Annotated in this window: 39 protein-coding genes, 3 tRNA genes and 14 pseudogenes; 41 read left to right on the top strand and 15 right to left on the bottom strand. The window is 73.3% G+C overall.

What is annotated here, in order from left to right:
- Positions 1-230, bottom strand: a pseudogene (locus tag ACZ411_RS02765) (glycosyltransferase family 2 protein); the annotation flags it as partial.
- Positions 227-1,000, bottom strand: a complete 774-nt coding sequence (locus ACZ411_RS02770) for a glycosyltransferase (RefSeq protein WP_464168368.1) — start codon at positions 998-1,000, stop codon at positions 227-229. The pseudogene ACZ411_RS02765 and the gene ACZ411_RS02770, both read right to left, overlap by 4 nt.
- A 178-nt stretch (positions 1,001-1,178) precedes the next feature.
- On the opposite strand from ACZ411_RS02770, the gene ACZ411_RS02775 reads away from it, so the two are divergent.
- The 5 genes and pseudogenes from ACZ411_RS02775 to ACZ411_RS02795 all read left to right on the top strand — a co-directional run bounded on the left by ACZ411_RS02775 (position 1,179) and on the right by ACZ411_RS02795 (position 6,282).
- Positions 1,179-2,228, top strand: a complete 1,050-nt coding sequence (locus tag ACZ411_RS02775; RefSeq protein WP_464168370.1) for a glycosyltransferase family protein — start codon at positions 1,179-1,181, stop codon at positions 2,226-2,228.
- Positions 2,229-2,398: 170 nt separating this feature from the next.
- Complete coding sequence (locus ACZ411_RS02780) at positions 2,399-3,472, top strand: polysaccharide pyruvyl transferase family protein (RefSeq protein ID WP_464168372.1); 1,074 nt, start codon at positions 2,399-2,401, stop codon at positions 3,470-3,472.
- A complete protein-coding gene (locus ACZ411_RS02785; protein WP_094115236.1) occupies positions 3,469-4,680 on the top strand; it encodes a Coenzyme F420 hydrogenase/dehydrogenase, beta subunit C-terminal domain in 1,212 nt (403 codons plus the stop codon). The genes ACZ411_RS02780 and ACZ411_RS02785 overlap by 4 nt, the downstream gene beginning before the upstream one ends.
- 83 nt (positions 4,681-4,763) lie before the next feature.
- Positions 4,764-5,150 (top strand): annotated as a pseudogene (locus ACZ411_RS02790) (oligosaccharide flippase family protein); the annotation flags it as partial.
- Between the two features lie 73 nt (positions 5,151-5,223).
- Entirely contained in the window at positions 5,224-6,282 is a 1,059-nt protein-coding gene (locus tag ACZ411_RS02795; protein WP_464168375.1) for an oligosaccharide flippase family protein, read from the top strand.
- Positions 6,283-6,317: 35 nt separating this feature from the next.
- Here ACZ411_RS02795 and ACZ411_RS02800 read toward each other — a convergent pair whose 3' ends face one another.
- Positions 6,318-7,628 carry an endo-1,4-beta-xylanase gene (locus ACZ411_RS02800; RefSeq protein ID WP_464168377.1) on the bottom strand — a complete coding sequence of 437 codons (1,311 nt, stop codon included), beginning with the start codon at positions 7,626-7,628 and terminating at the stop codon, positions 6,318-6,320.
- Between the two features lie 224 nt (positions 7,629-7,852).
- Here ACZ411_RS02800 and ACZ411_RS02805 point away from each other — a divergent pair, with 224 nt between their 5' ends.
- Positions 7,853-8,896, top strand: a complete 1,044-nt coding sequence (locus ACZ411_RS02805) for an NAD-dependent epimerase/dehydratase family protein (RefSeq protein WP_464168379.1) — start codon at positions 7,853-7,855, stop codon at positions 8,894-8,896.
- Here the strand turns inward: ACZ411_RS02805 and ACZ411_RS02810 are convergent.
- A complete protein-coding gene (locus ACZ411_RS02810; protein WP_464168381.1) occupies positions 8,893-9,708 on the bottom strand; it encodes a TspO/MBR family protein in 816 nt (271 codons plus the stop codon). The genes ACZ411_RS02805 and ACZ411_RS02810 overlap by 4 nt on opposite strands.
- An 81-nt stretch (positions 9,709-9,789) precedes the next feature.
- Here ACZ411_RS02810 and ACZ411_RS02815 point away from each other — a divergent pair, with 81 nt between their 5' ends.
- Positions 9,790-10,278 (top strand): MarR family winged helix-turn-helix transcriptional regulator, encoded by a 489-nt coding sequence (locus ACZ411_RS02815; protein ID WP_464168383.1) that lies wholly within the window; start codon positions 9,790-9,792, stop codon positions 10,276-10,278.
- Positions 10,275-11,021 carry a YqjF family protein gene (locus tag ACZ411_RS02820; RefSeq protein WP_464168385.1) on the top strand — a complete coding sequence of 249 codons (747 nt, stop codon included), beginning with the start codon at positions 10,275-10,277 and terminating at the stop codon, positions 11,019-11,021. The genes ACZ411_RS02815 and ACZ411_RS02820 overlap by 4 nt, the downstream gene beginning before the upstream one ends.
- A gap of 89 nt (positions 11,022-11,110) precedes the next feature.
- Here ACZ411_RS02820 and ACZ411_RS02825 read toward each other — a convergent pair whose 3' ends face one another.
- The gene (locus ACZ411_RS02825) at positions 11,111-12,946 is read right to left on the bottom strand and encodes a glycoside hydrolase family 15 protein (RefSeq protein ID WP_464168387.1); all 1,836 of its coding nucleotides are present in this window, start codon (positions 12,944-12,946) and stop codon (positions 11,111-11,113) included.
- Positions 12,947-13,231: 285 nt separating this feature from the next.
- Between ACZ411_RS02825 and ACZ411_RS02830 the strand changes: the two are divergent.
- Positions 13,232-13,763: pseudogene (locus ACZ411_RS02830) on the top strand (O-acetyl-ADP-ribose deacetylase).
- Between the two features lie 105 nt (positions 13,764-13,868).
- Here the strand turns inward: ACZ411_RS02830 and ACZ411_RS02835 are convergent.
- The 3 genes from ACZ411_RS02835 to ACZ411_RS02845 form a co-directional block, all read right to left on the bottom strand.
- Positions 13,869-13,941: transfer RNA gene (locus tag ACZ411_RS02835), tRNA-Phe, on the bottom strand.
- Positions 13,942-14,010: 69 nt separating this feature from the next.
- Positions 14,011-14,087: transfer RNA gene (locus ACZ411_RS02840), tRNA-Asp, on the bottom strand.
- A gap of 20 nt (positions 14,088-14,107) precedes the next feature.
- A tRNA-Glu gene (locus tag ACZ411_RS02845) sits at positions 14,108-14,183 on the bottom strand.
- Between the two features lie 385 nt (positions 14,184-14,568).
- Between ACZ411_RS02845 and ACZ411_RS02850 the strand changes: the two genes are divergently transcribed.
- Positions 14,569-15,870 carry a peptidoglycan DD-metalloendopeptidase family protein gene (locus tag ACZ411_RS02850; RefSeq protein WP_104290907.1) on the top strand — a complete coding sequence of 434 codons (1,302 nt, stop codon included), beginning with the start codon at positions 14,569-14,571 and terminating at the stop codon, positions 15,868-15,870.
- 117 nt (positions 15,871-15,987) lie between these two features.
- Here ACZ411_RS02850 and ACZ411_RS02855 read toward each other — a convergent pair whose 3' ends face one another.
- Positions 15,988-16,629, bottom strand: a complete 642-nt coding sequence (locus tag ACZ411_RS02855) for a hypothetical protein (protein WP_464168391.1) — start codon at positions 16,627-16,629, stop codon at positions 15,988-15,990.
- Between the two features lie 92 nt (positions 16,630-16,721).
- Here ACZ411_RS02855 and ACZ411_RS02860 point away from each other — a divergent pair, with 92 nt between their 5' ends.
- Positions 16,722-17,279, top strand: coding sequence for a C40 family peptidase (locus tag ACZ411_RS02860; RefSeq protein WP_464168446.1), 558 nt, complete (start codon positions 16,722-16,724; stop codon positions 17,277-17,279).
- 99 nt (positions 17,280-17,378) lie between these two features.
- Here the strand turns inward: ACZ411_RS02860 and ACZ411_RS02865 are convergent, their stop codons facing one another.
- Complete coding sequence (locus tag ACZ411_RS02865; RefSeq protein ID WP_094115242.1) at positions 17,379-17,906, bottom strand: inorganic diphosphatase; 528 nt, start codon at positions 17,904-17,906, stop codon at positions 17,379-17,381.
- 54 nt (positions 17,907-17,960) lie between these two features.
- On the opposite strand from ACZ411_RS02865, the pseudogene tilS reads away from it, so the two are divergent.
- From tilS to rplL, 27 genes and pseudogenes are all read left to right on the top strand, one after another.
- Positions 17,961-18,987 (top strand): annotated as a pseudogene (gene tilS / locus ACZ411_RS02870) (tRNA lysidine(34) synthetase TilS).
- A 1-nt stretch (position 18,988) separates the two neighbouring features.
- Complete coding sequence (gene hpt, locus ACZ411_RS02875; protein ID WP_104290879.1) at positions 18,989-19,540, top strand: hypoxanthine phosphoribosyltransferase; 552 nt, start codon at positions 18,989-18,991, stop codon at positions 19,538-19,540.
- A 157-nt stretch (positions 19,541-19,697) separates the two neighbouring features.
- Complete coding sequence (ftsH, locus tag ACZ411_RS02880) at positions 19,698-21,698, top strand: ATP-dependent zinc metalloprotease FtsH (RefSeq protein WP_464168394.1); 2,001 nt, start codon at positions 19,698-19,700, stop codon at positions 21,696-21,698.
- A 4-nt stretch (positions 21,699-21,702) separates the two neighbouring features.
- Positions 21,703-22,293, top strand: coding sequence for a GTP cyclohydrolase I (folE, locus tag ACZ411_RS02885; RefSeq protein WP_464168396.1), 591 nt, complete (start codon positions 21,703-21,705; stop codon positions 22,291-22,293).
- Between the two features lie 29 nt (positions 22,294-22,322).
- Positions 22,323-23,168, top strand: a complete 846-nt coding sequence (gene folP / locus ACZ411_RS02890) for a dihydropteroate synthase (RefSeq protein ID WP_464168448.1) — start codon at positions 22,323-22,325, stop codon at positions 23,166-23,168.
- A 13-nt stretch (positions 23,169-23,181) separates the two neighbouring features.
- A complete protein-coding gene (locus tag ACZ411_RS02895; RefSeq protein WP_464168398.1) occupies positions 23,182-23,763 on the top strand; it encodes a hypothetical protein in 582 nt (193 codons plus the stop codon).
- On the top strand, positions 23,724-23,882 hold the full coding sequence (locus tag ACZ411_RS02900; protein WP_464168400.1) for a hypothetical protein: 159 nt from the start codon (positions 23,724-23,726) through the stop codon (positions 23,880-23,882). The genes ACZ411_RS02895 and ACZ411_RS02900 overlap by 40 nt, the downstream gene beginning before the upstream one ends.
- Positions 23,879-24,187: pseudogene (folB, locus tag ACZ411_RS02905) on the top strand (dihydroneopterin aldolase); the annotation flags it as partial. The gene ACZ411_RS02900 and the pseudogene folB, both read left to right, overlap by 4 nt.
- A gap of 217 nt (positions 24,188-24,404) precedes the next feature.
- Complete coding sequence (folK, locus tag ACZ411_RS02910) at positions 24,405-24,773, top strand: 2-amino-4-hydroxy-6-hydroxymethyldihydropteridine diphosphokinase (protein ID WP_464168450.1); 369 nt, start codon at positions 24,405-24,407, stop codon at positions 24,771-24,773.
- An 80-nt stretch (positions 24,774-24,853) separates the two neighbouring features.
- Positions 24,854-24,988 (top strand): annotated as a pseudogene (locus ACZ411_RS02915) (DUF3180 domain-containing protein); the annotation flags it as partial.
- Positions 24,989-25,282: 294 nt separating this feature from the next.
- A pseudogene (locus ACZ411_RS02920) lies at positions 25,283-25,772 on the top strand (PH domain-containing protein).
- A gap of 461 nt (positions 25,773-26,233) precedes the next feature.
- The gene (locus ACZ411_RS02925) at positions 26,234-27,115 is read left to right on the top strand and encodes a PH domain-containing protein (RefSeq protein ID WP_464168452.1); all 882 of its coding nucleotides are present in this window, start codon (positions 26,234-26,236) and stop codon (positions 27,113-27,115) included.
- Positions 27,112-27,351: pseudogene (locus ACZ411_RS02930) on the top strand (PH domain-containing protein); the annotation flags it as partial. The gene ACZ411_RS02925 and the pseudogene ACZ411_RS02930, both read left to right, overlap by 4 nt.
- A gap of 384 nt (positions 27,352-27,735) precedes the next feature.
- Positions 27,736-28,496, top strand: a pseudogene (locus tag ACZ411_RS02935) (Rossmann-like and DUF2520 domain-containing protein).
- 42 nt (positions 28,497-28,538) lie between these two features.
- The gene (gene panC / locus ACZ411_RS02940; RefSeq protein ID WP_464168402.1) at positions 28,539-29,417 is read left to right on the top strand and encodes a pantoate--beta-alanine ligase; all 879 of its coding nucleotides are present in this window, start codon (positions 28,539-28,541) and stop codon (positions 29,415-29,417) included.
- Between the two features lie 109 nt (positions 29,418-29,526).
- Positions 29,527-31,072, top strand: a pseudogene (gene lysS, locus ACZ411_RS02945) (lysine--tRNA ligase).
- Positions 31,073-31,078: 6 nt separating this feature from the next.
- On the top strand, positions 31,079-31,204 hold the full coding sequence (locus tag ACZ411_RS02950) for a hypothetical protein (RefSeq protein WP_258070436.1): 126 nt from the start codon (positions 31,079-31,081) through the stop codon (positions 31,202-31,204).
- Positions 31,205-31,225: 21 nt separating this feature from the next.
- Positions 31,226-31,408: a hypothetical protein gene (locus ACZ411_RS02955; RefSeq protein ID WP_464168405.1), complete on the top strand. Its 183-nt coding sequence runs from the start codon at positions 31,226-31,228 to the stop codon at positions 31,406-31,408.
- Between the two features lie 231 nt (positions 31,409-31,639).
- Positions 31,640-34,154: pseudogene (locus ACZ411_RS02960) on the top strand (ATP-dependent Clp protease ATP-binding subunit).
- A 164-nt stretch (positions 34,155-34,318) separates the two neighbouring features.
- Positions 34,319-35,205: pseudogene (locus tag ACZ411_RS02965) on the top strand (NAD-dependent epimerase/dehydratase family protein).
- A gap of 10 nt (positions 35,206-35,215) precedes the next feature.
- Positions 35,216-35,920 (top strand): annotated as a pseudogene (locus ACZ411_RS02970) (aldo/keto reductase); the annotation flags it as partial.
- Positions 35,898-36,362 carry an aldo/keto reductase gene (locus ACZ411_RS02975; protein WP_464168454.1) on the top strand — a complete coding sequence of 155 codons (465 nt, stop codon included), beginning with the start codon at positions 35,898-35,900 and terminating at the stop codon, positions 36,360-36,362. The pseudogene ACZ411_RS02970 and the gene ACZ411_RS02975, both read left to right, overlap by 23 nt.
- Before the next feature lie 16 nt (positions 36,363-36,378).
- Positions 36,379-37,314 (top strand): MFS transporter, encoded by a 936-nt coding sequence (locus ACZ411_RS02980; protein WP_464168408.1) that lies wholly within the window; start codon positions 36,379-36,381, stop codon positions 37,312-37,314.
- A 106-nt stretch (positions 37,315-37,420) separates the two neighbouring features.
- On the top strand, positions 37,421-37,558 hold the full coding sequence (locus ACZ411_RS02985; RefSeq protein ID WP_464168410.1) for a hypothetical protein: 138 nt from the start codon (positions 37,421-37,423) through the stop codon (positions 37,556-37,558).
- A gap of 53 nt (positions 37,559-37,611) precedes the next feature.
- On the top strand, positions 37,612-37,926 hold the full coding sequence (locus ACZ411_RS02990; RefSeq protein WP_464168412.1) for a hypothetical protein: 315 nt from the start codon (positions 37,612-37,614) through the stop codon (positions 37,924-37,926).
- A gap of 237 nt (positions 37,927-38,163) precedes the next feature.
- Complete coding sequence (rplJ, locus tag ACZ411_RS02995; RefSeq protein ID WP_012037545.1) at positions 38,164-38,679, top strand: 50S ribosomal protein L10; 516 nt, start codon at positions 38,164-38,166, stop codon at positions 38,677-38,679.
- 33 nt (positions 38,680-38,712) lie between these two features.
- Entirely contained in the window at positions 38,713-39,135 is a 423-nt protein-coding gene (rplL, locus tag ACZ411_RS03000) for a 50S ribosomal protein L7/L12 (RefSeq protein ID WP_464168456.1), read from the top strand.
- A 143-nt stretch (positions 39,136-39,278) separates the two neighbouring features.
- On the opposite strand, the gene ACZ411_RS03005 is transcribed toward rplL, so the two are convergent.
- Positions 39,279-40,256, bottom strand: a complete 978-nt coding sequence (locus tag ACZ411_RS03005) for a helix-turn-helix transcriptional regulator (protein ID WP_464168435.1) — start codon at positions 40,254-40,256, stop codon at positions 39,279-39,281.
- A gap of 944 nt (positions 40,257-41,200) precedes the next feature.
- Between ACZ411_RS03005 and ACZ411_RS03010 the strand changes: the two genes are divergently transcribed.
- Positions 41,201-41,545 (top strand): MarR family winged helix-turn-helix transcriptional regulator, encoded by a 345-nt coding sequence (locus ACZ411_RS03010; protein WP_464168436.1) that lies wholly within the window; start codon positions 41,201-41,203, stop codon positions 41,543-41,545.
- Positions 41,546-41,610: 65 nt separating this feature from the next.
- Positions 41,611-42,849: an MFS transporter gene (locus tag ACZ411_RS03015; RefSeq protein WP_464168438.1), complete on the top strand. Its 1,239-nt coding sequence runs from the start codon at positions 41,611-41,613 to the stop codon at positions 42,847-42,849.
- Here ACZ411_RS03015 and ACZ411_RS03020 read toward each other — a convergent pair.
- The 3 genes and pseudogenes from ACZ411_RS03020 to ACZ411_RS03030 all read right to left on the bottom strand — a co-directional run.
- On the bottom strand, positions 42,830-43,162 hold the full coding sequence (locus ACZ411_RS03020; protein ID WP_464168458.1) for a substrate-binding domain-containing protein: 333 nt from the start codon (positions 43,160-43,162) through the stop codon (positions 42,830-42,832). The two genes, ACZ411_RS03015 and ACZ411_RS03020, sit on opposite strands and share 20 nt — an antisense overlap.
- On the bottom strand, positions 43,120-43,812 hold the full coding sequence (locus ACZ411_RS03025; protein WP_464168440.1) for a LacI family DNA-binding transcriptional regulator: 693 nt from the start codon (positions 43,810-43,812) through the stop codon (positions 43,120-43,122). Before ACZ411_RS03025 ends, ACZ411_RS03020 begins: the two co-directional genes overlap by 43 nt.
- Before the next feature lie 61 nt (positions 43,813-43,873).
- Positions 43,874-44,209 (bottom strand): annotated as a pseudogene (locus ACZ411_RS03030) (hypothetical protein); the annotation flags it as partial.
- 54 nt (positions 44,210-44,263) lie between these two features.
- Between ACZ411_RS03030 and ACZ411_RS03035 the strand changes: the two are divergent.
- Positions 44,264-45,598: an ABC transporter substrate-binding protein gene (locus ACZ411_RS03035; protein WP_464168442.1), complete on the top strand. Its 1,335-nt coding sequence runs from the start codon at positions 44,264-44,266 to the stop codon at positions 45,596-45,598.
- 224 nt (positions 45,599-45,822) lie between these two features.
- On the opposite strand, the gene ACZ411_RS03040 is transcribed toward ACZ411_RS03035, so the two are convergent.
- Complete coding sequence (locus ACZ411_RS03040) at positions 45,823-46,143, bottom strand: hypothetical protein (RefSeq protein WP_464168444.1); 321 nt, start codon at positions 46,141-46,143, stop codon at positions 45,823-45,825.
- Positions 46,144-46,207 lie beyond the last annotated feature (64 nt).

Genomic DNA, 46,207 nt, shown 5'->3' on the forward strand with positions numbered 1-46,207 from the left:
ATGTCCTCCGGTCGCCGGTAGGTGAGGATCGCGATGACGAGGGACGCGGCGGGAGCGGCCTGCCGGTCGGCTGCGGGTGACGTGGCGGTCGGCGCGGAGTCGGGGACGGCGCGCCAGCCTCCGGACAGGCGCAGCCCGTCGCGGATCCCGCGCACGGCTGCGCACACGGGTGCGATGGGATGGGCGAACTGCCGTCGACCGCCCTGCAGCAGCACCTCGTACGCGATCACGGGTGAGGAGCCGCCACCGACGCAGGTCCCGGGCGTCGAGGTGACGGGCCCCGTAGAGGAGCCGGTTGCGGATGTTGTGGTAGTAGTACGTCCCGGACTTCGCCTGCCCGGCGCTCTCGTGGCCGATGCTCTGCGTCCCGCCCTCCGCGTGCACGGCCACGGCCTCCTCCACCACCCGCAGCCGGCCACCGGCCTCGACGACCCTGCGGGAGAGGTCCACGTCCTCCCCAGTAGAGGAAGTAGTCGTCGGAGAACCCGCCGACCCGCGTCCACAGCTCGTCGGTCACGAGGAGGCACGCGCCCGTGAGCCACGGCTCCACGGGCTGGCCGGGGTGCTGCGTGCGCCGCGCGGCCGACCTGATGCGGCCGTCGGCGAGGTAGAGGTCCGACCCCCGGAACCAGGTGCTGCCGTCGGGCCGGAGGATCAGCGGGGCCGCGAGCGTGAGCGGCTCGTCGGCCACGACGTCGCGCAGCACAGCCAACTGGTCGGGCTCGATGGTGGCGTCGGGGTTCAGCAGGAGGAACTCCCGTGCGCCGTGCCCGCGCGCCGCCGCCACCCCGATGTTCATGCCCGTGCCGAAGCCCGTGTTCCCGTCCGGGTAGATGCCGTGCACGCGCGTCGACGGGTTCGCGGCGAGATCGCGCACGCGCTCCCGTTCCGCGTCGTCGGTGCGGTTGTCGACGATCACGAGGATCGCGTCCTCGAGGCGCTCCACGAGCGGCAGGACGTTCTCCCGGATGAGGTCGGCGGAACCGTAGTTGACGACCACGACGGCGAGGAGGGCGGGGCGGGCATGGGGTCCCAATCGGTCGGGCGCGTGCGGCGGGATCGCGTGCGGCGGGGTCGCCTGCGGGCAGGGGCGAGTGGTGGCATAGTCTATTTCCTCGACCGCTGACCCCGGGGTCGTGCCCGACGACCCGCCGCCGGTCGTCCCGCCCAGGAGCGCCATGACCGTCCCCTCCCGCCCGCCCGGCCGCGACCTCGTCGTGCTCCAGTCCTCGCAGGCGCCGCGACCGACGACGAATCCCTACATCGTGATGCTCGGACGCTCCCTCGCCGCGACCCCCGGGGTCCGCCCGCTGCACTTCAGCTGGCGCACGGCGCTCCTCGGCCGCTACGACGTGTTCCACGTGCACTGGCCCGAGATCCTCGTCGACGGTCGGAGCCCGCTGAAGAAGGCGGTGCGCCAGGTCCTCACGGTCGCGTTCCTCGCCAAGCTCGCGATCCGCCGCATCCCGATCGTCCGCACGGTGCACAACCTCGAGCGGCCGCAGGGGATCAGCCGCCGCGAGTCGGTCCTGCTGGCGCTCATGGAGCGGATGACGACGCTGCGCGTGCGCGTGAACCCGGTCACGGACATCCCCGCCGACCAGCCGCACGCGACGGTCCTGCACGGGCACTACCGCGACTGGTTCCGCGACGAGGCGCGCGCGGACCAGGTGCCGGGACGGCTCGGCTACGTGGGCCTCGTCCGCCGCTACAAGGGCGTCGAGCAGCTGGTCGCGTCCTTCCGCGGCGCGGGCGACGCGGGGGCCGACCTGTCGCTGCGCATCGGCGGCAAGCCCTCCACGGAGGAGCTGGCGGACACGGTCCGGGCGCTCGCCGCCGGCGACGACCGGATCCGCCTCGACCTCCACTTCCTGAGCGATGCCGAGCTGGTGGAGATCGTCACCTCGTCCGAGCTCGTCGTCCTGCCGTACCGCTTCATGCACAACTCCGGCGGCGCGCTCGCGGCCCTCTCGCTCGACCGGCCGGTGCTCGTGCCCGACAACGCGGTCAACCGGGCGCTCGCGCAGGAGGCCGGCCCGGGCTGGATCCACCTGTTCGACGGCGACCTGACCCCGGAGGAGCTGCTGCGGGCGACCGAGGCCGTCCGCACGGGCGCGCGCGCATCATCGCCCGAGCTCTCGGGCCGCGACTGGGACCGCGCAGGCACCGCGCACGTCTCCGCGTACCGCCGGGCGCTCCGAATCCGGCGCGGCCTCGAGCGGGGCTGAGCGGTCCGCGCCACCCGTTCTGGGGATTGCCGGCCGCACGCCGCTGGATAGGCTCGTGACCGGCTCCTGTCCTCCGGACCACCCACCCGAACAACGGGGCTCGGTCGTCACCCGCGTCCGCACCCACTCCCCGTTCTTCTCCGCGACCCGACGACGGAGCTCTCATTTCCATGCATGCACTCGTGCTGTGGGCGGACGACGCCTCACCCAACCTGGGCGTCCGCGCCCTCGGCCACGGAACCGCGGCGATCATCCGCCGGATCGACCCCGATGCCGACATCACCTTCCAGAACTACGGCTTCCGCGACCCACGGCTGCCGTTCGGCCGCGTCCGGTCGCTCGTCAAGGAGCGCCTCACGGGCAAGCGCGGCATGCAGGAGTGGCTCGGGTCGTTCGACCTCGTCGTCGACACCCGCTCCGGTGACAGCTTCACGGACATCTACGGGATGCACCGCCTCGCGGTCATGTCCACCGTGTCCGAGTTCGCGACGCAGGCCGGTGTGCCCGTCGTGCTGGGCCCGCAGACCATCGGCCCGTTCGACACGCGCCGGGGACGAGCGATCGCGAAGCACTCGCTGCGCCGGTCGCGCCTCATCATGGCGCGGGACACGGTCAGCGCCCATCACGCGACCGAGCTCGGGCACGCGCCCGACGTCGTCACGACCGACGTCGTGTTCGCACTCCCGGTCCCCGAGGTCGTGCGGACGCGCGATGTCGTGCTGAACGTCTCGGGCCTCCTCTGGAACGAGAACCCGCACGTCGACCACCGCGCGTACCGCCGGACGCTGGCCGACCTGCATGCGCGGCTCGTGGCCGAAGGCCGCGCCGTGACGCTGCTCGCGCACGTGCTCGAGTCCTCGAACCCCGACAACGACGTGCCCGCGATGCGCGAGTTCGCCCGCACGGTGGCGCCCGACGCCGAGATCGTGATCCCCGTCCAGCTCGAGGACGTGCGCCGCACGGTCGCCTCGGCGAACGTGGTCATCGGGTCCCGCATGCACGCATGCCTCAACGCGCTCTCGGTCGGCACACCGGCCGTGCCGCTCGCCTACAGCCGCAAGTTCGAGCCGCTCCTCGCGGACCTCGGCTGGGCCCACACGGTGGACCTGCGGACGGCGACCGACCCGGCGGCGGACGTCGCCCGCGAGCTCGCGGTCCCGGGACTCGCCGAAGAGGTGCGCGCCGTCGTCGAGCGCGCCCACGGCGGCTTGCGGGTCACCGAGGATGCACTGAGGGCGCTGTGAGCACCACGCTGGACCGCCGGATCGCGGCCGTCGTGGACGGCGGCAACTGCTCCGGATGCGGCATGTGCGCGCTCCTCGACACGGGCATGCGAATGGAGACGGCTGAGGGCTTCTCCCGACCCGTGCGCCGCGGGCCCGCAGACGCCGTTCCGGATGCCGTGCGCCACTTCGACCAGGCCTGCCCGGGACGACGCGTCGCGGCCCAGGAGCCCCAGGGCGCCACGCGGCATCCGCTGATGGGCCCCGTCGTGCAGGCCTTCGAGGCCTGGGCGGTCGATCCGGCGATCCGCGAGCGCGGTTCCAGCGGCGGGACCCTGACGGCGCTGTCCGCATGGCTCGCCGAGACCGGCGAGGCCTCGGCGGTCGTCGGCGCGTCCGCCGACCCCGTCTCCCCGCGCCGCACGGTGAGCGTCCGCATCACCACCCGGGAGGAGGCGCTCGCGTCCGCCGGCTCCCGGTACGCGCCCGTCTCGGCGGCCGCCGACGCCTCTGCCCGTGATGCGTCCGCCGCGATCGTGGGCAAGCCCTGCGAGGTCAGCGCCCTCCGCGCGCTGCAGGCCTCCGAAGGCCGCGCGGATGGTCCGCTCCTCCTCTCCTTCTTCTGCGCCGGGACCCCCAGCCAGCAGGCGACCGACGATCTCGTCGCCGAGCTGGGGATCGCGCACGACGAGCCCGTCGCCGACCTCTGGTACCGCGGTCGCGGGTGGCCCGGCCGCTTCACGGCGGTCCGCCCGGACGGATCCTCCGTGAGCGCCAGCTACGACGACTCCTGGGGCGCGAACCTGGGCCCGTCCGTGCAGTGGCGCTGCAAGATCTGCCCGGACGGCATCGGCGAGAGCTCGGACGTGACGGCGGGCGACTTCTGGCGGACCGACGCCCGCGGCTATCCGGACTTCACGGAGGGCGCCGGCGTCAGCGCGCTCATCGCCCGTACCCGTCGCGGCCAGGACCTCATCGTGCGCGCCGTCGCCGCCGGTGTCATCGAGGCGGTCCCGATCGACATCGACGACGTCTCCGCGATCCAGCCGCTCCAGCGCCAGCGCCGCCAGACCCTCCTCGGCCGTCTGGTGGGCGCCCGAGCCGCGGGAGCTCCGGTACCGCGGTACACGGGCTTCGGGCTGCTGGCCCTCGCCGCAGGTCGTGCGCGCGACACGTACCGCACCGCCAAGGGCACGTACCGGCGCGTCCGGGCTCGGCGGGCCTCGTGACCCGGACGGCGGCGGCGTCGCCGACCGGGGGGCTCGGTGCGCGCGCAGCCCGAGGTGCCGTGATCACCATCGGGGCGCAGCTCGTGCGCATCCTCATCCAGGTCGTCTCGGTGGTGGTGCTCGCGCGCCTGCTGACGCCGACCGACTACGGCCTGCTCGCGATGGTCCTCGCGATCATCGGGGTCGGCGAGATCTTCCGCGACTTCGGTCTCAGCTCGGCCGCCATCCAGGCCCGTGAGCTCAGCCGCGGTCAGCGCGACAACCTGTGGTGGATCAACAGCGGCATCGGTGTCGTGCTCGCCGTGCTCGTCTTCGGCGCCGCCTGGCCGCTCGCGGCGGTCTTCGGCCATGACGAGCTCATCCCGATCGCCCACGCCCTGAGCATCACCTTCGTCATCAACGGCCTCGCCACGCAGTACCGGGCCGACCTCACCCGCAACCTCCGCTTCGTGGCGCTCGCCGCCGCCGACGTCGCCGCGCCCGCGATCGCCCTCGTCGTCGCCGTCGTGGGCGCGCTCCTCGGGCGGGCTGCACTGGGCGCTGGTGGCCCAGCAGATCCTGCAGACGCTCGTCCTGCTCGTCCTCGCCGCGGTCCTCGCCGGCTGGATCCCCCGACTTCCCCGGCGCGACGTGCCCATGCGCGACCTCCTCCGCTTCGGGTGGAACATGGTCGCGAGTCAGATGGTCGGCTACGTCAGCAACAACGTCGACACCTTCCTGGTGGGGGTCCGATTCGGCGCGGGATCCCTCGGCATCTACAACCGCGCGTTCCAGCTCCTGATGACCCCGCTCAATCAGATCAGGAGCCCGCTCACCACCGTCGCGCTCCCCGTCCTGTCACGTCTGGCCACCGACGAACGGCGCTTCGCCGACTTCGTGGCGCGCGGGCAGCTCGCCCTCGGCTACACGCTGGTAGCTGGCCTCGGCCTCGTCGCCAGCGCCGCCGTGCCCCTCACCGACGTCTTCCTCGGCGAGCGGTGGGAGAGCGTCGCCCCCATCCTGCGGCTGCTCGCCGTCGCCGGCATGTTCCAGACCCTCGCCTTCGTCGGCTACTGGGTCTACGTGTCCCGGGGCCTCACCGGAGACCTGTTCCGCTACTCGCTGGTCAGCGCGACCATCAAGATCGCCTGCATCCTCGTGGGCTCCACCGGCGGGGTGCTCGGCATCGCCATCGGCTACGCCGTGGCCCCGGCTCTGTCCTGGCCGATCTCCATCTGGTGGCTGTCGCGCCGTGCGCCGATCCCCACTCGTCGCCTCTACGCCGGAGCCGGTCGGATCCTCGGGGTCGTCGGCATCTCCGGAGTGGCGACGGGCGCGGTCCTGCAACTCGCGCCCACCGGCTCCTCCGTGCTGGATCTCCTCGTCGCGGTCGGCGCGACCGTGGCGCTGGACCTCCTGGCGGTAGCCCTGGTGCCCGCGGTCCGTCGGGACGTGCAGGGCATCATCGGCCTCATCCGGATGATCCCGCAGGCACGCGCAACCCGCACGCCTCGCTCGGACGGCAAGACCGAGCGGGCGAGCGACGTCGGGCTGCCTCCGGCCGTGGACGTGGATTCGGCGTCCCCCTCCGCGGCCCCCGCGGAGTCCCCGCGGTCCCTCTAGCGACGAGGGTCCACCGGACCGACCCGCACCCCCTCCTAACCCACCACCGCCCCCACCGCCGACGCCCCCGCGGCGACCGGCACGACTGCCTCGCGCCCCGCGTGCGTCACCTGCACGTCGCCCGCGAAGGCCGTGACGGAGATGCGCCCGGCGGCGTCCGTGCGGAGGGTCGTCGGCGCGAGGCGCCACTCCTCGCGGATCAGCCGGCGCAGCGCCTCGTAGGACGGCTTCGGCGTGCCATCGGCCCGGACGAGACCGCCGGGGGCGTTCAGCCACATGCCGTCGTCGGTGAGCCCCCAGTAGGTGATGGCCGCCACGGCCGGGTGCCCGACGAGCGAGCGGTAGTGCCGCTCGATCTCGTCCGCCTGGCGCTCCTCGCCCGCCGGGGTCGACGGCCAGCTGCGCACCCGGAAGTCGTTGAGGTCGGTGATCTCGGGGGCATCGGGTCGCCGGAGAGCAGCGTGGTCTCGGTCATGTGGATGGGCAGCCCGAACCGCGCGAACCGGTCGACGATGCCCAGCACCTGCTCCTCGCCGCGGTAGCCCTGGTGGCATGTGGGTCTGCAGCCCGATGGCATCGACGGGGATGCCGGCGCCGAGGACCTCCTCGATGAGCTCCTCGTAGGCGGGGGAGAGGTCGAAGTCGTTGAGGACCAGGGTCGCCGCCGGGTCCGCCGCCCGGGCCTCCTCGAACGCGAGCCGCACCATGGCGAGGCGCCCGCGGGCCGCCGCGAGCCGGGTGATCCCGTTGTCCTCGCGGTCGAACACGGGCATGATGACGGCCTCGTTGATGGCGTCCCACGTGCCGACGAGGCCGGCGAAGTCGCGGACGTCGCGCCGGATCCGCTCCCGCTGCACCTGCTCGACCTCCTCGAGCGGCAGGTCGAGCAGCCACGGCGCGGTCACCGTGTGCCACACCAGCGGGTGCCCCTTCACGTCCACGCCGCGCTCGCGGAGCCAGCGGGCCGTGGCGCGGAGCCGCTCGGTGTCGGGGCGTCCGCGGACCGGCTCGAAGCGGCGCCAGTAGAAGGGGAGCGTGGCCGTGTCGAAGACCGCCAGCCACTGCTCGGCGAGGCGCTCCAGGCCCTCGAGCCGGGCGCCGCCGAAGGTCTCGACGCCGGCCCGCTCCGCGTCCGTCTCGCCGTTCGCGAGCGGGATGAGGTCGAAGCCGATGTTCCCGAACGCGAAGTCCTGCCGTGCCTGCTCCACCTGCACGTCCACGTGGGCGAGCGGCTGCCCGGAGGCGTCGCGGAGGGTGATGACGGCGTCGGCGCGGCGGGCATCGGGGATGGCGGCGGCTCGGCGGCCGGAAGGCGCGGACGCGGATGCGGCGGGCGTGGCGGTCATGGGTCCCCTCGAGTTGCGGGCGCCACGGCCGCCCGTCGCCTGTCCTGCTCGTCCGGTCAGGCGGACGGGCGGGCGGACGACGCGGGCGACGGACGGGCGCGTCGGTGCGGTCGTCCGGAACCTACGCGGGGGCCGCTCGGGGCGTCCACCGCGCCGCGGATACCCGAAAGCTTTCCCCTCGCGCCGGCCGGGGGAGGGGGCTCCCGCGGCGTAGCGTGCACGACATGATCCCCGGCGCCGCGTCCCTGTCCGTCCTCTACCTCGGCGGCACCGGCACCATCAGCGCCGCCTGCGTCCGCGCCTCGGTCGCCGCCGGCATGGACGTCACCGTCGTCAACCGCGGCGCCGACGCGAAGGGTCGCGGCGTCCCGGCGGGCGTGACGACCCTCGTCGCCGACGTCCAGGATCCCGCCGCGCTCGCCGCCGCCCTCGGCGACCGCACGTTCGACGCCGTCGTCGACTTCCTCTCCTTCGACGCCGCCGGCGCCGACCGCCGGGTGGCGTCGTTCGCCGGTCGCACGCGTCAGTTCGTCGCCATCAGCTCCGCGTCGATCTACCGGAAGCCCGCTCTCCAGACCCCCATCACCGAGTCGACGCTCCGGGAGAACCCGTTCCTCGCCTACGCCCGCGACAAGATCGCCATGGAGGACGCCTTCCTCCGCCATCACGCCGACAGCGGCTTCCCCGTCGTGATCGTGCGCCCGTCGCACACGTACGACGAGGCGAGCCCGCCGCTCGCCGGCGACTGGACGGTCGTGGACCGCATCGCGCGCGGCGAGGAGGTCGTGGTGCCGGGCGACGGCACCTCGCTCTGGACCCTGACGCACGCCGACGACTTCGCGGTCGGCCTCGTCGGCATCCTCGGCGACGAGCGGGCCGTGGGCGAGGCGCTGCACATCACGAGTGACGACGTCCTCACGTGGGACCGGATCCACCGCCTCGTCGCCGACGCCCTCGGCGTGGAGGCGCGCCTCGTGCACGTGCCCGCCGAGCAGTTCCCCGTCGTGGAGCCCGACTGGGGCTGGTCGGAGCTGGTGCTCGGCGACCTCTCCCACAGCGCGGTGTTCGACACGACCAGGATCCGGCGGCTCGTCCCGGCCTTCCAGCCGCGGATCCCGTTCCACCTGGCCGTCCGCGGCATCGTCGCGTGGCGCGCCGCCCATCCGGAGCTCACCCGCCCGGACGCCGACACGGACCGCCGCATCTCCCGGCTCGTGGCCGCGAAGCACGCGGCCGACGCGGCCTACCGGGAGGCGGCGGAGCGCTAGCGGCCGGCGACCGCAGGCCGAGCGGTGCGCCCCGCCCATCCGGCGCGCGTCCGGGCGATCAGCGTCACGACCACGACGGCGGCGGCCGCGACCAGCGCGGCGATGGCCGCGGGCGTCGAGAGCAGCTCGCCGCTGAGCCGCCCGACGGCGACCCAGGAGAGCCCCCAGGCGATCGCCGCGGTCGGCGCGAGGCGTCCGCCGTCGCGGAGCGCGAGCAGCACGCCCACCGCCCCGGCGACGAGGAGGAGCACGACGGCCCACGCGTCGCGGCCGGTCGTCCCCGGCTGGAAGCCGGAGGCGGTGAGGATCGAGGTGATGTTCGCGATGGTCGCGACGCTCACCCAGCCGAGGTAGAGGCCCATGGTGCCGTCGAGCACGATGCCCTCGACGAGGGTCCGCGGCCGCGAGGCGAGGAGGGCGCGGAAGGTCCAGATCAGCGTCACGAGCAGCGCCACGATGACGACGCCGCTCAGCACGAGGAGGCCGGCCTGGGCGCTGAGGATCCACGCGGCGTTGAGCACGAGGGTGACGGCGACCGGGTAGCCGACTCGGCGCTGGCGCTCGTCGGCGCGCTGGGCGGGGAGCGCCTGCCAGACCGTGTACGCGACGAGGCCGAGGTAGATGACGCTCCAGATGGAGAAGGCCGGCCCGGCCGGCGCGACGGGCGTGTAGCTCGCGCTGAGCGCACCGCTCGAGGCGTTCTGGATGCTCTCGTCGCTGAACGCGCCGGAGCCGAACGCGGAGCCGACGACGGCGAACACCATGCTCGAGATGACGACGATCTGGCGGACGATGTCCTTCACGGTGCCCATGCGGCCTGCTCCTCTACGATGGGAATGTCAGCAGGCGGATAGTAAGCCTGCTGATGATCACAGTAGCAGGGAGATGAGCTGATGGCAGGAGAGGTGTCCGCGGAGGACCAGCTCGCCAGCTGGCCCACGGGGCGACTGCTGTCCACGGCCGCGCGGGCCGTCGAGCACGCGTGGGCCGAGGCGCTCGCGACCCTGGGGGTCACGCACGCGGGGCTCATCGCGCTCCACCTCCTCCGCGACGGGCCGCTCAGCCAGATCCAGCTCGCCCGCTCCGCCCACGTCGAGACGCAGACCATGTCCCGCACGCTCGAGCGCCTGGAGCGCGAGGGCCTGGTGTCCCGCGCGCCGGATCCCGACGACCGCCGCCGGCACGTCGTCGCCCGCACGGAGGCCGGCGCGGAGGCCTGGTCGCGCGCGCAGGACCTCGAGCGCGACGTGCTCCCCGAGCTCACCCGCTCCGAGGAGATGCGTCGCGGCCTCATCGAAGTGATCCGCGCGGCCGGCCGGCCCGCGCCCGCCGCCCCGGGAGCGGTCCCGCCCGCGCCCGCCGCCGCCCGGCCCGGACGATGACCCGCCCCACGGACCCGGTCTCCGCCGCCGCCCCGGACCTGCCCGGACGCGCGGTCATCCGCCAGCGGTGGAGCGACCTGGCCTTCGTGCACTGGCGCGTGGATCCCGCGCTCGTCGCCCCGCTCCTCCCGCCCGGCACGCGCCCCGACGTGCACGACGGCTCCAGCTGGGTCGGCCTCATCCCGTTCGTGCTGTCCCGCAGCGCCTTCCCGCCGCTGCCGGCCGTGCCGTGGGCCGGCACCTTCGCCGAGCTCAACGTCCGCCTCTACAGCGTCGGCGACGACGGCCGTCGGGGGGTCGTGTTCCGGTCCCTCGAGGCGGCGAAGCTCCTCCCGGTCATCGGCGCCCGCGTGGGCCTCGGCCTGCCCTACATGTGGGCGTCGATGACGCACGAGGAGCACGACGGCGTCGTCACCTACACGTCGCGTCGGCGCACGGGCTCGCGCCCGTCGTCCCGCATCTCGGTGCGTCCCCTCGGCGAGGAGGTGGAGGGCGATCCGCTCGCCGACTTCCTCACGGCGCGGTGGGGCATGCACGTGGCCCGCGGCGGCGTCACGCGCTACTGGCCGAACACGCACGACGCGTGGACCCTGGAGCGCGCGGAGCTCGTCGACCTCGACGACGAGCTGGTGGCGTCCGCCGGACTCCCCGGGATCGTCGACCGCGCCCCGGACTCGGTGCTGTTCTCCCGCGGCGTGCGCACGGAGTTCGCCGGGCCGATGCGTCCCCGCGCCGACGCCTGACCCCCGGCACCGCACGGACGCCTGACGTCTCGCACGGTCCGACGCGCCGCGACGCGCCGCGACACGCCGGGCAGCGGCCGCCGTCCGCCTCAGCGGTCCTCGCGCGGCGTGCGCGTCGACCGGGCCTTCCCGCCCGCGAGCTCGTCGATGGTGATCGCCGCGCTGACGAGCGCGAGGTGGCTGAGGCCCTGCGGCAGGTTGCCGAGGAAGGAGTCGTCCGCGGCGTCGATCATCTCGGAGTAGAGCCCCACGTCGTTGCCGAGGGCGACGAGCTCGTCCATCAGCTCGTGCGCCTCGTCCATCCGGCCGACGCAGGCGAGCGCCCCCGCCATCCAGAAGCCGCAGGCCGTGAAGGTGCCCTCCTCCTCGGGCATGCCGGAGTAGCGGTACAGCAGCGGTCCGCGGCCGAGCTCCGACCGCAGCGCGTCGAGCGTCCGCGACATGCGCTCGCCGCGGTCGAAGCCGGAGATGGAGTGCAGGAGGATGCTCGCGTCGAGCCGCTGGCTGCCCGGGTGCATGACGTAGGCGCCGCGGCCCTCGTCCCAGCACTCCTCCTCGACCCAGGTGCGGATGCGCTCGCGCTCGGCCCGCCACCGGTCGGGCACGCCGGGGATCTGGCCGACCTCCGCGAGCTCGACCGCGCAGTCGAGCGCCTGCCAGCAGCCGAGCTTGGAGGTGGTGTAGTGCTGCTCGTCCTCGAGCTCCCACATGCCGGCGTCGCGACGCTGCCACATGTCGCAGGCGCGGTCGGCGAAGGTGGCGAGGAGCCGGCCCGTGTCCGCGTCGAGCACGTTGCCGTCGCGGACGTAGGTGCGCACCACGTCGAAGAGGTCGCCGTACACGCCGAGCTGCAGCTGGGCCTGCGCGTCGTTCCCGTCGACCACGGGGCCGACGCCCCGCCAGCCCGGCACCTCCGGCTCGGTGCTGCCCTCGGGCACGCCGCCCTGCAGGGAGTAGAAGACGTGCAGGTCCGGTCCGTTGTCGCGGATCGTGCGGAGCATCCACGACACGGCGGCGTGGGTCTCCTCGCGGAGGCCGAACTTGACGAGCGCGTTCACGGTGTACGCGAGGTCCCGCACCCAGGCGAAGCGGTAGTCCCAGTTCTTGCCGCCGCCCATGCGCTCGGGGAGCGAGGTCGTCGCGGCCGCGGCGATGGATCCGGTGGGCGCGTGCACGAGCAGCTTGAGCGCGAGGGCGCTGCGCTGCACGGCGTCGGCCCACTCGCCGTCGTACCGGAACTCGGCGCTCCAGTTCTCCCAGTTGCGGATGGTGCGGTCGATGCCCTGGTCGACGATCTCGGGGTTCGGGATCCGCACGGGCTCGCGCTCGGTCCCCACCATCGTGATCATGTGGCGCGACCCCTTGCCCGTGGTGAAGGCCCCGGACAGGGACTGCGTGCCCGGCTCCGCGGGCCCGTGCTCGAAGCCGACGATCGCCAGCGTGACGCCGTCCACGCGGATCACGGGCCCGTTGTGGGTCGACTGCACCCACGGCGACGACGTGCCGAGCGCGGTGCCGGGCGCGACCAGCCAGCTCATCGCGACCGAGCCGCTCAGCCCCTCCACGCGTCGGCCCAGCTCGGACCACGGCAGGCGCCCGGCGACGCCGGTGATGAGCGCGTCCGTGATCCGCACGCTCCCGGACGCCGTGGTGAAGGTGGTCGTGAGCACGTTGGTCCCGGGGACGTAGGCCCGGGCGACCTCGAAGTCCTCGTCGGGACGCAGCGTGAAGCGCCCGCCGTGCGGCGCGTCGATGATCGCGGCGAACGCGGGCGGCGTGTGCAGGTCGGGCAGCGGGAGCCAGTCGATGTCGCCGTCCTCGGCGATGAGCGCGACCGTGCGCCCGTCCCCGATGGCGGCGTAGCTGCGGAGCGCGATGTAGCCGTCGATCCGCTCGGGGACGGGGCGGGATGCGGGCGTGGCCATGGGACTCCTGTCGACGCCGGCAGGCGGGGCGCCGACCCCTCCAGTATCCCCGGACCCCCTGCGCCCGGCCTGCTCAGGGGAGCCCCTAGGACATGACGGCTCGCCGTGCTCCCGGGCCGGCCGCGGCGGATCGGACCCCGCGCAAACCGTTTTCCATCACGTTCCGAATACGGCTGATGGGCCCGGAGCCAACCCGAACGGTTCCGGTCACCGCCCGTGGGACAGCGCCGTCCGCACGGGCCACCTCCTCTCTCCCCGTCCTCGCCACGGGTGCAGGCTGGGCGCATGACCCGACTCGAGGCCGTCCGCGGCGACATCACCCGGCAGGACGTGGACGCGATCGTCGACGCGGCCAACTCGTCTCCTCGGCGGCGGGGGAGTGGACGGCGCGATCCACCGGGCGGCCGGCCCGGAGCTGTTGGCGGCGTGCCGCCGCATCCGCGCCGACGACCTCCCCGACGGGCTGCCCGCGGGCGACGCCGTCGCGACCCCGGGCTTCCGGCTGCCCGCCCGGCACGTGATCCACACGGTCGGCCCGGTGTGGTCCGCGACCGACGACCGCACCGCCGTGCTCGCGAGCGCGTACGGCCGCTCCATCGAGGTGGCGGCCGGCCTCGGGATCCGGAGCGTCGCCTTCCCCGCGGTCTCGGCCGGCGTCTACGGCTGGCCGGTGGACGACGCCGCGCGCGTGGCGGTCGCCGCGGTGCGCGGGGCGCTCGCCGAGGGGCGGGGCCGCGGCCTCGAGCTCGTGCGCTTCGTGCTCTTCTCGGGCGAGGTGCTGGCCGCCTTCGAGGCGGCGCTCGCGGCGGACGACTGATCCACCGGGTCTGCCGATGACGGGAGGATGCCCGGCCCAGGGCACGCGTCGGTGGCGGGAAGCAGGACGCCGGCCCTGCCGTCGAGGACGGGGACCGGCGTGATGTGCCTGGACGCGGCGTCGATCCGCGGACCTTTCGATTTTCAGTCGAACGCTCTACCAACTGAGCTACCCAGGCGAGCGGGCGACTCCGAGAAGACGCCCACATCGGACAGAAGCCCTCTCGTGTGAGAGGGCTTCACATCCGTGGCGACCCTGACGGGACTTGAACCCGCGACCTCCGCCGTGACAGGGCGGCACGCTAACCAGCTGCGCTACAGGGCCTTGCATGTCGATCTCTGCTGTGGTGACCCCAACGGGATTCGAACCCGTGTTAGCGCCGTGAAAGGGCGCCGTCCTAGGCCGCTAAACGATGGGGCCGCTCGCCCTGGTCTCCCAGGTCTGCAGCAACCGACACGTCAGCATAACCGCACTCCGGGCGAGGACTCAAATCGGCGGGTCGGGCGACGGGGCGGTCCCCGCGGGCATGCGGATCGGACGGCGTGTCGCGCTCTCGACGGCCGCGGGATCGCCGACACGTCCCGCGCGGTGCCCGGGCGTCCCCGGCCCCCGGGGTTAGCCTTCGCTCGACCCTCCCGGGAGGGGATCCCCGCGCGGATCCCCGCATCGTGCGCGCTGTGCGCCGAGGATCCCCGTTGCTACTGTGAGAGCCGGTGATGGTGTGGCGGATGAGATCCGAGGCACCCCGCCGGCCCCGCGGGGAGGCGCAGCCGGCCAGCCGGGCGACACGATGATCGGGATCACCATGCAGACGGAACTCCATCGGAGCGAGCGCATCGCACGCGCGCCACGCACGCGCACGCGCCTGGGCCGGCGCCGCGGCCTGCAGGCCGTCGTCGCGGTGCTCGCCGTCCTCCTCACCGGGTCGATCGCCGCCCCCGCCCACGCCGAGACGTTCGCCTCCTGGGACGACGTCCAGAAGGCGCGCGGGGACGAGCAGGCGCAGAAGGACCTGGTCCAGCGCATCACGGACGAGATCGCCGCCCTCGAGCAGCAGGTCACCGACGCGCAGGCGCTCGTCACGAAGCGCGGCGAGGAGCACGACGCCGCGCAGCAGGCCGCCGACGACAAGTACGAGGACACCGTCCAGCTGCAGCGGAAGGTCGACGCGGCGGACGAGAAGGCCACGCGCTCGCAGGAGCAGGCGGCGGGGCTCGCGAAGCAGCTCATGCGCTCCGGCGGGCAGAACCTGTCCGGCACCCTCCTGCTCACCGAGGGCGACGGCACCGACGACCTCCTCGACAAGCTCGGCACGATGAGCAAGGTCGCCGCGAAGTCCGACCGGATCTACGTCATCGCCCTGCAGGACCGCAACGCCGCGAAGTCCCTCAGCGACCAGGCTCAGGTCGCGCTCACCGAGCTCGACGCCCTCAAGGCGGAGGCCGAGCGGCTCCTGGCGGAGGCCGCCGACGCGCAGGCGGCCCTCGAGACGGCGCTCGAGGAGCAGACCGTGCAGAAGGCCGACGCCGACGCGAAGCTCGCGGTGATGGCGGAGGACCGCGAGGCCACCGAGGACGACTACCAGGCGGGCGTCCGCAAGCGCCAGGCCGAGGCCGACGCGCTCGCCGCCAGCCAGGGCCGCGCGGGCGGCGACGTCTCGCCCGGCCAGATCAGCGCGTCCGGCTGGACCGCCCCGCTCCCCGGCGCCTACACGAGCGGCTACTACGGCCCGCGCTTCCACCCCATCCAGCACCGCATGATCTTCCACGCCGGCGAGGACCTCGTCCGCGGCGCCACGTGCGGCACCACCCAGTACGCGGTGCACTCCGGCACGGTCGTCTTCGCGGGATGGAACGGCGGCTACGGCAACTACATCCGCATCGACCACGGCGGCGGCGTCTCCTCCGCCTACGGGCACATCGCCAACGGCGGCACGCTGGTGCGGAACGGGCAGCAGGTCGTCGCGGGCCAGCCCATCGCGATCACCGGCACCACCGGCGGCTCGACCGGCTGCCACTCCCACTTCGAGATCCGCCTGAACGGGAACCCCACCGACCCGGTGGCGTTCATGCACGGCCAGGGCGTCTCCATCACCAGCACGCACTGACATGAGGAACGACATGACCCACCTCCGCCCGACCACGGTCGTCATCGCCACGCTCGCCGTGGGCGCGATCGCGGTCTCCAGCGGCGTCGCCGCCCAGACCGCGTTCGCCGCCACCGACTACCCCTCGTGGGCCGACGTGCAGGCGGCGAAGGCGGACGAGGCGCAGACGCAGACCGCCATCGAGCGCGTCACCGAGCTCGCGACGGGCCTCCAGGTGTCGGCCGACGAGGCGAACAAGGAGGCGATGATCGCGGGGGAGGCGTACGCGCAGGCCCAGGCGGCGCGCGACGCGCAGGCCGAGAAGCTCGAGCGCCTGCAGAAGAAGGCCGACGAGGCCCAGGCCGCGGCGCTCACCAGCCGGATGCGCGCCGGCCTCCTCGCCAGCCACCTCGCGCGCGCGGGCGGCCAGGACATCACCGCGAGCCTCCTCGCCTCCGACGGCGACGACGCCGAGGAGCTGCTGCGCTCGCTCGGCACCATGTCGAAGCTCTCCGAGAGCACGCAGACCGTGTACGCGCAGGCCCTCTCGGACCGCAACAGCGCGGCGTCGCTCAGCGACCAGGCGCAGATCGCGAAGGACGAGCTCGCCCGTCTCGCCGACGAGGCGGAGGAGTCGCTGGCGGCGGCGAACGGCGCGGCCGCGACGGCCGCGGCCGCGGTGGCGGAGCAGACGCGCAACAGCGACCAGCTCATCGCGCAGCTCGCGCTCCTCAAGGACTCCACGTCGGAGATCGAGGCCCAGTACGTCCAGAGCCTCACGCAGCCCGCCATCCCGGCAGCGGCGGCCCCGTCCCCGGGATCCGGCTCCACGGGGGGCGGTGCGTCGACCGGCGGCGGAGCCGCGTCGGGTGATGGATCCTCGTCGGGCGGCGGCGCCTCCGGCGGCGGCTCGAGCGCTCCCGCGCCGGCCCAGCCCGCGCCGCAGCAGCCGGCACCCCAGCCCGCACCCCAGCCCGCGCCGCCGCAGCCGTCGCGTCCGGCGCCTGCTCCCGCTCCGGCTCCTGCACCCGCCCCTGCTCCCGCTCCGTCCCGGCAACGCCGCGCAGGTCGCCATCGCGTTCGCGAAGGCCCAGCTCGGCGAGCCGTACGTGCTCGGCGGCGCCGGCCCGAACCAGTGGGACTGCTCGGGCCTCGTGATGATGGCGTACCGGGCGGCCGGCATCGACGTCGGCAGCCACTCGGTGAGCTCGCAGTACAACCGGATGCAGGCGCAGGGCCGCCTCGTGCCGTTCTCGCAGCGCCAGGCCGGCGACATCGTCTTCTGGAACAGCGGCGGCGGGTTCTACCACGACGCCATCTCGCTCGGCGGGGACACCATCATCGCGGCGCCGAAGCCCGGCGACGTGGTCAAGATCCAGGGGCTCTGGGGCGGTCGCGACCTCATGCCCTACGTGGGCCGCCCGGGCTGATCCCCGCCCGCGCCGCGTCCCCGGGCACGACGACGACGCCCGCCGCACCCGCATCTGCTGCGGGTGGGCGGGCGTCGTCGTGCGGGGTGCGGACGCGGGTCAGGCGTCCTCCTCCGGCTCGCCGGCGTGGCCGTCGTGGCCGCCCTCGGCCTGCAGCTTCTCGAAGCCGGCCTGCACGATGCGCTCGGCCTCGGCCGCGTCGCCCCAGCCCTCCGTCTTGACCCACTTGCCGGGCTCGAGGTCCTTGTAGCGCTCGAAGAAGTGCTCGATCTCGTTGCGGACCTGCTGCGGCACGTCCTCGATGTCCTGGATGTGGGCCCAGCGCGGGTCCTTCGCGGGCACGGTGATGACCTTCGAGTCGATGCCGGCCTCGTCGCTCATGTTGAACACGCCCACGGGGCGGACGGCGACGCCGACGCCGGGGAAGACCGGGTACTCGAGCAGCACGAGCGCGTCGACGGGGTCCCCGTCGAGGCCGAGGGTGTTCTCGAAGTAGCCGTAGTCGGTGGGGTAGACGAACGACGTGAAGAGCACGCGGTCGAGGTACACGCGGCCCGTCTCGTGGTCGACCTCGTACTTGTTGCGGGACCCCTTGGGGATTTCGACGACGACGTCGTAGCTGGCCATGCGTGTGCTCCTCGTGGTTCTGCCGTGGGCGGGATGCTGCCATAACGTTAGTGGATGCCCTCCGAGCGCCCCCGTCTCACGCCCGCCGTCGCGGACCTCCGGCGGGCGGTCCGGGAGGCCCTCGCCGAGCTGCCCGCGGCACCCGCCGGCCCCGTGCTCGTCGCGCTCTCGGGCGGCGCGGACTCCCTCGCCCTCGCGGCCGCGGCGGCCTTCGAGGGGCCGCGGGCGGGGGTCGCGGTCGGCGCCGTCGTGGTCGACCACGGGCTGCAGGAGGCCTCCGCGGCGGTGGCCGCGGACGCGGCCGAGGCGGCGCGCGCCCTGGGACTCGACCCCGTCGTCGTGACGCGCGTCCGCGTCGACCCGCGCGGCGCCGGCCCCGAGGCCTCCGCGCGCGCCGCCCGCTACGCGGCCTTCGACGACGGCGCTCCGCGGGACGGGATCCCGCGCCCTCCTCCTCGCGCACACGCTCGACGACCAGGCCGAGACCGTCCTGCTGGGGCTCGCCCGCGGATCCGGCGCCACGAGCCTGCACGGCATGCCCCGGTCGGCCCCCGCCCGCGAGGTCGACGCCCTCTACCTGCGGCCGCTGCTCGGGATCCGCGCGGCCACCACGCGCGCCGCCTGCGCCGACCAGGGCCTCGACCCGTGGCAGGACCCGCACAACGCCGACCCCGCGTACCGCCGCGTCCGCGTGCGCCACGACGTCCTGCCGGTCCTCGAGCGCGAGCTCGGCCCGGGCATCGCCGAGGCCCTCGCGCGCACGGCCGACCAGCTGCGCGAGGACGACGACGCGCTCGAGCTCTTCGCGGCCGAGATGGTCGAGGAGATCGCCGACCACGCCGAGGCCGGCATCTCGCTCGAGGTCGCCGCGCTCCGGGCCGCCCCGCCTGCGCTCCGGCACCGGCTGATCCGCCTCGCCGCCCGCGAGGAGTTCGCCGCGCACCTCTCCCGGACGCACGTGCTCGAGGTCGCGAGGCTCGTGACCGACTGGCACGGGCAGGGGCCGGTGGACCTGCCGGGCGTTAGGGTCGTACGCAAGGACGAGCTCATCGTCCTCAGCGCCAGGACGACGGAAGAGTGACATGAGATCCACCGACATCGCCGACGACCTGACCGAGGTCCTGCACACCGAGGAGCAGATCCACGGACGGATCGCCGAGATGTGCCGCGAGATCGAGCGCGACTACGCGGGGGAGGAGCTCCTCCTCGTCGGCGTGCTGAAGGGCGCGGTCATGGTCATGGCCGACCTCGCCCGCGAGCTCGCCCTGCCGGTGCACATGGACTGGATGGCCGTCAGCTCGTACGGGTCGGGCACGAAGTCGAGCGGCGTCGTCCGCATCCTCAAGGACCTCGACGCCGACCTCACGGGCCGCCGCGTGCTCATCGTCGAGGACATCATCGACTCCGGCCTCACGCTCTCCTGGCTCCTCGCGAACCTCCGCTCCCGCGGCGCCGCGAGCGTCGAGGTCTGCGCCCTCCTCCGCAAGCCCGAGGCCGTGAAGATCGCGGTCGACGTGCGCTACGTGGGCTTCGAGATCCCGAACGACTTCGTCATCGGCTACGGCCTCGACTTCGCCGAGCGGTACCGGAACCTGCGCGACGTGGCGATCCTCGCGCCGCACGTCTACAGCTGACGCGCCCCTCTCCTCTTATCCGGCTCCAGGGCGGCGCACGTTCGGCTGGCGGCGAACACCGCGGCCACGCCCAGACAGCCGCTTGTATCCTCGAGACATCTCGTCGCCGTACGGCGCGGCACGGGCAGAAAGGTGTCGGGCCCGCGCCCCTACGCTCATGAACTTCAAGAAACTCCTCCGCAGCCCGATCCTCATCGTCGTCCTCGCCATCGTCGTGGTGTCGGTGGGCTTCAGCCTCATCACCGGGTCCGGCTACAAGACCATCACCACGCAGCACGGCCTCGAGCTGATCCAGGACGGCAAGGTCGCCTCCGCCAAGATCATCGACGGCGAGCAGCGCGTGGACCTCACCCTCGCGAGCGCCGACGGCGACAACGGCACCATGGTGCAGTTCAACTACGTCGCGCAGCGCGGAACCGAGATCGTCGCCGCCATCACGGAGGCGAACCCCGCCGAGGGCTTCGACGACCAGGTGCCGCAGCCGAGCTGGCTGCTGTCGGCCTTCAGCATCCTGCTGCCGCTGCTGCTCATCGGCTTCTTCATCTGGATCATGTTCTCCGGCATGCAGGGCGGCGGGAACCGCGTCATGCAGTTCGGCAAGTCGAAGGCGAAGCTCGCCTCGAAGGACTCCCCGAAGGTCACGTTCGCGGACGTCGCCGGGTCGGACGAGGCCATCGAGGAGCTCGAGGAGATCAAGGACTTCCTCAAGGAGCCCGCCAAGTTCCAGGCCGTCGGCGCCCGCATCCCTAAGGGCGTGCTGCTCTACGGCCCTCCCGGCACCGGCAAGACCCTGCTCGCGCGCGCCGTCGCGGGCGAGGCCGGCGTTCCCTTCTACTCCATCTCCGGATCCGACTTCGTCGAGATGTTCGTGGGCGTGGGCGCGAGCCGCGTGCGCGACCTCTTCGAGCAGGCCAAGCAGAACGCGCCGGCCATCATCTTCGTCGACGAGATCGACGCGGTCGGCCGTCACCGCGGCGCCGGTGTCGGCGGCGGCAACGACGAGCGCGAGCAGACCCTCAACCAGCTGCTGGTGGAGATGGACGGCTTCGACGTCAAGACGAACGTCATCCTCATCGCGGCCACCAACCGGCCCGACGTGCTCGACCCGGCGCTGCTGCGCCCGGGCCGCTTCGACCGCCAGATCGGCGTCGACGCCCCCGACCTCCAGGGCCGCAAGCAGATCCTGGAGGTGCACGGGCGCGGCAAGCCGCTCGCCGCGGGCGTCGACCTCGAGGTCCTCGCGCGGAAGACCCCGGGCTTCACCGGCGCCGATCTCGCCAACGTCCTCAACGAGGCGGCGCTCCTCACGGCGCGCTCCGACGCGCAGCTCATCGACGACCGCGCCCTCGACGAGGCCGTCGACCGCGTCATGGCCGGCCCCCAGCGCCGCAGCCGCATCATGCGCGACCACGAGAAGCTCATCACCGCGTACCACGAGGGCGGTCACGCGCTCGCGGCGGCGGCCATGAACAACACGGACCCGGTGACGAAGGTCACGATCCTGCCCGGCGGACGCGCCCTCGGCTACACGATGGTGCTCCCGCTGGAGGACAAGTACTCGGTCACCCGCAACGAGCTCCTCGACCAGCTCACGTACGCCATGGGCGGCCGCGTCGCGGAGGAGATCGTGTTCCACGACCCCACCACCGGCGCCTCCAACGACATCGAGAAGGCCACGTCCACGGCCCGCCGCATGGTCACCGAGTACGGCATGAGCGCCAAGGTCGGCTCCGTCAAGCTCGGCTCCAGCTCCGGCGAGCCCTTCCTCGGCCGCGAGCTCGGCGGCGGACGCGACTACTCGGAGGACATGGCCCTCACGGTCGACGCAGAGGTGCGCGCGCTGCTCGACGGCGCCCACGACGAGGCGTGGCAGGTCATCAACGACAACCGCGACGTGCTCGACCACCTGGCCACCGAGCTCCTCGAGAAGGAGACGCTCGACCACGACCAGCTCGCCGCGATCTTCGCGGACGTGCGGAAGCTGCCGCCCCGTCCGCAGTGGCTGTCGAGCGACAAGCGCCCGCTGTCCGATCTCCCGCCCGTGCCCATGCCGCAGAAGGCGCCCATCGACCAGGGCGTCGTCGACGGCGCGGTCGACTCGGAGCCGCCGGCCGGCAAGCCGAAGCGCTCGCCCTTCCCGCGTCCCGCGACGGCCTGACCCGATGGGCGTCGACAGGGCGCGCATCGAGGCGGCCGTGTCCGAGCTGATCCTGGCCATCGGCGAGGACCCGGGCCGGGAGGGTCTCGCGACCACCCCGGCCCGGGTCGCCGAGGCCTATGGCGAGTTCTTCGCGGGCGTCGGCACGGATCCGCTCCGGCACCTCCGGGAGACCTTCCCGCTCCCGGAGACGGCCGCGGCACCGCAGCCCGTCATCGTCACGGGCATCGCGTTCCGCTCGATCTGCGAGCACCACCTGCTCCCGTTCACGGGCGTCGCGCACCTGGCGTACGTGCCGGGGGAGCGCATCGTCGGCCTCGGCCGCCTGCCGCGCGTCGTGGACGACCTCGCCTCCCGCCCCCAGATGCAGGAGCGGCTCGGCGAGCAGATCGCCGAGGCGCTGGAGCACGGCCTCGGCGCCCGCGGCGTCGCGGTGATCCTCGACGCGACCCACGGCTGCGTCACCGCCCGCGGCACGCGCCAGGCGGGGAGCACCACCATCACCATCGCCGCGCGCGGTTCGCTCGCCGAGGCCTCGGCGCGCGCCGAGGTGCTCGCGCTGCTGCCGGTCGCGGGCGGCCGGGACCGCCCGTGACCCGCGACCCGTCGTCGCGCGCGCTCGTGATGGGGATCCTCAACGCGACCCCCGACTCCTTCAGCGACGGCGGACGCCATCTCGCGCTCGACGACGCGCTCGCGCACGCCCGGCGGCTCGTGGCGGCCGGTGCCGACGTCGTCGACGCGGGCGGGGAGTCGACCCGGCCGGGAGCCGGCCGCGTCGACCCCGCCGAGGAGCTCGCCCGGGTCCTGCCCGTCGTCCGGGAGCTGGCCGCCGAGGGCGTCGCCGTGAGCGTCGACACCATGCGCGCCGCGACGGCCGAGGCGTGCGTCGCCGTCGGCGCGCGCATCGTCAACGACGTCTCCGGCGGGCTGGCCGACCCGCGCATGGCGGCGGTCGTCGCGGGCGCCGACGTCGACTACGTGGCCATGCACTGGCGGGGCCACAGCGACACGATGGCGGCACGGGCGTCGTACGCCGACACCGTCGGCGAGGTGCGCGAGGAGCTGCGCGTCCGCGTCGAGGCGCTGGTGGCGGCGGGTGTGGATCCCGCCCGCATCGTCCTCGATCCGGGTCTCGGCTTCGCGAAGGACGCCGCGCACGACTGGCAGCTCCTCGGATCCCTCGAGGCGTTCACCGGCCTCGGCCACCGCGTGCTCGTCGGCGCGTCCCGCAAGCGCTTCCTCGGCCGCCTGCTGCCCGATGGCGCCGCCGTCGAGGACCGGGACGTGCCCACGGCCGTCGTCAGCGCGCTCTCCGCGCGTGCCGGGGCGTGGGCCGTGCGCGTGCACGACGTCGCGTCCACCCGCGCCGCGCTCGCGGTGGAGGAGGCGTGGTCCCGCGGGCGCGCCGAGGCCGGGCGCGCGACCGCCGCCGTCGGGTCGGCGTCCGCCGCCGGTCTGTCAGAGTAGGAGCATGAGCGCCGTGAGCCAGGACCGTGTCGTCGTCTCCCCGCAGGGGCTGCTCGCGCGCATCGCCGTGGCCGCGCTCATCGCGTCGGTCGTCCTCGGTGCCGGGCTCACCTTCCCCGCCGACCTCGCCGGCGGCGCCGCCACGGCCGTCGTGGTCGTGAAGGCCGTCGCCGCCGTCCTCGGCCTCCTCGGATCGCTCGGCGCCGTCTACGCCTCCGTCGTGCTGCTGTCGCCGGTCCTCACCACCGCGGGAGCCGTCCTCTGGCCGGTCGCGGTGGTGCTCCTCGGCACCGCGCTGGGCATCGTCGGCGCCCTCCCCTTCGCCGCCACGGCCGGGGACGGACGCGTCCCACGGGGTCCTCGGTGTCGTCGCCGCCGCGCTCGTCGTCCTCGGCATCGCCGCCGCCGTCCGCGTGGGCCGTGGTGCAGCGCCGCGTGGCCCGCCTCGCCGCCACGGCCCGACGGGTCACCGAGACGGGGCGCCGGACCGCCGCCATCGTCACCGCCGTGCAGCGCCTCGACGGTTCCGGCGACGCCGTCCGCGCCCGCCTCACGGTGGCCTTCACCGACGCCGACGGCCGCGACCACCACGTGACCCGCACCGTCACCACGGCCGACCGCCTGCTGCCCGCCGTCGGCGGCAAGCTCCCGCTCTGGTACGACCCGACCGACCCGGGCGACCTCCCCTCCATCGTCGTGGGCCGCTCGTGGTGACCGCCCTCCCGAGCGACCGCATCGTCCTCACCGGGCTCCGCGTCCACGCGCACCACGGCGTCTACGCGGCGGAGCGTCGCGACGGGCAGGCGTTCGTGATCGACCTCGAGGTCGCCCTCGACCTCGCCCCCGCGGGAGGCAGCGACGAGCTGGGCCGCACCCTGCACTACGGGGAGCTCGCCGAGGAGGTCGCGGCCGCCGTCGGGCGGGATCCCGTCGACCTGATCGAGACGCTGGCCGAGCGCGTCGCGGCGGTCGTGCTCGCGCACCCCGTCGCACGATCCGTGCGCGTCACCGTGCACAAGCCGGACGCGCCGATCGTCGTGCCGTTCGACGACGTCGCGGTCGTGATCGAGCGCGCGTCGACGCTCCCCGCCCCGGGCGCGCCCGTGCGCGCGGTCGTGGCGGTCGGGTCGAACCTCGGCGACCGACGGGCGACGATCGAGGACGCCGTCGCCCGCATCGGCCGGGTGCCCGGCCTCCGGGTCGTCCGGCTCCTCGGAGCTCGTGGAGTCCGTCGCCGTGACGCCCGCCGGGGAGGACCCGACGAAGCCCGGCTACCTCAACGGCGTCGTCCTGGTCGACTCCGCCCTCGGCCCGCACGCGCTCCTCGACGAGCTGGCCGCCATCGAGCGCGAACTCGGCCGCGTGCGCGCGGAGCGCTGGGGCGACCGCACCATCGACCTCGACGTCGTCGCGTTCGGGGACGCGCGGATCCACGACGACCGCCTCACGCTCCCGCACCCGCGTGCCGCCGAGCGCGCCTTCGTCCTCGGACCCTGGCTGCAGGCCGATCCGGACGCGGAGCTGCCGGGGAGGGGTCGCGTGGACGCGCTGCTGCGCGAGCTCGAGGCCGCAGCGCCTGCGGGATCGGCCGGAGCCGGCCGATGACCCGCACGCGCTCCACCACCCTGGTCGCCCTGCTCATCGCGGGTGCGGCCGTCGGCTGGTTCGCCGAGAACGCGCTCCTCATGAGCGGGCGCGCGCTCCTCATCCCGCCGCTCACCCTCGGTGCCACCCTCCTCATCGTCGGGATCGTCCTGCTCGCGCTTGCCCGTCCCATCCGACGCTCGACGCTCGGCCGCACGCCGGGCCGTGTCGACCCGTTCCGCGCCACGCGCGTGGTGCTGCTCGCCAAGGCGTCGGCGCTCGCGGGCGCTGCTCACGGGGATCACGGGCGGGGTGCTGGCCTTCGTGCTGGCGCGGCCCGTGCTGCCCGGCGCGTCCTCCGTCGGGCTGGCGGTGGCCGGTACGGTGGGAGCGGTCGTCCTGCTCGTCGCCGGGCTGGTCGCCGAGCACTGGTGCACGGTCCCTCCCGACGACCGGGACGACACGCGTCCCGGGGACCCGGCGCGCGAGCTCTCCTAGGCCCACCGCCGCACCCACCCCGAGGAGCCCCCGTGACCGCGAACGTCGACCCGCACGGCGTCTCGTGGCGCCGCGTCTCCCCGCGCCTCATCGGCGTCGAGCTGGTGGGCGGGGTGATCACCGCCCTCGTCCTCGGCGGCGTCGCCGCGTTCCTGTTCGCGGTCGAGGCGCCGCGGTGGCTGGCGATCGTGCTGGGCGCCGCCGCCCTCGTCGAGCTCGTGGTGACGCTCGTCGTTCGTCCCGCGCCGGGTGCGCGCGATGGGCTACCAGCTGCGCGAGGACGACCTGGTCTTCCGCCGCGGCATCATGTGGACGCGCGTCGTCGCGGTGCCCTACGGCCGGATGCAGCTCGTGGACATCACGCGCGGCCCCGTCGGGCGGGCGCTCGGCCTCGCCGACCTCAAGCTCGTCACGGCGGCGGCGGCCGCGGCCATCCAGATCCCCGGCCTCACGAACGCGGACGCCGAGGAGCTGCGCGACCACCTGGTGGCCCTCGCCGAGACCCGCCGGGCCGGGCTGTGACCGACCCGACGCCCCGGGAGCCGGACTCCGCGCGCTCGGCGTGGAGCCACGGATCCCCGGACGGGTCCGCCGACGCCGCCGGCCCGGACGCGCCCGCCGGCCCGCACGCGGCCGCCGGCCCGGATGCGCCCGCCGGCCCGGACGCGCATGCCGGTCCCGCCGAGCCCGCCATCCCCGCCGCGGAGGCGCGCATCGCCGAGGAGCTGACCGACGGCGACTGGCACCGCCTGCACCCCGCGACGCCGCTGCTGCGCGGCGGCATCGTCTTCCTCGTCGTCATCGGCTTCCTCCTGTCGTCCCTGCGCGAGCAGCTCGTGGAGCAGTTCGTGCCCGGTCAGCGGCGCGACGGCGAGCAGGACCTCATCCCGATGCTCGTCGAGACCGGCAGCCTGATCTGGGTGATCCTCGGCCTCCTCGCCTTCACCCTGCTCGCGGTCGGGGTCTCGTACCTGTCGTGGCGCATGCACACGTTCCGCGTCACGGAGGAGACCGTGGAGGTGCGCAGCGGCATCCTCTCGCGCACGAACCGGCGGGCCCGGCTCGACCGGATCCAGGGCGTCAACATCGTGCGTCCGGTCGTCGCCCGCCTGATCGGCGCGGCGAAGCTCGAGATCCAGGTCGCCGGCAACGACGCCAACCTGCCGTTGCAGTACCTCCGTTCGCGCGACGCGGACGCGTTCCGGCTCCGTGTCCTCCGCCTCGCGTCGGGCGCGCGCGCCGAGGCGGCCGGATCCCGTCCGGCCGCCGCGTCCGCCCCGGCCGGTGCCGCGCGCGGCTTCGTGGGTGCCCGCGTCGACGACTTCCTGGCGCCCGAGCTCGATCCCGACGCCGCGCCGCCGCAGTCGGTCGTGCGCATCCCGATCCCGCGCCTCGTGGGCGCCGTGCTCCTGTTGGCGCCCACGGTCGTCCTCGTGCTGTTCGTGGTGGTCGGGATCCCGCTCATCGTGCGCTTCGAGGCCTGGTACCTGCTCGTGCCGCTCCTGCCGACCCTCCTCGGATCCGCCGGCTTCTTCGTGCGGCGCATCACGCGCTCGCTCCGCTACAGCGTCGCCGGCACGCCCGACGGCGTCCGCGTGGGCTTCGGCCTGCTGTCGACGAGCAACGACACCATCCCGCCTGGCCGCATCCACGCGGTCGAGGTCGTCCAGCCGCTCCGGCGGGCCGCCGGCTGGTGGGAGATCCGCATCACGCGCGCCTCGCACTCGTCCGCGCCCGGCGCCGCGGGGCAGCAGAACACCTCGATCCTGCCCGTGGGCGACCGCCGCGACGTGGACCGCGTGCTCGGCCTCGTGCTCCCGACCTCGTGGGCGAGCAGGCGCTCGCGCTCGTCGACGTGGGCATGACCGGCCGCGGCGGCGCCGACGACGGCTTCACTACGTCGCCGCGGCGCGCGCGGATCCTCAAGCCCTTCTCCTGGCGCCGCACCGGGTTCGCGGTCGACGCGTCCGCCTTCCTCGTCCGCCGCGGCGTGATCTGGCGCCGCCTCGTGATCGTGCCGCACGCCCGCACCCAGGGCGTCGACCTCACGCAGGGCCCGATCGACCGCCGCCTCGACCTCGTGTCGGTCCGCGCCGCCACGGTCGCGGGTCCCGTCGACACGCGGCTCGGCGCCATCGACCGCGCCACCGGGATGGAGCTCTCCACCCGCCTCGTCGCGGCGGCGGTCGCGTCCGCCCGCTCCGACACGTCCGCGCACTGGGGCGCCGGGGCGGGACTGGCCGGCGCCGGGCTCCGAGCCCGCGGCGTCCGCCGCGCCCGTCGCGCCCGCCACGGACCAGCGGCCCGGCGTCGAGCCCGCCGCGCCAGCGCCGTCCGCCGCCGCCGATGCCCCCACGTCCGCGTCCACCGACGCCGCCGATGCCGCATGGCCGCATCCGCCCGCCCCCGCCGCCACCCCGGAGACCGCGTCCGACGCCGCCCCGGCATCCGCCCCCCGCCACCGCTCCACCCCGGAGGACCCCGCGTGAGCTCCCCGTCCCAGCGCTCCGGACGCCTCGGCGTCGGCATCGTGGGCGCCGGCCGCGTGGGACCGGTCCTCGGCGCCGCGCTCGCGGGCGCGGGTCATGCCATCACGGGCATCTCGGCGGTGTCGGCGGCGAGCCGCGAGCGCGCCGACTCGATGCTCCCCGGCGTCCCCGTCCTCGCGATCCCGGAGCTCATCGAGCGCAGCGAGCTCGTCGTCCTCGCCGTCCCGGATGCCGAGCTGCCGGGTCTCGTCGCGGGGCTCGCGGCCACGGGCGCGTGGCAGGCCGGCCAGCTCGTCGTGCACACGTCGGCGGCGCATGGGATCCAGGTCCTCGCGCCCGCGTTCGCCGCCGGCATCATCCCGCTCGCGATCCACCCGGCCATGTCGTTCACCGGCACGAGCATGGACCTCGGCCGGATGGCGGAGAGCTGGTTCGCCGTCACCGCCCCCGCGCCCGTGCTCCCCATCGCGCAGGTGCTCGTGGTGGAGATGGGGGCGAGCCCGTCGTCGTGGAGGAGCGCGACCGCGCGGCGTACGCCGAGGCCATCGCGACGGCCACGACGTTCTCCACGGCGATCGTCGACCAGGCGGCGGGCCTCCTCGCCGGCATCGGCGTCGAGGAGCCCGGCCGCGTGCTCGGCCCGCTGATCCGCTCCGCCGTGGACGACGCCCTCCGCCGCTCCTCCCCGTCGGGCGGGGCGCGCCTCACCACGCGCGACGTGCCGCCGCCGGCGGACGAGGGGGGCGCACCGCACTAACCTGGCGTGTCCGCGTCCCGAGCACCCGAGGAGCCCGAAGGCATGTCGAATCCCGCGCCCGTCGTCGTCACCGGCATCGCCGAGCTGCGCGCCCGCATCCGCGACCACCGTTCCGCGCGCGCCGCCGCCGCAGAGGCGTCGACCGTCGTGCTCGTGCCCACCATGGGCGCGCTGCACGACGGGCACCTGGCGCACGCCCGCCGGGCCCGCGAGCTCGGGTCGCTGGTCGTCGTCTCGGTCTTCGTCAACCCGCTCCAGTTCGGCGCCGGCGAGGACCTGGACGCCTACCCCCGCACCCTCGAGGCCGACGTCGCCGCCCTCGCGGGGACCGGGGTCGACCTCGTGTTCGCCCCGTCGGCCGCCGAGATGTACCCGGACGGCCCCGCCCGCATCCGCGTCACGGGCGGATCCGTCGCGCTCACCCTCGAGGGGCGCTCCCGTCCCGGCCACTTCGACGGCATGCTCACGGTCGTGGCGAAGCTGCTGCACATCGCGACGCCCGACGTGGCGACGTTCGGCCGGAAGGACGCCCAGCAGCTGCACCTCGTCCGCCGCATGGTGCGCGACCTCGACCTCCCGGTCCGCATCGAGGACCTGGAGACCGTCCGCGAGCCCGACGGCCTCGCCCTCTCCAGCCGCAACCGCTACCTCGACGACCGGGAGCGCCGCGCCGCCCGGGTCCTGCCCGCGGCCCTCGAGGCCGCCCAGAGCGCCGGGTCCCGCGGCATCGACGCCGTCATCGCGGCGGCGCAGTCGGTCGTCATGGGCGAGCCCGCCGTGTCCCTCGACTACTTCCAGGTGGTGGATCCCACGACCTTCGAGACCGTGGACGACGGCTTCCGCGGCGTCGCGCTCGCCGTCATCGCCGCCCGCGTCGGCAGCACGCGCCTCATCGACAACGAGACCGTCGTCATCGCCTGACCCGGTCGGGCCGGCCCGCGCCGGCGTGCCCGGGCCCCGCCGGCACCTGCGAGAATCGAGGGAGGCCGACCGGCCGCCCGCCCCACGACCCGCGAGGATCCGTCCGCACATGACCGACACCCCCGGAACGCCCGCGACGCCCGAGAACCCCACCGCCCCGGCCCCGGGCGGCGAGGGGTCCGCCGAGGACATCGCCGAGCAGAAGGCCGTGCGCCTCGCGAAGCGCGACCGCCTCAACGCCGAGGGCGGCCTCGGCGGCGGCGCGTACCCCGTGCAGGTCCCGGTGACCACGACCATCCCGGCCGTCCGCGCGGAGTTCGGGCACCTGGCGCCGGGCGAGGAGACCGACCGCGTGGTCGGCATCGCGGGGCGCGTCGTCCACTACCGCAACACCGGCAAGCTCTGCTTCGCCACGCTCCAGGCGGGCGACGGCACGCGCATCCAGGCCATGATCTCGCTCGCCGAGGTCGGCGAGGACGCGCTCGCGGCATGGAAGGACCTCGTCGACCTCGGCGACCACGTCTTCGTCGCCGGCCGGGTCATCGCCAGCCGCAAGGGCGAGCTGTCCGTCATGGCCACCGAGTGGTGCATCGCGAGCAAGGCGCTCCTGCCCCTGCCGAACCTGCACTCCGAGCTCTCCGACGAGACCCGCGTCCGCAGCCGCTACCTCGACCTCATCGTGCGCGACCAGGCGCGGAGGAACGTCCTCGACCGGGCCAAGGTGAACGCGTCCATGCGCGAGACCTTCCGCCTCCGCGGCTACGTCGAGGTCGAGACGCCCATGCTCCAGGTCATGCACGGAGGCGCCTCCGCGCGTCCGTTCGTCACGCACTCCAACGCGTTCGACACGGAGATGTACCTCCGCATCGCGCCCGAGCTGTACCTGAAGCGCGCGGTCGTGGGCGGCATCGACCGCGTCTTCGAGATCAACCGCAACTTCCGCAACGAGGGCGCCGACTCCACGCACAGCCCGGAGTTCGCGATGCCGAGGCCTACGAGGCGTACGGCGACTACACGTCCATCGCCGAGCTCACGCAGACGCTCGTGCAGGACGCCGCCATGGCGGTCGCCGGGAGCCACGTCGTCACGTGGGCCGACGGCACGGAGTACGAGCTCGGCGGCGAGTGGGACCGCATCTCCATGTACGGCTCGCTGAGCGAGGCGGCCGGCGTCGAGGTCACGCCCGCCACCACCGTCGACGAGCTGCAGGCCATCGCCGACCGCGAGGGCGTCGTCGTGCCGCTGAGCACGCACGGCAAGCTCGTGGAGGAGCTCTGGAGCACTTCGTGAAGGGCGGCCTCGAGCGCCCGACCTTCGTGCTCGACTTCCCCGTGGAGACCTCGCCCCTCACGCGCGCGCACCGCTCCATCGAGGGCGTCGTCGAGAAGTGGGACCTCTACATCCGCGGCTTCGAGCTGGCCACCGGCTACTCCGAGCTGGTCGATCCGGTCGTGCAGCGCGAGCGCTTCCTCGACCAGGCCCGCCAGTCGGCGCGCGGCGACGACGAGGCGATGCCGCTCGACGAGGAGTTCCTCCGCGCGCTCGAGCACGGCATGCCGCCCTCGGGCGGCATGGGCATGGGGGTCGACCGGCTCCTCATGGCCATCACCGGCCTCGGCATCCGCGAGACCATCCTGTTCCCCCTAGTGAAGTAGGCGACCATGCCCCTCGGACCGAACGGCACCGACCCCAAGAAGCCCACCACCGCGCGCTACGCGCTCTGGATCATCGTCGGTGGCATCGCCGTCGTCATGATCGGCCAGGGCGTCTACGGCATCCTCACGTAGAGCACGGCGTATCCTCCTCACATGGATGCTTTCTGGGCGAGCGCGATCTGGTCGCTCCTCCCCACCCTCGGCGTGGGCCTGATCTTCTGGTTCATCATGCGCGCGGTCATCCAGGCCGACAAGCAGGAGCGGAAGGCGTACGCGGCCATCGAGGCCGAGGAGCGCGCCCGCACGGGCGTGCCCGCCCCCGAGGCCGACCGCTAGCGCGTCCGGCTGCCGCACCGGCCCCCGCGCCGGCACCGGCCCCGCGCCTGCCCCGGCCCTACGCCTGCCCCGGCCCTGCGCCTGCCCCGGCGGAGGCCCTCCGGACCGCCTGCCGCACCACCCGCCGCATCGCGTCACGCCCACGGCGAACAGGGCATGCACTGCCGGGACCCGTCGTTACTCTCTACATATCGGCACCGGCCCCCTGCCCCGGTGCCCAGGGAGATACAGATGTTCGAGAGATTCACCGACCGCGCTCGTCGCGTCGTCGTCCTGGCCCAAGAAGAGGCCAAGATGCTCAACCACAACTACATCGGGACCGAGCACATCCTGCTCGGCCTCATCCACGAGGGCGAAGGCGTGGCCGCCAAGGCCCTGGAGTCGCTCGGCATCTCCCTCGATGCCGTCCGCGAACAGGTCCAGGACATCATCGGCCAGGGCCAGCAGCAGCCCACGGGTCACATCCCGTTCACGCCGCGCGCGAAGAAGGTCCTGGAGCTGTCGCTCCGCGAGGCCCTCCAGCTCGGCCACAACGACATCGGCACCGAGCACATCCTCCTCGGCCTCATCCGCGAGGGCGAGGGCGTCGCCGCCCAGGTGCTCGTCAAGCTCGGCGCCGACCTCAACCGCGTGCGCCAGCAGGTCATCCAGCTCCTGTCCGGCTACCAGGGCAAGGAGGCGGTCGCCGTCGGCGGCGAGACCCAGCAGAGCGCGCAGGCGGGCAGCACGGTCCTCGACCAGTTCCGGGCGCAACCTCACGCAGGCCGCGCGCGACGGCAAGCTCGACCCCGTCATCGGGCGCGAGAAGGAGATCGAGCGCGTGATGCAGATCCTGTCGCGCCGCTCGAAGAACAACCCCGTCCTCATCGGCGAGCCCGGCGTCGGCAAGACCGCCGTCGTCGAGGGCCTGGCGCAGGCCATCGTCAAGGGCGACGTCCCGGAGACGCTGAAGGACAAGCAGCTCTACACGCTCGACCTCGGCTCGCTCATCGCCGGGTACCCGCTACCGCGGCGACTTCGAGGAGCGTCTGAAGAAGGTCACCAAGGAGATCCGCACCCGCGGCGACATCATCACCTTCATCGACGAGATCCACACCCTCGTCGGCGCGGGTGCCGCCGAGGGCGCGATCGACGCGGCCAGCATCCTCAAGCCGCTCCTCGCGCGCGGCGAGCTGCAGACCATCGGCGCCACGACGCTCGACGAGTACCGCAAGCACTTCGAGAAGGACGCGGCCCTCGAGCGCCGCTTCCAGCCGATCCAGGTGCAGGAGCCCTCGCTGCCGCACACGATCAACATCCTCAAGGGCCTGCGCGACAAGTACGAGGCGTTCCACAAGGTGTCCATCACCGACGGCGCCATCGTCTCGGCCGCGAACCTCGCCGACCGCTACATCGCCGACCGGTTCCTGCCGGACAAGGCCATCGACCTGATCGACGAGGCCGGTGCACGCCTGCGCCTGTCGATCCTGTCGGCTCCGCCGGAGCTGCGCGAGTTCGACGAGCGCATCTCCACGGTCCGCGTGGCCAAGGAGACCGCCATCGAGGACCAGGACTTCGAGAAGGCCGCGAGCCTGCGCGACGAGGAGAAGAACCTCCTCGGCGAGCGCCTCCGCCTCGAGAAGCAGTGGCGCTCGGGCGACGTCCGCACCACCGCGGAGGTCGACGAGGGCCTGATCGCGGAGGTCCTGGCCCAGGCCACGGGCATCCCGGTGTTCAAGCTCACGGAGGAGGAGTCCTCGCGGCTCGTCTTCATGGAGAAGGCGTTGCACCAGCGGGTCATCGGCCAGGAGGAGGCCATCTCGGCGCTCTCCAAGACCATCCGCCGCACCCGTGCCGGCCTCAAGGACCCGCGCGTCGTCCCTCGGGATCGTTCATCTTCGCCGGCCCCACGGGCGTCGGCAAGACGGAGCTCGCGAAGGCCCTGGCGGAGTTCCTGTTCGACGACGAGGACGCCCTCATCTCGCTCGACATGAGCGAGTACGGCGAGAAGCACACCGTGAGCCGCCTCTTCGGCGCCCCTCCCGGGTTCGTCGGCTTCGAGGAGGGCGGCCAGCTCACCGAGAAGGTGCGCCGCAAGCCGTTCTCCGTCGTTCTGTTCGACGAGATCGAGAAGGCCCACCCGGACATCTTCAACTCGCTCCTCCAGATCCTGGAGGAGGGGCGTCTGACGGATGGCCAGGGCCGCGTCGTCGACTTCAAGAACACGGTCATCATCATGACCACCAACCTCGGCACCAAGGACATCACGGGTGCCCCGGTCGGGTTCCAGGTCGAGAACAACGCCGCGAACTCGTACGAGCGCATGAAGGGCAAGGTCAGCGAGGAGCTGAAGAAGAACTTCAAGCCCGAGTTCCTCAATCGCGTGGACGACACCATCGTGTTCCCGCAGCTGTCGAAGCCCGAGCTGCTCCAGATCGTCGACCTGTTCGTGAAGCGCCTGTCGGACCGCATGATGGACCGCGACCTGACGATCACGCTCGAGACCGCCGCGAAGGAGCGCCTCATCGAGGTCGGCTTCGACCCGTCGCTCGGTGCCCGGCCTCTCCGCCGCGCCGTGCAGCACGAGATCGAGGACCGGCTGTCGGAGCGCATCCTGCAGGGCGAGCTCAACGCGGGCGACCACGTGCACGTGGACTACGTGGACGGGCAGTTCACGTTCCTCACCACGCAGCGCGAGGGCCTGCCGGTCGCGGCCGGCATCGGCACGGGGCCGAGCACCCCGGACCTCGCCATCACCAGCGACTAGTCACCGGCTCCGCACGGACGGCCCGTCGTCCCCCGAGAGGGGGCGGCGGGCCGTCGGCCGTCTCCCGGGGCATCCGCCGAGCGGCGCGCGGCTGTCGCGTCCGTCCGCCGCGGGGCAGGATGGACGGGGGCGGAACCGCCCCACGAAGGAGAATCCGCCCGCTGATGAGAATTGCCGTCACCGGAGGCTCGGGGAAGCTCGGCCGCCACGTCGTGGCCGACCTGCGCGCCCACGGACACGAAGTCACCAACATCGACCAGGTGGGGGAGCGCGGATCCGGCTACGTCCGCGTCGACACCACCGACTACGGCCAGGTGGTCGACGCCGTGTTCGGCGTGCAGGACCTGCACGACGGGTTCGACGCGATCGTGCACCTCGCCGCGATCCCGGCCCCCGCGATCCTGAGCGACGTGGCCACCTTCCACAACAACATGCTCACGAGCTTCAACGTGTTCCAGGCCGCGCGCCGGGCGGGCATCACGAAGATCGTCTACGCGTCGAGCGAGACCGTGCTCGGTCTGCCGTTCGACGTGCCGCCGCCGTACCTCCCAGTGGACGAGGAGTACCCGGCGCAGCCGAACAGCACCTACTCGCTGGTGAAGCACCTCGAGGAGCAGATGGCCATCGAGCTGTGCCGCTGGGACCCCGAGCTGCAGGTCACGGCGCTGCGCTTCTCGAACGTCATGGACGTCGACGACTACGACGCGTTCCCCGGCTACGACGCCGACGCGCTCGCGCGCAAGTGGAACCTGTGGGGCTACATCGACGGCCGCGACGGCGCGCAGGCGGTCCGCAAGGCGCTCGAGCACGACGGCCGCGGCTTCGACCGCTTCATCGTCGCCAACGCCGACACCGTGATGAGCCGCTCGAGCGCGGAGCTGGCCGCGGAGGTCTTCCCCGGCGTCGAGGTCACCCGGGAGCTGGGGAGCACGAGACCCTGCTGTCGATCGACAAGGCGCGCCGGATCCTCGGGTACGAGCCCGAGCACACCTGGCGCGACCACGCGCCGGCCGAGACGGGCGACGACCCGGTCGCCGGTCACCCGTCGTGAGCGCCGCGTCATGAGGTACGTGCGCCTGGGCAGCACGGGCACCGAGGTCTCGGCCATCGCCCTCGGCTGCATGAGCTACGGCGAGCCGACGCGCGGCGGTCACGCATGGACGCTCCCGGAGGAGGACTCGCTCCCGCTGATCCGCCGTGCGGTGGAGCTGGGCATCACGTTCTTCGACACCGCGAACGTCTACTCCGTACGGATCGAGCGAGGAGATCATGGGCCGTGCCCTGAAGGAGCTCACGCGGCGCGAGGAGGTGGTCATCGCGACCAAGGTGCACGGCGCCATGGGGAGGGGCCGACTTGTGCGCGGGCTGTCGCGCAAGCACATCATGTGGCAGATCGACGACAGCCTCCGCGGCGCCTCGGGACCGACTACGTGGACCTGTACCAGATCCACCGGTTCGACCCCGCGACGCCGCTGGAGGAGACGCTCGAGGCGCTCGACGACCTCGTGCGCGCCGGCAAGGTGCGCTACCTCGGTGCCTCGTCGATGGATGCGTGGCGCTTCGCGAAGGCGCTGCACCTCCAGCGCGCGAACGGCTGGGCGCGCTTCGTCACCATGCAGGACCACTACAACCTCGTGAACCGCGAGGAGGAGCGCGAGATGCTGCCCCTCTGCGTGGACGAGGGCGTGGGCTCCCTGCCGTGGAGCCCGCTCGCCCGCGGCCGGCTCGACGTGCGACTGGGACGTGACGACCGACCGCAGCGAGACGGACGAGTTCGGCAAGACGCTCTACGCGGCCCAGGAGGACTCGGACCGCCGGGTCGCCGCCGCCGTCGCGGAGGTCGCCGAGGCGCGCGGGGTCCCGCGCGCGCAGGTGGCGCTCGCATGGGTGTCGCGGAACCCCGTCGTCACCGCGCCCATCGTGGGCGGCACGAAGGTGTCGCACATCGAGGACGCGGTCGCGTCCCTGGACCTCTTCAGCTCACGGACGACGAGGTCGCCCGGCTCGAGGAGCACTACGTGCCGCACGCGGTCGTCGGGTACTGAATGGCGTCCGCGGACGGCCCGCCCAGGGTCGTCCGGCCGCACCGCCCGGCGCCCCTGGGCGGTGCCCGCATCCGCGAGTGGCGTCGCCGTCACACCACGACGGCGAGGGGATCGACATGACCGGCGACGGGGCTCTCCACCATCCGCACCGACATCCCCGTGAGGATGGACCGGCTGCCGTGGGCGCGCTGGCACTGGCTCATCGTGGTGGGGCTCGGCACGGTCTGGATCCTCGACGGGCTCGAGGTCACCATCATCGGCGCCATCGGCAGCCGCCTCACCGACCCCAGGCGGGACTCGGCCTGTCCCCGTCGGACATCGGCCTGGCCGCGGCGATCTACGTGGCGGGCGCCTGCGTCGGCTCCCTCGTCTTCGGCTACCTCACCGACCGGTTCGGGCGGAAGAGGCTGTTCATCGCGAAGCTCGGCCTGTACCTGCTCGCGACCGTCGCCACGGCGTTCTCGTTCGACCCCGTCTTCTTCTTCGTCTGCCGCTTCCTCACGGGCGCGGGCATCGGGGGCGAGTACGCGGCCATCAACTCCGCCATCGACGAGCTGATCCCCGCCCGGCGCCGAGGCATGGTCGACCTCGCCATCAACGGCTCGTACTGGCTGGGCGCGGCCTTCGGGGCCGTGATCTCCGTGCTGCTGCTCAACGAGTCCTTCCTCGCGGCGGACGTCGGCTGGCGCGTGGCCTTCGGCCTGGGTGCGGTGCTCGGCGTCGTGATCCTGCTGGTCCGCCGCAACGTCCCCGAGTCACCCCGCTGGATGTCCATCCACGGGAAGGACGAGGAGGCGGAGCGCCTCGTGGGGGAGATCGAGACGAGGATCGAGGAGGAGACCGGCTCCCGGCTCCCGGCGACCGACCCCGACGAGGACTTCCTGGAGATCCGCCAGCGCCGCAGCATCGGCTTCGGCGAGATCGCGCGGGTCGCGGTCACGCGCTACCCGAAGCGGTTCGTGCTGGGCCTGTCGCTGTTCACCGGCAGGCGTTCCTCTACAACGCGGTCTTCTTCACCTACTCGCTCGTGCTCAGCCAGCTCCTGGACGTGCCGGACGACGTGGTGCCGTGGGCGCTCGTGGCCATCGCCCTCGGCAACTTCGCCGGGCCGCTGACCCTCGGCCGGCTGTTCGACAGCATCGGCCGGAAGGTCATGATCTCGATCTCCTACATCGGCTCCGGGGTGCTCCTCGTCGTGACGGCGCTGCTCTTCCGGCGGAGGTGCTCGACCCCGTCTCCCTCACCGCCTGCTGGGTGGTCGTGTTCTTCCTCGCGTCGTGCGGCGCGAGCGCGGCCTACCTGACCGTGAGCGAGATCTTCCCGATGGAGACGCGGGCCATGGCCATCGCCTTCTTCTGAGCGCTGGGACCGGCCTCGGCGGCATCGTCGGCCCGCTGCTGTTCGGCCGGCTCGTGGAGGACAGCATCGGCGCGGTCGCGAACGGCTACCTGATCGGTGCGGTGCTGATGATCGGCGCGGGACTCGTCGAGGTCGTCCTCGGCGTCGAGGCGGCCGGTAGCTCGCTCGAGGACATCGCGACGCCGCTCAGCTCCACGGAGGGGGCGTCGTCCGACGGGGCGGGGGCGGGGGCGGGACGGACGCGGCCGCGCACCGCCCCCGGGCGGACGGTGCGGCGGACGGCGCGGCGGGCGGAGCGCCGGGCGACGAGCGCTGATCCGGTCGCCGCGGAGCCGACTTGCGCGGCGCCCGTCGACCCCCTACTCTGAACGGAGCCACAGACCGCTGGTCGGCGTGCCTCCGTGAGGGGATGCGCCGGACGAAGGTTCACTCAGGTGAAGGCCCGCGCAGGTGATCGAAGCACGATGCAGCGCATGCCCCGAGGGCCTGCGCGGCACTCCCGCTCCGGCCTCCTGTGCCGGAGCGTTTTCCATGTGTGCAGCCGGGGGCTGCCAGCACCTCGCACCGCTTCCGCGGTGTCGGGGAACCACGTGATAAGGAGTGCCATGGCGAACAAGGAAGCCTCGGTCGCCGAGCTCGCGGAGAAGTTCCGCAGCTCGAACGCCGTACTGCTCACCGAGTACCGCGGTCTCACCGTTGCCCAGCTCAAGCAGCTGCGGAAGAGCATCAGTGCAGACGCGACCTACGCCGTGGTGAAGAACACGCTGACCAAGATCGCGGCGAACCAGGCGGGGATCTCGTCGTTCGACGACGAGCTCGTCGGCCCGTCCGCGATCGCGTTCGTGCACGGCGACACCGTCGCCGTCGCGAAGGCGCTGCGCACCTTCACCAAGGCCAACCCTCTTCTCGTCGTGAAGGGCGGTTACTTCGACGGCAACCCCCTGACGGCGGACGAGGTGAACAAGCTCGCCGACCTCGAGTCGCGGGAGGTGCTGCTGGGCAAGCTCGCCGGCGCCTTCAAGGCCTCGCTCTTCGGCGCGGCGTACCTGTTCAACGCACCGCTCTCGCAGGCCGTACGCACCGTCGAGGCGCTGCGCGAGAAGCAGGAATCGGCTCAGTAGCACCCCTCGGTTCCGTTCCCGGGGCGCGATGCACTGAACCCAAGAGACACCACACCAACCCAAGGAGATACATCATGGCAAGCCCTCAACGACGAGCTCATCGAGGCCTTCAAGGAGCTCACGCTCATCGAGCTCAGCGACTTCGTCAAGAAGTTCGAGGAGGTCTTCGAGGTCACCGCCGCGGCCCCCGTCGCCGCTGCCGCCGCCCCCGGCGCCGCTGCCCCCGCCGAGGAGGTCGAGGAGAAGACCGCGTTCGACGTCATCCTCGAGGCTGCCGGCGACAAGAAGATCCAGGTCATCAAGGAGGTGCGCGCCCTCACGAGCCTCGGTCTCGGTGAGGCGAAGGCCCTCGTCGACGGAGCCCCCAAGGCCGTCCTGGAGGGCGCCAACAAGGAGGCCGCCGACAAGGCCAAGGCCCAGCTCGAGGCCGCGGGCGCGACGGTCACCGTCAAGTAGCTCGCACCACCGCACAGCGCTCAGGGCGCCGATCCCCTCGGGGGTCGGCGCCCTGCGTCGTCCCCGGAGGCGGGGACGAGCGGAGCCCGGTCGGACACAGGGACCCGGGCCGCCCGAAGCGCCCGGCGAGCCCGAGGGGCCGCTCAGGCGGAGGTGTCCGGTCGGAGGTCGTGGCCGAGGGCGCGAGCCCGCTCGACGGCCTCCGCGCGGCTCGAGGCCTCGAGCTTCCGGTACACGCTCCGCACGTGCGACTTCACCGTGTTCGGGGAGATGAAGAGCCGACCGGCGATCTGCGCGACGGTCAGCCCGTCGGCGAGGCACGCGACGATCACCCGCTCCCGCTCGCTCAGCGGGTCGATGCGCACCGCCGCCGCGGGTCCGCGGTCGGCCCGCATGCCCTCGAGCATCCGCCGCACCTCCGGGAGCTGGTCGCGGTCCAGCGCCCGCTCGAGCAGGGCGGCGGAGGCGGCGGCGGGGAAGACCGCGAACGGCCGGAGGATCCCCGTCGACGTGGCGAGGCGGGCCGCCTGGTCGTACGCGTGGTCGCCGCGGGCGGGGTCGCCCAGTCCGCTGTGCGCGGCCGCGACCACGAGCAGGACGTCGCCGAGCGTGCGGCCGGAGTGCGCGTCGCCGATCTCCAGGCAGTCCGCCATCTCCGTCAGGGCGCCCTGGTGGTCGTCCGCGAGCACCCGCAGGCGGCCCGCGACCATGGCCGGGCACGTCGAGTGGCGCTCGGTCGGCGTCAGGGTGCGCACCAGGTCCCAGGCCGCCGCCGTCTGGCCGAGGTGCGCCAGCAGCGAGGCGCGCAGGGAGTCGCGCATGACCGGCAGCGGCCCCTGCTCCGGCCAGGCCGTGCCGAGGTCGTGGAGCCGACGGAGGTGGTCCAGCGCATCGAGCCGGAGGCCGTGGATGGCGGCGACCGTCGCCTCCGCGTACAGCCCGAGGAGCTCCCAGTCCGTGCCGGTGCACGCCGGCCGGAGGTCGTCGAGGAGGGCGAGCGCGTCCTCGCGGCGCGTCTCGTCCACCGCGAGGAGCGTGGCCGCGATCTCGGCGGGCGCGCGGAACCCGCTGTGCGCGAGCGCGGTGCCCGCCCCCTCGTCGGTCAGGTAGGGCCCGGGCACGGCCGACGAGCTCGCGCGACTCCGCCATGTCGCCCAGGCAGTAGGCGACGTAGGCGAGCGCGCCGCGGCACTCGAGCCGGTCCGTGAGCACGAGGTGGCGCGCCGAGAGCGCCTCGGCGGTCCGCAGCTCGTCCCGCGCCGCCGTGAAGGCGCCCAGATGCACGAGCACGAGCCCCTGCTGGAGCGCGACGGCGGCCTGCAGGGAGATGCGGGCGCTGAGCGGCAGGCCCCGCTCGGTGTCGAGGATCCGCCGTGCCTCGCGGAGGGACGCGCGCGCCTCGTCGAGGCGGCCCACCCGGCGGTCTCCCGCGGCGCGGTGGACGAGCACCGCGGCGCGCACGATCGGGGTCGGCGGGGGGTCCTCGGTGAGCAGGAGATCGACGGCGGAGCGGTAGGGGAGGGACGCCCGGCGGTCGGTCTCGGACGTGCCGCGGTAGGTGGCGGCGATGCCCGCGACCAGCCACGCGTCGTGCTCCCACGCCGCCGGGGCGATGCGGTCGTAGAGGTCGCGGACGCGGTGCGGGTGCAGGTCGACGTGCCGCGGCCACGCGGCGGCCATGGCGCGCGCCGCCGCCTGGTCGTCCCCGCGCGCGAGCGCCTCGTCGACGGCGCGCTCCACGGCCTCGACGGTCGTGGTCTCGGCCATGGCGGCTCCCGGGGGCGGTGGCCGGAGCGGATCCGGCCCTACCGGTCTCACGCTAGGTCCCCGACGGGCGCGGCGCGGCCTCGGACGGCATCCGGTGTCGCGGGAGGGACCCCCAGCTCGGGGGTGCCCGCGGGGTGCCGCCGCCGACTGCTCGACATATGCATAGCCTTGCTATATGATCGACGCATGACGACGCCAGCACCGGACCTCCGCGCCGTCCTCGGCGACCTGGTCACGGCCGGCCACCGGCTCACGCGCCTCGCCGCGCACGAGGTCGGCGGCACGCAGCTCGCCCGCCGTGTGGCGAACGCTCTCGGTGCTCGTCACCTGGCCCGGCGGCATGCGCCTCGGCGCCCTCACCGAGCACAGCCGGGTCTCGCAGCCCACGACCACCAAGATCGTGCGCTCGCTCGTCGGGCAGGGCTGGATCGCGCAGGTCACGGACCCGTCCGACGCGCGCGCCACGCTCCTCGAGATCACGCCGGCCGGCCGGGCCGCGCTCGACGACTGGCGCGACCGGCTCGCGACCGCCCTCGTCCCGCGCTTCGCCGACCTCCCGGCCGACGACGTGGCCGTGCTCGCGCGCGCCGTCGAGCTCGTCATGGCGCGCCTCGACGGCGCCCCCGCGCCCGCCGACGCCTGACCGCACCACCGGCCGCACTCCGGCCTTCCCCACCCGCACCGATCCCAGGAGGCGACACCGCACCCGTGTCCACCCAGCCGCACGCGCCGTTCCGCGACATCTTCCGCCAGCCCCGCTCCGTCTTCGCCGTCGCCTTCGCCTGCGTCATCGCGTTCATGGGCATCGGGCTCGTCGACCCGATCCTCCCCGCCATCGCCGAGAGCCTCGACGCCACCGCCACGCAGACGGAGCTGCTGTTCACGAGCTACCTGCTCGTCACCGGCCTCGCCATGCTGATCACCAGCTGGATCTCCAGCCGCATCGGCGCCAAGCGCACCCTCCTCATCGGCCTCGCGATCATCGTCGTCTTCGCGGCCGCCGCCGGCCTCTCGCAGGACGTGGAGTCGGTCATCGGCTTCCGCGCCGGCTGGGGCCTCGGCAACGCCCTCTTCATCTCGACGGCCCTCGCCACCATCGTCGGATCCGCCTCGGGCGGCACCGCCTCGGCGATCATGCTCTACGAGGCGGCGCTCGGCCTCGGCATCGCGGTGTCGGTCCGCTGCTCGGCGGCCTCCTCGGCAGCTGGGAGCTGGCGCGGCCCGTTCTTCGGCACCGCGACCCTCATGGCGGTCGGCTTCATCGCGATCCTCGCGCTGCTCGGCAAGGACGACGGACCCCGCTCGCCCATGCGCTTGTCCGCGCCCCTGCGCGCGCTGCGGACGCCCGCGCTCGCCGTGCTGGCGTCGGCCGCGCTGTTCTACAACATCGGCTTCTTCGTGCTCCTCGCCTACACGCCGTTCCCCCTGGGCTTCGACGCGATCGGCCTCGGCCTCACCTTCTTCGGCTGGGGCGTCGGCCTCGCCATCACCTCCGTGCTCGTCGCGCCGCTGCTGACCCGGCGCATGGCGCGCACGTCGGTCCTGCGCCTCGTGCTGCCGCTGCTCGCCGTCGACCTCGCCGCGGCGGGGCTCGTGGTCCGGTCGGCGCCCGGGCTCGTGGTGTGCGTCATCGTCGGCGGGCTCCTCCTCGGGGTCCTCGAACACCGTCCTCACCGAGTGCGTGATGGAGGCCACCGACCACCCGCGGAGCGTCGCCTCGTCGGCCTACTCGTCGGTGCGGTTCCTCGGCGGCGCCATCGCGCCCCCCGCGGCGACGGAGCTCGCGCGGCTCTTCACCGACTCCGCGCCGTACTACGCCGCCGCCGGCATCCGGTGCTCGTCGCCCTCGTGATCGTCGTGGCCGGCCACCGCTGGCTCCGCCGCGTCGACGCGCAGCCGGTCGACGCCCTCGAGGAGGCGCAGGCGGTCACCGCCGGCGACGCCTGACCGCGGCTCGGCGCCGGACGCGCCCCCGGTCACCGATCGCGCTCAGCGCGTCGTCGGGGCCGGGGGCGCGGTCGTGCTGGTGCGCGCGGCGAAGTCCACGGGCATGGTCACGGTGCGCTCCGCGGCCCCGCCCGGGGCGAGCCCCTCGAGGGACCACGCCGACCGCCGCCCGGCCCTGCAGCCGCGGGTGCTGCTGCACGGTGGTGAGCCCGAACAGGGGCGCGAGCGCGTGCCCGTCGATGCCCGCGACGGAGAGCTCGGCCGGGACGGCTATCCCCAGCCGCCGCGCCGCGAGGATCGTCCCGATCGCGATCTCGTCGGAGGCCGCGAAGACGCGCCTGTTCGGCCGGGTCTGCGCGGGTCGGCGAGGAGCGCCATGGCCGAGCGGAAGCCGCCGTCGATCGTGAACTCGGCCGTCGCGAAGCGCGCCTCGAGCCCGCGCGGATCCGCCTCCACGGCCGCCCGGTAGCCCGCGAGCCGCTTCGCGTGCACGAAGAACGCCATCTGCGCGTGCAGGTCGCCGCCGAGGTGCACCACGCGCGCGTGACCGAGGCTCAGGAGGCGCTCGGTGGCGAGCCGCGCGGCCGCCTCGTCGTCGATGCTGAGCGTGCTCATGCCCTCGACGGGCCCGCCGATGCCGACCAGCGGCTTGTCGAGCGAGCGGAGCCGCACGACCTCCGTCGGCGTGAGGGCGACGCTCACGGCGATGACCGCGTCCACGCGCTTGCGCACGAGGAAGTACTCGAAGACCTTCCGGCGCTGCTCCGGATCGGCGGTGAGGCGGTACAGCGTGAGGTCGTAGTCGGCCTCGATGAGCGCCTCCTCGATGCCCTCGAGGAGCTCCGCGAAGAACCAGCGGTTGATGAACGGCAGCACCACGCCGACGTTCTTGGACTGCCCGGTGACGAGGCTCGACGCGTTGGAGGAGACGACGTAGCCGATCTCCGCGGCCGCCTCGGACACGCGGGCCCGCGTGGCGGGGGAGACGTAGCCCCGGCCGCTCGAGCGCGCGGGACGCGGTGGCCTTCGAGACCCCGGCCAGGCGCGCGACGTCGGCGATGGCGCTCATCGCGCTCCCTCCCTCGGGTCCCGCGGCGCCCCGTCGCGCCGGTCGCGCGCGCTGGAAGCGGTTCCAGGAAGCGCGGGGGCCGAGTCCGATGATGGACCATCGGCACCGGCGGCGCACGCGCCGTGCCGGAGAGGTAGACCGTTTCGTTACCTGATCCGGCTTGCCGTCGCCTGCGAAGCTCCCCTGCATCGGGCTGTCGGAACCTGGACTCCCTACAGCAGGGAGCTCGACCAGGCGACGGCGCCTCACCCGCCGACGCACGCAGCACAGGACGGCGGGGTGGACCCGCATCCACTCGATGAAGAGGAGACGCACATGGGCCACGCCCTATTCCGACGTCGCTTCGTGGCACCCCTCGCAGCGGTCGGCATCGCCGGCCTCGCGCTGACGGGCTGCACGGGCGACATCGCCGCCGAGGACCAGGCGGACACCGACTGCTCGCCGTACTCGTCGTACGGCACGTTCGACGGCGCCGAGGTCAGCATCGGCGGCACCATCCAGGACGACGAGGCCGACCGCCTCGTCGAGTCCTGGAAGGACTTCCAGACCTGCACGGGCATCACCGTGAACTACCAGGGCACCAAGGAGTTCGAGGCGCAGATCGCGGTCCTCGCGGAGGGCGACTCCGCCCCCGACATCGGCATCATCCCGCAGCCTGGCGGCCTCTTCAACGTGCTCGCGTCGAAGGGCTACCTGCAGGCCGCCCCCGCCGCGGTCGAGGAGAACGTCGACGCCAACTGGTCCCCCGACTGGGGAAGGGCGACGGCACCGTCGACGGCACCTTCTACGGCGCGCCGCTCATGGCGAGCGTCAAGGGCTACGTCTGTGTACTCCCCGTCGGAGTTCGAGGAGAAGGGCTACGAGGTCCCGAAGACGACCTCCGAGCTCATGGACCTCACGGCCGCCATCGCGGCCGACGGCGACCACAAGCCGTGGTGCGTCGGCATCGGCTCCGGCGACGCCACCGGCTGGCCGGGCACCGACTGGATCGAGGACTACGTCCTCCGCGAGGCCGGCCCGGAGACCTACGACAAGTGGGTCACGCACGAGATCCCGTTCAACGACCCGGCCATCGCCGCGGCGTTCGACAGCGTGGGGACGATCAAGAACTCGACTACGTCAACGGCGGCCTGGGCGACGTCTCGTCCATCATCTCCACCGAGTTCGGCGATGCCGGCCTCCCCGATCCTCGATGGCGAGTGCTCGCTCCACCACCAGGCCTCGTTCTACGAGGGCTTCTGGAAGAAGGCCGACGGCACCGACGCGAAGGTCTCGCCCGACGGCGACGTCTACGCGTTCCTCTTGCCGCCCACGAACGAGGGCGACGCCACGGCGGTCACCGGCGGCGGCGAGCTCGTCGGCGCCTTCAAGTCGAGCGACGAGATCACCGCGGTGCTCTCGTACCTGTCCAGCGACACCTGGGCGAACAACCGGGTCTCGCTCGGCGGCGTCATCAGCGCGAACAAGGGGCTCGACCCCGCGAACGCGTCGAGCGACATCCTGAAGCAGAGCATCGAGATCCTGCAGGACCCGAACGCCACGTTCCGCTTCGACGGCTCGGACCTCATGCCCGGCGCGGTCGGCACCGACTCCTTCTGGAAAGGGCATCGTCGGCTGGCTGAGCGGCGACTCCACCCAGAAGACGGTCGACGCCATCGAGTCGAGCTGCTCGCGTCCTGATCCACCGCCGGCCCTACTGGCTGGCACCGGTCCCGCCCTCCGAGACCCCGCGGGGCTGCCGCGCACGCGGCGGCCCCGCTCCCATCCCACCCCGACCCGAAGGGCGAGACGTCCATGACGACCGCTGATCTGATCGGCAAGATCCTCCAGGTGGTGGCCGCGCTGGCCGTCTTCGCCGTGGTGATCGGGCTGATCCTGTTCCTCATCGACAAGGCGCCGAAGCGCTAAAGGACCGGGCGCAGCTCGCGGCCTTCGTCCTCCCCGCGCTGATCCTGCTCGCCGTCGGCCTCATCTACCCGGCGTTCCGCACGACGCTCCTCGCCTTCCGCGACAACACGGGCGAGTGGGCCGGGTTCGACAACTTCGTGGTGGATGTTCACCCAGCCGTCGGCGCTCCGCACGCTGCTCAACACGGTCATCTGGGTGATCTTGTCCCGCTCCTCTCCACCGCCATCGGACTCGCCTACGCCGTCTTCATCGACAAGTCGCGGGGTGAAAGCGGCGCACGAAAAACGCGAAAGCGTTTCACGATACGCTGAAAACATCTCTTGACACTGCACGAGGAACGGTTAACATCGGCTTCATATAACTGAACCAAGTAGACGAACA

Source organism: Clavibacter sp. AC415, assembly GCF_979252985.1.

Excerpts from the sequence above, each read along its gene's own strand:
- ACZ411_RS02775 (WP_464168370.1), top strand. The coding sequence starts at position 1,179 with ATGACCGTCCCCTCCCGCCCGCCCGGCCGCGACCTCGTCGTGCTCCAG.
- ACZ411_RS02780 (WP_464168372.1), top strand. The coding sequence starts at position 2,399 with ATGCATGCACTCGTGCTGTGGGCGGACGACGCCTCACCCAACCTGGGC.
- ACZ411_RS02800 (WP_464168377.1), bottom strand. The coding sequence starts at position 7,628 with ATGACCGCCACGCCCGCCGCATCCGCGTCCGCGCCTTCCGGCCGCCGA.
- ACZ411_RS02805 (WP_464168379.1), top strand. The coding sequence starts at position 7,853 with ATGATCCCCGGCGCCGCGTCCCTGTCCGTCCTCTACCTCGGCGGCACC.
- ACZ411_RS02810 (WP_464168381.1), bottom strand. The coding sequence starts at position 9,708 with ATGGGCACCGTGAAGGACATCGTCCGCCAGATCGTCGTCATCTCGAGC.
- ACZ411_RS02815 (WP_464168383.1), top strand. The coding sequence starts at position 9,790 with ATGGCAGGAGAGGTGTCCGCGGAGGACCAGCTCGCCAGCTGGCCCACG.
- ACZ411_RS02820 (WP_464168385.1), top strand. The coding sequence starts at position 10,275 with ATGACCCGCCCCACGGACCCGGTCTCCGCCGCCGCCCCGGACCTGCCC.
- ACZ411_RS02825 (WP_464168387.1), bottom strand. The coding sequence starts at position 12,946 with ATGGCCACGCCCGCATCCCGCCCCGTCCCCGAGCGGATCGACGGCTAC.
- ACZ411_RS02850 (WP_104290907.1), top strand. The coding sequence starts at position 14,569 with ATGCAGACGGAACTCCATCGGAGCGAGCGCATCGCACGCGCGCCACGC.
- ACZ411_RS02860 (WP_464168446.1), top strand. The coding sequence starts at position 16,722 with ATGGATCCTCGTCGGGCGGCGGCGCCTCCGGCGGCGGCTCGAGCGCTC.
- ACZ411_RS02865 (WP_094115242.1), bottom strand. The coding sequence starts at position 17,906 with ATGGCCAGCTACGACGTCGTCGTCGAAATCCCCAAGGGGTCCCGCAAC.
- hpt (WP_104290879.1), top strand. The coding sequence starts at position 18,989 with ATGAGATCCACCGACATCGCCGACGACCTGACCGAGGTCCTGCACACC.
- ftsH (WP_464168394.1), top strand. The coding sequence starts at position 19,698 with ATGAACTTCAAGAAACTCCTCCGCAGCCCGATCCTCATCGTCGTCCTC.
- folE (WP_464168396.1), top strand. The coding sequence starts at position 21,703 with ATGGGCGTCGACAGGGCGCGCATCGAGGCGGCCGTGTCCGAGCTGATC.
- folP (WP_464168448.1), top strand. The coding sequence starts at position 22,323 with ATGGGGATCCTCAACGCGACCCCCGACTCCTTCAGCGACGGCGGACGC.
- ACZ411_RS02925 (WP_464168452.1), top strand. The coding sequence starts at position 26,234 with ATGCACACGTTCCGCGTCACGGAGGAGACCGTGGAGGTGCGCAGCGGC.
- panC (WP_464168402.1), top strand. The coding sequence starts at position 28,539 with ATGTCGAATCCCGCGCCCGTCGTCGTCACCGGCATCGCCGAGCTGCGC.
- ACZ411_RS02950 (WP_258070436.1), top strand. The coding sequence starts at position 31,079 with ATGCCCCTCGGACCGAACGGCACCGACCCCAAGAAGCCCACCACCGCG.
- ACZ411_RS02955 (WP_464168405.1), top strand. The coding sequence starts at position 31,226 with ATGGATGCTTTCTGGGCGAGCGCGATCTGGTCGCTCCTCCCCACCCTC.
- rplJ (WP_012037545.1), top strand. The coding sequence starts at position 38,164 with ATGGCGAACAAGGAAGCCTCGGTCGCCGAGCTCGCGGAGAAGTTCCGC.
- ACZ411_RS03040 (WP_464168444.1), bottom strand. The coding sequence starts at position 46,143 with ATGTTTTCAGCGTATCGTGAAACGCTTTCGCGTTTTTCGTGCGCCGCT.